This window comes from Blautia sp. HCP3S3_D9 (genome assembly GCF_052063845.1).
Classification (GTDB): Bacteria; Bacillota; Clostridia; order Lachnospirales; family Lachnospiraceae; genus Blautia_A.
Map to the genome: position 1 here is coordinate 1 of NZ_JBQHWS010000009.1, position 57,671 is coordinate 57,671.

At 41.7% G+C, this 57,671-nt stretch carries 55 protein-coding genes, 1 tRNA gene, 1 rRNA gene, 1 pseudogene and 1 riboswitch (1 of these 59 running past the window's edge); of the genes and pseudogenes, 51 read left to right on the plus strand and 7 right to left on the minus strand.

Translation table 11 applies throughout. From position 1 onward, the window contains the following. The 7 genes from ACTNES_RS03520 to ACTNES_RS03550 all read left to right on the plus strand — a co-directional run. Positions 1-111: ribosomal RNA gene (locus tag ACTNES_RS03520) — 23S ribosomal RNA — on the plus strand; the annotation flags it as partial. Between the two features lie 138 nt (positions 112-249). After that, positions 250-320, plus strand: a tRNA-Trp gene (locus tag ACTNES_RS03525). Between the two features lie 249 nt (positions 321-569). Continuing rightward, entirely contained in the window at positions 570-1,061 is a 492-nt protein-coding gene (locus tag ACTNES_RS03530) for an RNA polymerase sigma factor (protein ID WP_118585873.1), read from the plus strand. Between the two features lie 5 nt (positions 1,062-1,066). Then, the gene (locus ACTNES_RS03535) at positions 1,067-2,923 is read left to right on the plus strand and encodes a hypothetical protein (RefSeq protein ID WP_441038520.1); all 1,857 of its coding nucleotides are present in this window, start codon (positions 1,067-1,069) and stop codon (positions 2,921-2,923) included. Positions 2,924-3,051: 128 nt separating this feature from the next. Next, positions 3,052-3,124, plus strand: a riboswitch (Fluoride riboswitch). A 76-nt stretch (positions 3,125-3,200) separates the two neighbouring features. Further along, positions 3,201-4,400: a cation:proton antiporter gene (locus ACTNES_RS03540; protein ID WP_300335467.1), complete on the plus strand. Its 1,200-nt coding sequence runs from the start codon at positions 3,201-3,203 to the stop codon at positions 4,398-4,400. 362 nt (positions 4,401-4,762) lie between these two features. Beyond that, complete coding sequence (locus tag ACTNES_RS03545; RefSeq protein ID WP_287890520.1) at positions 4,763-5,632, plus strand: tyrosine-type recombinase/integrase; 870 nt, start codon at positions 4,763-4,765, stop codon at positions 5,630-5,632. Further along, positions 5,625-6,794 (plus strand): IS91 family transposase, encoded by a 1,170-nt coding sequence (locus ACTNES_RS03550; protein ID WP_287890521.1) that lies wholly within the window; start codon positions 5,625-5,627, stop codon positions 6,792-6,794. Before ACTNES_RS03545 ends, ACTNES_RS03550 begins: the two co-directional genes overlap by 8 nt. Before the next feature lie 426 nt (positions 6,795-7,220). Here ACTNES_RS03550 and ACTNES_RS03555 read toward each other — a convergent pair whose 3' ends face one another. Next, the gene (locus tag ACTNES_RS03555) at positions 7,221-9,491 is read right to left on the minus strand and encodes a glycoside hydrolase family 3 C-terminal domain-containing protein (RefSeq protein ID WP_441038521.1); all 2,271 of its coding nucleotides are present in this window, start codon (positions 9,489-9,491) and stop codon (positions 7,221-7,223) included. A gap of 235 nt (positions 9,492-9,726) precedes the next feature. Here ACTNES_RS03555 and ACTNES_RS03560 point away from each other — a divergent pair, with 235 nt between their 5' ends. The 6 genes from ACTNES_RS03560 to ACTNES_RS03585 all read left to right on the plus strand — a co-directional run bounded on the left by ACTNES_RS03560 (position 9,727) and on the right by ACTNES_RS03585 (position 15,128). Then, positions 9,727-10,485: a helix-turn-helix domain-containing protein gene (locus ACTNES_RS03560; protein WP_279207063.1), complete on the plus strand. Its 759-nt coding sequence runs from the start codon at positions 9,727-9,729 to the stop codon at positions 10,483-10,485. 577 nt (positions 10,486-11,062) lie between these two features. Beyond that, the gene (locus tag ACTNES_RS03565) at positions 11,063-11,683 is read left to right on the plus strand and encodes a GDSL-type esterase/lipase family protein (RefSeq protein ID WP_441038522.1); all 621 of its coding nucleotides are present in this window, start codon (positions 11,063-11,065) and stop codon (positions 11,681-11,683) included. A gap of 176 nt (positions 11,684-11,859) precedes the next feature. Next, entirely contained in the window at positions 11,860-12,519 is a 660-nt protein-coding gene (locus ACTNES_RS03570; protein ID WP_291804520.1) for an amino acid ABC transporter permease, read from the plus strand. Then, on the plus strand, positions 12,500-13,177 hold the full coding sequence (locus ACTNES_RS03575; protein ID WP_216460265.1) for an amino acid ABC transporter permease: 678 nt from the start codon (positions 12,500-12,502) through the stop codon (positions 13,175-13,177). The genes ACTNES_RS03570 and ACTNES_RS03575 overlap by 20 nt, the downstream gene beginning before the upstream one ends. Positions 13,178-13,196: 19 nt before the next feature. Beyond that, complete coding sequence (locus ACTNES_RS03580; protein WP_253292492.1) at positions 13,197-13,952, plus strand: amino acid ABC transporter ATP-binding protein; 756 nt, start codon at positions 13,197-13,199, stop codon at positions 13,950-13,952. A 198-nt stretch (positions 13,953-14,150) separates the two neighbouring features. Beyond that, a complete protein-coding gene (locus tag ACTNES_RS03585) occupies positions 14,151-15,128 on the plus strand; it encodes a cysteine ABC transporter substrate-binding protein (RefSeq protein WP_441038523.1) in 978 nt (325 codons plus the stop codon). 171 nt (positions 15,129-15,299) lie between these two features. On the opposite strand, the gene ACTNES_RS03590 is transcribed toward ACTNES_RS03585, so the two are convergent. Next, positions 15,300-16,145, minus strand: a complete 846-nt coding sequence (locus ACTNES_RS03590; RefSeq protein WP_300335249.1) for a delta-lactam-biosynthetic de-N-acetylase — start codon at positions 16,143-16,145, stop codon at positions 15,300-15,302. Between the two features lie 1,133 nt (positions 16,146-17,278). On the opposite strand from ACTNES_RS03590, the gene eno reads away from it, so the two are divergent. The 20 genes from eno to ACTNES_RS03690 all read left to right on the plus strand — a co-directional run bounded on the left by eno (position 17,279) and on the right by ACTNES_RS03690 (position 37,617). Beyond that, the gene (gene eno / locus ACTNES_RS03595) at positions 17,279-18,616 is read left to right on the plus strand and encodes a phosphopyruvate hydratase (protein WP_441038524.1); all 1,338 of its coding nucleotides are present in this window, start codon (positions 17,279-17,281) and stop codon (positions 18,614-18,616) included. 75 nt (positions 18,617-18,691) lie between these two features. Continuing rightward, positions 18,692-18,928 carry a preprotein translocase subunit SecG gene (gene secG, locus ACTNES_RS03600; RefSeq protein WP_216459628.1) on the plus strand — a complete coding sequence of 79 codons (237 nt, stop codon included), beginning with the start codon at positions 18,692-18,694 and terminating at the stop codon, positions 18,926-18,928. A gap of 300 nt (positions 18,929-19,228) precedes the next feature. Next, positions 19,229-21,577, plus strand: a complete 2,349-nt coding sequence (rnr, locus tag ACTNES_RS03605; RefSeq protein WP_216459629.1) for a ribonuclease R — start codon at positions 19,229-19,231, stop codon at positions 21,575-21,577. Between the two features lie 127 nt (positions 21,578-21,704). Then, on the plus strand, positions 21,705-22,175 hold the full coding sequence (smpB, locus tag ACTNES_RS03610) for an SsrA-binding protein SmpB (RefSeq protein ID WP_025580321.1): 471 nt from the start codon (positions 21,705-21,707) through the stop codon (positions 22,173-22,175). Between the two features lie 174 nt (positions 22,176-22,349). Next, a complete protein-coding gene (locus ACTNES_RS03615) occupies positions 22,350-22,940 on the plus strand; it encodes an AAA family ATPase (protein ID WP_291804546.1) in 591 nt (196 codons plus the stop codon). 101 nt (positions 22,941-23,041) lie between these two features. Further along, positions 23,042-23,866 carry a hypothetical protein gene (locus ACTNES_RS03620; RefSeq protein WP_291817957.1) on the plus strand — a complete coding sequence of 275 codons (825 nt, stop codon included), beginning with the start codon at positions 23,042-23,044 and terminating at the stop codon, positions 23,864-23,866. Next, on the plus strand, positions 23,829-24,623 hold the full coding sequence (locus tag ACTNES_RS03625; protein WP_320813585.1) for a carbohydrate ABC transporter permease: 795 nt from the start codon (positions 23,829-23,831) through the stop codon (positions 24,621-24,623). The genes ACTNES_RS03620 and ACTNES_RS03625 overlap by 38 nt, the downstream gene beginning before the upstream one ends. A gap of 191 nt (positions 24,624-24,814) precedes the next feature. Continuing rightward, a complete protein-coding gene (locus tag ACTNES_RS03630; protein WP_291817929.1) occupies positions 24,815-25,555 on the plus strand; it encodes a response regulator transcription factor in 741 nt (246 codons plus the stop codon). Between the two features lie 292 nt (positions 25,556-25,847). Continuing rightward, a complete protein-coding gene (locus tag ACTNES_RS03635) occupies positions 25,848-26,957 on the plus strand; it encodes a hypothetical protein (RefSeq protein ID WP_291817932.1) in 1,110 nt (369 codons plus the stop codon). A 110-nt stretch (positions 26,958-27,067) separates the two neighbouring features. After that, the gene (gene pyrH / locus ACTNES_RS03640; RefSeq protein ID WP_216459634.1) at positions 27,068-27,763 is read left to right on the plus strand and encodes a UMP kinase; all 696 of its coding nucleotides are present in this window, start codon (positions 27,068-27,070) and stop codon (positions 27,761-27,763) included. A gap of 112 nt (positions 27,764-27,875) precedes the next feature. After that, the gene (gene frr / locus ACTNES_RS03645; protein WP_216459635.1) at positions 27,876-28,427 is read left to right on the plus strand and encodes a ribosome recycling factor; all 552 of its coding nucleotides are present in this window, start codon (positions 27,876-27,878) and stop codon (positions 28,425-28,427) included. Positions 28,428-28,638: 211 nt separating this feature from the next. Then, entirely contained in the window at positions 28,639-29,346 is a 708-nt protein-coding gene (locus ACTNES_RS03650; protein WP_216459636.1) for an isoprenyl transferase, read from the plus strand. Positions 29,347-29,349: 3 nt separating this feature from the next. Further along, positions 29,350-30,144 (plus strand): phosphatidate cytidylyltransferase, encoded by a 795-nt coding sequence (locus ACTNES_RS03655; protein WP_441038525.1) that lies wholly within the window; start codon positions 29,350-29,352, stop codon positions 30,142-30,144. 187 nt (positions 30,145-30,331) lie between these two features. Next, complete coding sequence (gene dxr, locus ACTNES_RS03660; RefSeq protein WP_291817937.1) at positions 30,332-31,474, plus strand: 1-deoxy-D-xylulose-5-phosphate reductoisomerase; 1,143 nt, start codon at positions 30,332-30,334, stop codon at positions 31,472-31,474. 1 nt (position 31,475) lies between these two features. After that, on the plus strand, positions 31,476-32,771 hold the full coding sequence (gene rseP / locus ACTNES_RS03665; RefSeq protein WP_291803909.1) for an RIP metalloprotease RseP: 1,296 nt from the start codon (positions 31,476-31,478) through the stop codon (positions 32,769-32,771). Beyond that, positions 32,768-32,926, plus strand: coding sequence for a DUF6783 domain-containing protein (locus ACTNES_RS03670; RefSeq protein ID WP_320813588.1), 159 nt, complete (start codon positions 32,768-32,770; stop codon positions 32,924-32,926). The genes rseP and ACTNES_RS03670 overlap by 4 nt, the downstream gene beginning before the upstream one ends. Positions 32,927-33,227: 301 nt before the next feature. Then, positions 33,228-34,700 carry a sensor domain-containing diguanylate cyclase gene (locus ACTNES_RS03675; RefSeq protein ID WP_291817939.1) on the plus strand — a complete coding sequence of 491 codons (1,473 nt, stop codon included), beginning with the start codon at positions 33,228-33,230 and terminating at the stop codon, positions 34,698-34,700. Between the two features lie 53 nt (positions 34,701-34,753). Further along, entirely contained in the window at positions 34,754-34,954 is a 201-nt protein-coding gene (locus ACTNES_RS03680; RefSeq protein ID WP_441038527.1) for a hypothetical protein, read from the plus strand. Positions 34,955-35,283: 329 nt separating this feature from the next. Next, positions 35,284-36,603, plus strand: coding sequence for a UbiD family decarboxylase (locus tag ACTNES_RS03685; protein WP_320812837.1), 1,320 nt, complete (start codon positions 35,284-35,286; stop codon positions 36,601-36,603). Between the two features lie 282 nt (positions 36,604-36,885). Beyond that, entirely contained in the window at positions 36,886-37,617 is a 732-nt protein-coding gene (locus ACTNES_RS03690) for a DUF554 domain-containing protein (protein ID WP_216459643.1), read from the plus strand. Between the two features lie 26 nt (positions 37,618-37,643). Here the strand turns inward: ACTNES_RS03690 and ACTNES_RS03695 are convergent. Beyond that, a pseudogene (locus tag ACTNES_RS03695) lies at positions 37,644-38,528 on the minus strand (LysR family transcriptional regulator). Between the two features lie 353 nt (positions 38,529-38,881). Here ACTNES_RS03695 and ACTNES_RS03700 point away from each other — a divergent pair. The 13 genes from ACTNES_RS03700 (at position 38,882) to ACTNES_RS03760 (ending at position 49,964) form a co-directional block, all read left to right on the plus strand. Then, positions 38,882-39,451: a UbiX family flavin prenyltransferase gene (locus ACTNES_RS03700; protein ID WP_291803919.1), complete on the plus strand. Its 570-nt coding sequence runs from the start codon at positions 38,882-38,884 to the stop codon at positions 39,449-39,451. Positions 39,452-39,499: 48 nt separating this feature from the next. Beyond that, entirely contained in the window at positions 39,500-39,892 is a 393-nt protein-coding gene (locus ACTNES_RS03705; protein WP_216459646.1) for a hypothetical protein, read from the plus strand. 127 nt (positions 39,893-40,019) lie between these two features. Beyond that, entirely contained in the window at positions 40,020-40,235 is a 216-nt protein-coding gene (locus ACTNES_RS03710; protein WP_441038529.1) for a hypothetical protein, read from the plus strand. 146 nt (positions 40,236-40,381) lie between these two features. Beyond that, on the plus strand, positions 40,382-40,549 hold the full coding sequence (locus ACTNES_RS03715; RefSeq protein ID WP_291803925.1) for an AlbA family DNA-binding domain-containing protein: 168 nt from the start codon (positions 40,382-40,384) through the stop codon (positions 40,547-40,549). Between the two features lie 39 nt (positions 40,550-40,588). After that, positions 40,589-40,816, plus strand: coding sequence for an AlbA family DNA-binding domain-containing protein (locus ACTNES_RS03720; protein WP_291803928.1), 228 nt, complete (start codon positions 40,589-40,591; stop codon positions 40,814-40,816). Positions 40,817-41,042: 226 nt separating this feature from the next. Continuing rightward, complete coding sequence (locus tag ACTNES_RS03725; protein ID WP_320812836.1) at positions 41,043-41,255, plus strand: response regulator; 213 nt, start codon at positions 41,043-41,045, stop codon at positions 41,253-41,255. A gap of 115 nt (positions 41,256-41,370) precedes the next feature. Then, positions 41,371-42,570, plus strand: a complete 1,200-nt coding sequence (locus ACTNES_RS03730; protein ID WP_291803931.1) for a PucR family transcriptional regulator — start codon at positions 41,371-41,373, stop codon at positions 42,568-42,570. Positions 42,571-42,892: 322 nt separating this feature from the next. Beyond that, entirely contained in the window at positions 42,893-44,266 is a 1,374-nt protein-coding gene (locus ACTNES_RS03735; RefSeq protein WP_441038530.1) for an aspartate aminotransferase family protein, read from the plus strand. Between the two features lie 130 nt (positions 44,267-44,396). Then, entirely contained in the window at positions 44,397-45,077 is a 681-nt protein-coding gene (locus ACTNES_RS03740; protein WP_441038532.1) for a hypothetical protein, read from the plus strand. Positions 45,078-45,130: 53 nt separating this feature from the next. Next, the gene (locus ACTNES_RS03745; RefSeq protein ID WP_291803938.1) at positions 45,131-46,252 is read left to right on the plus strand and encodes an iron-containing alcohol dehydrogenase; all 1,122 of its coding nucleotides are present in this window, start codon (positions 45,131-45,133) and stop codon (positions 46,250-46,252) included. Positions 46,253-46,466: 214 nt separating this feature from the next. Then, positions 46,467-46,610 (plus strand): type II toxin-antitoxin system YoeB family toxin, encoded by a 144-nt coding sequence (locus ACTNES_RS03750; RefSeq protein ID WP_291803951.1) that lies wholly within the window; start codon positions 46,467-46,469, stop codon positions 46,608-46,610. Between the two features lie 134 nt (positions 46,611-46,744). Beyond that, positions 46,745-48,721: a diguanylate cyclase gene (locus ACTNES_RS03755; protein ID WP_441038533.1), complete on the plus strand. Its 1,977-nt coding sequence runs from the start codon at positions 46,745-46,747 to the stop codon at positions 48,719-48,721. Between the two features lie 214 nt (positions 48,722-48,935). Then, complete coding sequence (locus ACTNES_RS03760; protein ID WP_291818401.1) at positions 48,936-49,964, plus strand: GGDEF domain-containing protein; 1,029 nt, start codon at positions 48,936-48,938, stop codon at positions 49,962-49,964. Between the two features lie 182 nt (positions 49,965-50,146). Here the strand turns inward: ACTNES_RS03760 and ACTNES_RS03765 are convergent, their stop codons facing one another. From ACTNES_RS03765 to ACTNES_RS03775, 3 genes are all read right to left on the minus strand, one after another. Then, on the minus strand, positions 50,147-50,587 hold the full coding sequence (locus tag ACTNES_RS03765; protein ID WP_291803945.1) for a type II secretion system protein: 441 nt from the start codon (positions 50,585-50,587) through the stop codon (positions 50,147-50,149). A gap of 123 nt (positions 50,588-50,710) precedes the next feature. Further along, positions 50,711-51,580, minus strand: coding sequence for a response regulator (locus ACTNES_RS03770; RefSeq protein WP_441038535.1), 870 nt, complete (start codon positions 51,578-51,580; stop codon positions 50,711-50,713). Further along, positions 51,570-52,202, minus strand: a complete 633-nt coding sequence (locus tag ACTNES_RS03775) for a hypothetical protein (RefSeq protein WP_441038537.1) — start codon at positions 52,200-52,202, stop codon at positions 51,570-51,572. The genes ACTNES_RS03770 and ACTNES_RS03775 overlap by 11 nt, the downstream gene beginning before the upstream one ends. 183 nt (positions 52,203-52,385) lie before the next feature. Between ACTNES_RS03775 and ACTNES_RS03780 the strand changes: the two genes are divergently transcribed. Together ACTNES_RS03780 and ACTNES_RS03785 are read left to right on the plus strand one after the other, a co-directional pair. After that, the gene (locus ACTNES_RS03780) at positions 52,386-53,810 is read left to right on the plus strand and encodes a GGDEF domain-containing protein (protein WP_291818434.1); all 1,425 of its coding nucleotides are present in this window, start codon (positions 52,386-52,388) and stop codon (positions 53,808-53,810) included. 261 nt (positions 53,811-54,071) lie between these two features. After that, positions 54,072-54,290, plus strand: coding sequence for a hypothetical protein (locus ACTNES_RS03785; RefSeq protein WP_291818437.1), 219 nt, complete (start codon positions 54,072-54,074; stop codon positions 54,288-54,290). Positions 54,291-54,374: 84 nt separating this feature from the next. On the opposite strand, the gene ACTNES_RS03790 is transcribed toward ACTNES_RS03785, so the two are convergent. Continuing rightward, complete coding sequence (locus ACTNES_RS03790) at positions 54,375-55,013, minus strand: PduL/EutD family phosphate acyltransferase (RefSeq protein WP_291818439.1); 639 nt, start codon at positions 55,011-55,013, stop codon at positions 54,375-54,377. A gap of 307 nt (positions 55,014-55,320) precedes the next feature. Between ACTNES_RS03790 and ACTNES_RS03795 the strand changes: the two genes are divergently transcribed. The 3 genes from ACTNES_RS03795 to ybaK form a co-directional block, all read left to right on the plus strand. Then, a complete protein-coding gene (locus ACTNES_RS03795) occupies positions 55,321-56,499 on the plus strand; it encodes a transglutaminase domain-containing protein (RefSeq protein ID WP_441038539.1) in 1,179 nt (392 codons plus the stop codon). 75 nt (positions 56,500-56,574) lie between these two features. Continuing rightward, entirely contained in the window at positions 56,575-57,351 is a 777-nt protein-coding gene (locus ACTNES_RS03800; protein WP_062807722.1) for a TM7S3/TM198-like domain-containing protein, read from the plus strand. Then, positions 57,335-57,671, plus strand: partial view of a Cys-tRNA(Pro) deacylase gene (ybaK, locus tag ACTNES_RS03805; RefSeq protein WP_008703300.1) — the 5' portion only. Its footprint extends 149 nt past the window's final position; only the first 337 of its 486 coding nucleotides appear in the window; the start codon lies at positions 57,335-57,337; the stop codon falls past the right edge of the window. Before ACTNES_RS03800 ends, ybaK begins: the two co-directional genes overlap by 17 nt.

Genomic DNA, 57,671 nt, shown 5'->3' on the forward strand with positions numbered 1-57,671 from the left:
CCCATTCGAAAGAAGTAAACCCCCTTGAAGACGACGAGGTAGATAGGGCAGAGGTGGAAGTGCAGTAATGCATGGAGCTGACTGTTACTAATCGGGTGAGGGCTTGACCAAAAAAGCTGAGTGACGGAGTCACGAAGTGACCCCCGCGGAGTACTGTATATGACAATACTCAATCGGCAACGCAGGAAGTTAATTCTCAAGGAATGTTGACATGTATGTAGTTTTGAGAGTATATAAAATATACTTTGTAGGGGATTGGTCAAATGGTATGATAGGGGTCTCCAAAACCTTTGGTGGGAGTTCGATTCTCTCATCCCCTGCTTCTAACGAGTCAGAAAGTCAGTGAAATCAAGGCTTTCTGGCTTTTTTGTTTTATTAAAAATGGAAAGGAACCAGATAAGTACCTTTTTTCAACCATAAATGAGCAAATTTGAAAATTGAGAATAAAAAGACATTGACGATCCATCTTCGATTGCCTGTGTCTTTTTTTGTATAAAATAAAAAATTTTTGAAAGGAACTGCCCATATTTCAAGTCTAATAGTTATAAAAATGAAAAGGGGGTATAAAAATGGATGCTTTGGTAACAGCAGCTAAAAACGGAGATAAAGAAGCGTTTGTTCAATTGATCCGGATGAATAAGCAGAGCTTATATAAAGCAGCCTGGGTTTATCTTCGGAACGAGCAAGACATTGCAGATGCACTGCAAAATGCAATCCTGTCCTGTTATGAAAATATACAGGGACTGAGAGAAGTGAAATATTTTAAGACTTGGCTGATTCGGATTCTGATAAACGAATGTAAAGACATTCTCCGTCAAAAGAACCGTGACACAGAACTGGAAAATTTTGAAGAAGGTATACATTGTGAAGACCTGGATCTTTGTGAATGGAAGCAATTGCTTTTATGTCTTGATGAAGAAAGTAGGAAAATTGTAGAACTCTATTATTTTGATGAATTTTCTGTAAAGGAAATAGGTGTTCTTCTTGAAATGAACAGCAATACCGTATCAACTAAACTTTCCAGGGCAAGAGCAAAATTAAAAAGGGTGATTAGGAGGTGATGGATATGAATGAAAAAGAAATCAGAAAAATTTTAAAAGAAGAAACTGAGATACCCGATAATATTGATAAAGCTATGGAAGATGTTCTGAAGGGAATTTTAGATTCTCCAGATGAGAGAATTGGTAACACGAATAATTTAGTCATAAAACCAGATGAAAGAAGAAAGAAAAGTTCAGGGAATAAGAAAAAAATAATTCGGATTCTTCTTCCGGTGGCTGCTGTATTAGGCATTAGCACCGGTGTACTTGCAACAAAACTTGGATGGCTTCATAAAGAACTGGAGCAGCAGGGTGTTACTGGACAGGAAACTGCCCAAATGATTGTTACAGAACCTGATTCAAATGCAGAAAATGTAGAAGATATGACTTCTTATCATATAACTCCTGAGGAGATGGATTGGAGACAGTCTATGCTTTCTATTACAGAAGCTTATTTTGATGGCAGTAGTTTAAGCTTTCTGGGCGAACCTTCAAACGAGGCGAGGAACTATATGATCAGTTGCAGGGACCATGCGACAGTGAATGGAGAAGATGCACTTGCATCTTTGAATAAGATAGACGGGGAAAATCTCTATTATGGGCATATTACCCTGTATGATGATGCATTGACAGAAAAAATATTAAAAGAAGATTCCAAGGTAGAGCTTTCCATGACCATTCAGGCATATCCGGATTATAACGGTAAGATTTATTACACCTGGAAAGATTATAAAGTTTACGAAAAAATTTTTAAAACTGGTTCTTTTACAGATTCAGAAGGAATGCTCTCTTATGCACTGCCTGCGGAGGATGTTTACAGAGGATATACGCCTCAGACTCTTACGTTAACCCTTCCATTAAATAATGAAGTACGGGATATCATAGAAAAATACAGGAAAGAAGGAAAGTTGCTAGCTGAAGATACTGGAGTAGAACCCACTTCGGATTCTCTGGATGAGAGTACGCAGGAAACAACAGGTTTAGAAAATTCTTTAGATTCTACGGAAGTAAATGAAAAACATGATTCAGAAACAACAGTGTTACAGGTAAATGAAAACCATGTAATAGCTTCTCTGCAGGGAAAATCAGGAACGCTTACGATAGAGGCCGATATTATCGGAAGTACCTCCGATGTTTCGAAAGGAATCCTGGAAAAATGTAACGTATCAGAGGAAGAAATCCGCTCCTGGTTTGGTGGGAAAGATGGCTGGGAAAAATCTGTGACAGACGAAATGGTCTGGGAAAATAAAGAAAAAGGACTGCAGTTATTCGTTTCAGACGGAATGATACAGTGTAATGGATTAAGTGAAAAAGACCTGGGATCTTTAGGAAAAAGTACGGAAGATGAGGAATTAAATATTATAAATCAGCTGCTTTCCAGAGCTAATTTAACTGGAACTTCTGTAAGAAAATTAATCAGCGACATGGAAGTAGGATATGATTATTACGACACGGAAATTCTGCTGAATGGAGTATTGGTGGGTGGACTTTCCCAGCATTATTATCGGGGAAATACAGGTTTTGGCCCTGAACTTGAAGATTGCTATTTTAATATGCCGATTCCACTTCAAGTGAAAGAGGAAGAATCAGTTACTATGCTTCCTATGGAAGAAATTCTAAAATCAGTGGAACAATATGTAAAAGACGGGAAAATCGGTTTTTTTACAGAACAGAATGATACAGGGGAAACGGAATCAACCACGATTCCAGTTACAAAAATCTGTCTGGAATATTATATTGATGAAACTGCAGAGGGAATCGTTTACAGGCCTGTCTGGAGCTTCCGCTGCCCTTACCAGTGGAAAGATTCTCCGGACGAACAGGAATTATTTTACATAGATGGAGAAACTGGGGCATTGATTCGGGATGCGTTTGGCTGGTAGGTATAAAAAAGAACGGTGTTGTAATAACCGCGGATATGGTTTCAGTCTGGGGGATTCCATCGAAACCTGTAAGGTGATTTTCCAGTAACACTACTTGACAAAAGAAAACACAGGTAGTATGATAAACAGGAATTTTGGGGAATGAAGTTCTCCCCAGGGAAACCAAAACCGCTGATTTAAGCTGATGACTTCTACGATTGATTAATAAGTAATGTTAATTGATCGCAGAAGGTGTCAGCTTTTTTTGTGCGAAAACAAAAAAGAAGGAGAAATATCAATGTTAACATCACTATCATTTATTTTTCTGGTAGGTCTGGCAATGGGAGCAATCTGCCAGAAACTGAAACTGCCGCGTATTATCGGAATGCTTGCAACTGGAATTGTACTGGGACCGTATGTCCTGGATCTTCTTGATCCGAGTATTCTTTCTATTTCTGCAGATCTGAGAAAAATGGCTCTTATCATCATCCTGTTAAAGGCCGGTTTATCATTGAATCTGGATGATCTAAAGAAGGTAGGCAGACCGGCAATCATGATGTCCTTTGTTCCGGCATCGTTTGAAATCATAGGTTATTTATTATTTGCACCGGCGATTCTGGGAATCACCAGAGTAGAAGCTGCGGTAATGGGATCTGTACTTGCTGCAGTATCTCCGGCAGTCGTTGTACCGAGAATGGTTCAGCTGATGGAGACGAAATACGGAACAGAGAAAGCGATTCCACAGATGATCATGGCCGGAGCATCCTGTGACGATATCTTTGTTATTGTATTGTTTACGACATTCTTAAGCATGGCACAGGGCGGCAGCGCAGACATCAAAGCATTTGCCAACATTCCGGTTTCAATCATCCTGGGAATTATTCTGGGTGCGATCGTAGGATACCTGCTGTATTTATTTTTTGAGACTGCTTATGCGAAGAAACATTATGTAAGAAACAGTATGAAAGTAATCATTGTCCTTGGATTTTCTTTCCTGCTGATCGCAATTGAAGGATGGCTGGAAGGAAAAATTGCAGTATCCGGATTGCTTGCAGTTGTAAGTATGGCATGTGTTCTGAAAATGAAATGTACTGCTTTCGTGTCAAAGAGATTGTCAGAGAAATTCGGAAAACTCTGGCTTGCCGCAGAGGTAATTCTTTTTGTGCTGGTAGGGGCTGCCGTAGATATCCGTTATACACTGGACGCCGGATTAGCTGCAGTTGCTATGATTTTTATAGCATTGATCTTCAGATCTTTTGGCGTACTGCTCTGTACGGTAAAGACAGATCTTTCTGCGAAAGAACGAGTTTTCTGTGTAATTGCATATCTTCCGAAAGCAACAGTACAGGCAGCAATTGGCTCTGTTCCATTTGCAGCAGGGCTGCCGTGCGGCAAAATTGTACTTTCCGTAGCTGTTATGGCAATTATAATAACAGCTCCACTGGGGGCTTTTGGAATGGATTTTTCTTATAAAAAATTTCTGACAAGAGAGAAATAAAAGTGCAGTTAACAGAGTGCAAGATAATATAAATAGACAGGGAATAGCTATTTGACAAATATAACAATATTTGAGATTCATCATAGTTAAAGTTGAACAAAATCGCTGCGCGATGGCCTGCCAAGGCTGTGGCGCAGTTTTTACTTTGAAATATAAAAAGCAGTGGTAGCCAAGTCCTAAAAGTAGTATTGTTAAATCACCACAAAATAACAATCAAACAGGATCGACACCACCACTGCCATGAACAGATTAACATATATTATCATTTTAGACAAGTGTTTTTACGATGCCCATGCGCCTCCAAATATAAGGATAAGGACTTCTTGACGGAAAATTCTTTTACTATATTGGAGGACATTTCGATGAATGAAAAATACCTTTTTAAATTACTGCAGGATATGCAGTTAAAAAATTTTACATCAAATACATGTGAAGACTATTATCGTTTTGTGAAAAGATTTCTTGATTTCACTAATAAGGATGCCATGTCCATTACCTACGCTGATATTCGGAAATTTATATTCTACATGAAAGATCATGAGAACAAAAAAGCTTCCACAATTAATGTCTATACTGCAGCGATCCGTTTCTTCTTTGAATACACTCTTGGATATGTGTGGGATTCCAAAAAAATACCAAAAATGAAACGCGACAGGCAGCTCCCTATAATCCTTACCCGGGAACAGGTAAACCTACTTATTGATTCTATGGATAACTATAAGCACAAGGCCATCACTGCAACGATGTATTCCTCCGGTCTTCGGGTCAGTGAAGTCTGCCATCTGCGCTATGAAGATATCCGCAGGAAACAGATGATGATACATGTTCCATTGTCAAAGAACCGACAGGACCGCTATACCATATTAAGTGACAGGAACCTGGAAATCCTTACAGAATACTGGTACCGTTATAACCGCCCGATGGGATGGCTGTTTCCAAGCACAGTAAGGGATGAGCCACTGACCAGTTCAACCGTTCAACTATTCATAAAAAATCATGCACGGAAACTCGGGCTTCCGGAAGGGGTAACACCGCATACAATGAGGCATTGCTTTGCCTGCCACGCACTTGAAGACGGAGTCAGCCATACATTTATCCAACAACTGTTAGGCCACCGCAGCCCGAATTCCACGGATGTGTATCTGCAGATGACATCCAAAGCACTTATGGGTATCCGGAGTCCCTTTGATACTTTTGAAAAAAAGGATGGGGAGGGCAGCCGTGATGAATGATAATCCTACCATGCAGGATGTCCTCCGGCATTTCTATCCGAAATATCTGGACTCTTACACACCCACTGCAAGTCAGGCAAAAACCGTACATCATATCCTGAACTGCAAGACTGGTGCATATGGAGCCAATATCTCTGAATGTGACACATGCGGACATATCCAGTACCATAACAATTCCTGCCGTGACAGATCCTGTCCGATGTGCCAGGCGTTAGCGAATGAATTATGGGTTGATGCACAGAATGAACATGTATTGGACATTGATTATTACCACCTTGTCTTTACCTGTCCAAGTGAGTTGAACCCATTGATCTACTGTAATCAGAAAGAGTTGTATTCTCTCTTTTTTCATGCTGTGGCAGAAACCATCCAGGAGCTTTCAGAAGACCCTTCCCATATGGGAGGCACCCCCGGATTTATCAGCATTATGCATACGTGGGCATCCAATCTTTCTTACCACCCGCACATTCATGTGTTATCAACCTGCGGCGGGTTGGACACAGACCGTAACTGGCACCAGAAAGAAGATGGCTATTTTCTGCCCGGGAAAGCAATGGCAAAGCTTTTTAAGGGAAAATTCCTGTCCGGGCTGAAACAGCTGCATGATAATGGAAAACTTTCTTATGAAGGTGATGCCCAAAAATACCGTAACCAGTATGAATACCAGGAATTACTGGATACGTGCTATAAAAAAGACTGGGTTACAGATATCAGGGAATCCTTTGCCGGAGCAGAAACTGTGATGAATTACCTGGGGCGTTACACCCATCGGATTGCAATCAGCAACAGCCGCATTCTCCATATGGATGAAAATACGGTAACCATCCGGGTAAAGGATTATAAATGTGGAGGTAAATGGAAGGAGTTAACCCTGGAAGGTACCGAATTCATCCGCCGTTTCCTGATGCATGTTCCTCCGAAAGGATTTGTCAGGATACGTCACTATGGGCTCCTGAGCAACCATAATAAACGAAAACTGATTCCCATCTGCAGAAATCTGATCGGCTGCCGTGAATTTCTGAGACGGTTCAGGAAGGAAGATAAAGTACATGCGATCAAGATACTGTACAAAAAGGATGTCACAGTATGTCCGTGTTGTGGAGGAAACGTATCATATAAGGTGTGTTCCAGATATATGACACACCGAAAAAACAGTGCCTAAACCAAACTCAAAACGAATACCGTACTTACAAAACTGGGGTAAGGGGAATTTCTGCCCAAAATCAAAAAAATCCCTGGATTTTCGAGATCGTCTTCTCCATAGACAGTTCTGCTTATCCAAAAAATAATGACAGAATGTGAGATATTGAATCCCCATATACCGGACGCGACTTTGTTCAATTCGGAAAAACCAAAAGTGTGCTGAATAAGGGGGCACCGACAGTTGCCCTCTTATTCAACCCACCTTTGGTTCTTTCCTTAAAAATTATATATTAATAAAAAAGCTACTGCGCAATCTGGATTATTTTTACCGGATGTATATGCAGTAGCTTTTACTTATATAAAGCAATATATAATGTAAAATTATATTAAGGATAATATTTTACATGAAATAAGATAAATGGCAGAGTAGATGTTTTTATGGATATTAGCATAGTACCTGCAGTTTATCAATAATCTCCTGGATTTCAGCACGTGAGAAGCCTCCAAAGCTGCACAGAGAGCGAAGCGGCATGGAATCTGTCATTGCTTCTACCATTTCTTCTGAGATGGCTTCTGCGGCGGATTCAGAAGCAGTTTCGCTTCCGCCGTTCATTGCAGAGAGATATTTAGAAGTCAGCTCTTTAGCAGTTTCTTTTGTCTTAGGATGGCGGAGCAGTTCTCCAAGTGTGGTATTCATATGAACATGCATCGGAATGACCTGGCTGCTGGAGAGTTCGATGGTTTCGGAGAGACGGATATCTCTGGAAGATGCACCGATCAGGATCTCATATTTGCCGCTTGCAGCATACCAGTCATGTAATTCAGTGTTATACCATGCAAAGCTACGTTTATTCAGTTCCATAGTAACTGTCTTGGTTTCGCCAGGAGCAAGCTGGACTTTTTCGAAACCTTTCAGTTCTTTTTCAGGACGGATCGCAGAGGAAGTCATATCTTTGACATAGAGCTGAACAACTTCTTTTCCTGCAACGTTGCCTGTATTTGTCACATCTACAGAAACGGTAATAGTATCTTTTTCTGTCGGAGTTGTGTTTGAAATCTGCAGATTGCTGTATGCAAAAGTAGTATAGGAGAGTCCGTATCCAAATGGATAGGCAACTTCCATCTGCTTGGTATCATAATAACGATATCCTACAAACACACCTTCACGGTATTCTACTTTATCGCCGCCACCGAAGTTCAGATAGGATGGATTATCAGCCAGTTTCACCGGAATAGTTTCGGCAAGTTTACCGCTTGGGTTTACAACACCATAGAGGATATTTGCAACAGCAGCACCGCCTGCCTGTCCTCCAAGGTAAGCTTCCAGAATACCTTTCACATCGTTGATCCATGGCATTTCTACAGGAGAACCATTGTGAAGAATGATCACTGCATTTGGCTGAACTTCCAGAATTTCAGCGATAAGACGGTTCTGGCATTCAGGCAGCCCCATATGGGAACGGTCATATCCCTCAGATTCAAAACTGTCCGGAAGTCCGGCGAAGATTACAACTTTGTCAGCTTCTTTTGCTGCCTGAATTGCTTCAGCGGCAAGATTTTTATCATAGAAATCTTTATCAGCAGGGAAACCTTCTGCGTAAGTAACCTGTGCGTCAGCAGGAACAGACTCCAGTGCATTAGTTACTTTGAAGCAGTTGATATGAGAACTTCCGCCGCCCTGGAAACGAGGCTTCTTGGCAAAACCACCGATAAAAGCAACCTTTTCAGAAGTTTTCAGAGGAAGGACCTGGTCTGCATTTTTCAGAAGAACCATAGATTCTTCTGCGATGCGGCGTGCTTCTTCATGGTCTTTTTCTATAGTAAAATCCTGTGGTGCGCGGTGGTCTGCATATTTGAAGATAATGTTCAGGATACGTTCTACAGCCTGATCCAGAACTTCTTCTTTCAGAATGCCGTTTTTTACAGCTTCCACGATCAGAGCATCATTTGTTCCATTGGAACCTGGCATTTCCAGTTCCAGCCCGGCTTCCAGACCTTTCACACGGTCATTGACGGCACCCCAGTCAGACATTACATAACCTTCAAATCCCCAGTCATTACGGAGAACGTCTGTGAGAAGCCATTTGTTTTCGGAAGTAAAAGTGCCGTTGATCTGATTGTAGGAGCACATAAAGGTATATGGCTGAGCCTTCTTTACAGCAGTTTCAAATGCTGGAAAATAGATTTCACGGAGAGTTCTTTCATCTGCTTCAGAGGAATTGCTCATACGGTGATATTCCTGATTGTTAGCTGCGAAATGCTTGATGGAAGTTCCGACATGCTGGGACTGTACGCCATTGATAAATGCAGCTGCGATTTCGCCTGCAAGATATGGATCCTCTGAATAATATTCAAAGTTTCTTCCGCAGAGTGGGGAACGTTTGATATTAACAGCCGGTCCTAAGATGACAGATACGTCATTTGCCTGAGCCTCTTTACCGATCGTTTCACCCATAGATTCCATTAATTCACGGTCAAAAGAGCAGGCGCTTAAAGCAGCAGGAGGGAAGCAGACAGCCTTGATACTGTCGTTCATTCCAAGATGATCGCCCTTGTCGTCCTGCTTGCGAAGCCCGTGAGGGCCATCACTTACCATTACCTCCGGGATTCCAAGTCTTTTTACACTCTTCAGATGCCAGAAATCAAGACCTGAGCACATGCCTGCCTTCTCTTCGAGAGTCATCTGGCTGACGATTTTCTTTAAATCACGTTCCATAATAAAAACCTCCATAATTTAGTGATATATGTTAAACAAACTGTTTACCTTTATCTGAACTATATCATTTGCAAATGATAAAATATAGTAAAATATTGTTATAAATACTAAAATATTAATATTCTTTCTAAGGGTTGGAAAAGATTCTGGTAGGGATGTTGTCTGGGGACATAATTGTGTGTAAAATAAGATAAGAATTTTTATAGAAGAGAACGGTTATGTGGGGATGTGAATCATGGAAAAATTATATAGTCATCAGGAAGAAAAAATTGCAGAGAATCGAAGCAGGGATACCTTATTTGAGAGACGGGAGAATCTTCAGAGACATGCCTCCTATGCCAGTGAACGTCTGCAATACGATGCGATTAAAAATGGGCAGACGGACAGAGTGCTGTCCATTTTTCAAAAGACACCGGATGGAACTCCGGGAGTTTTGTCCAGGAATGAACTGCGAAACAGTAAAAATATGTTTATTGCGGGAATTACTCTGTTTACAAGAGCTGCAATTGAAGGTGGAGTACCAGAAGAAACGGCGTATGCTTTAAGTGATGGCTATATTCAGACTGTGGAAGAATGTACAAGTAAGTATTCCATAGAAAAATTATCGGAAAAAGCAGCGATGCGGTTTGCAGAAGAAGTACAGAAACATGGGATGAGAAATTACAGCAGAACAATTGAGGTTGCAATAAAATATATCCATCTTCATCTGCATACGTCCATCACATTGGAAGAAACAGCAGAGGCAGCAGGAATCAGCCCAGGTTACCTTTCCAGACTGTTTAAAAAAGAAACGGGAATGTTCTTGGTTGACTATATCCAAAAAGAACGGATAGAAGCCGCCTGCAATATGCTGACATACTCAGATTATACAGCAGCACAGATAAGCGAATATCTGTGTTTTTCCACACAGAGCTATTTTATAAAAATATTTAAAAAATATACAGGTACCACACCTGCAAAATATAAAAAATACAAAGTTCAGGACTGGAAATAATAATGATCCGCACCCACTTTACTCCACAGATGCAGTCAGAAAAACGCATCCAGAAATATGCAGGCTGGAAAAATATAGTAGAACAGGTATTGCATAAATAATAATAACAGTGATATAATCCATAACAGAATATCGCACGAAGAAGAGCAGATATTACACCAACGTGCCAGGTGTAGTAGCTGCTCTTTTTGCTTTATAAAGAATTAGTCAATATAAATAAATGCTGTATTTGACAGATTTAAAGTGTTTGAAGTTTCCCAATCTATGTCTATGAAATAATGCGCATTTTATGCAGGAAAGTTTTATTTGCGAAGAAAAAGTATCACAATCAATGCTCAGCTCAGAAATATTTTTATTTTCCGTGCATTTGCAGGGATCTTAGGTCCCGAAACTGCACGGAAAATAAAAATATTTCTGAGCGTCTCTTTTACAGTGTAAAAATGAACGTTTTCAAAAAAATACAAAAAAGGGATTGACAAACCAAAATAAAGATTGTATAGTATTCCTATCAAATAGATATGAAAACAGGAAAAACGAAAAACCTGCATTAAAAAATCAGTTAAGAAGGTGACAAGACATGAAACAAATCTTATGTTTCGGCGATTCTAATACATACGGTTTAATCCCGGGAACATCCAATCAGAGATACGGATGGGGCACCCGTTGGACCAGCATCCTGGATGACAAAGTAAGAGAGAAAGGCTACCGTGTAATCGAAGAAGGCCTCTGCGGAAGAACCACAGTATTCGATGATCCATTCCGCACAGAAAGACGAGGAACAAAGATGCTCCCTGCAATCCTTGAGAGCCACAGACCGGTAGACACCATTGTTCTTATGCTTGGCACCAATGATTGTAAAAGCGTATACAGCGCAACCCCGGAAGTCATCGGACAGGGAATTGAACAGCTTCTCGATCAGATCAACGCAGTAAACCCGGATGCCAAAGTTCTTCTGGTATCTCCGATTTACCTTGGCGAACGAATTTGGGAAGAAGACTTTGACCCGGAATTCGATAAGAAATCCAGAGAAGTATCCTTGAACCTCCACCGGGTATATGAGAAAATTGCAAAAGCAAGAAACATTTCCTATTTACAGGCTTCTGCCTACGCACACCCGGGTGAAGCAGATCAGGAACATCTGGATGAATCCGGACATCGCAAACTTGCAGATGCAATTTATGAGAAACTTGCCTGTTAGAAACACGATAAAGGTAGAAGAAGTCAGATTCAGGCAGGAAAAATAAAAAATGATAAATGAAACATCTTATTTGAATCATATACATAAATAAGATGAAACTGATATGAGACTGGCAATAATGACCAGACAATTCAATGGAATAAGAACTTCATATCAGAGAAGGAGAAAACGCAACCATGGACTTTGAATTTATCCGCGAACAGACACCTCTTTATATAGAAGCTGCGAAGCTCACCCTTCACATGGCGGTGATCGGTGTGATCCTCGCAATCATCGTAGGACTTGTCTGTAGCATGATCAAGTATTTCAAGATCCCGGTGCTTCGCCAGATCGTGGAATGCTACATAGAACTATCAAGAAATACCCCGCTTCTGATACAGTTATTCTTTCTGTACTTCGGTCTTCCGAAGATAGGAATCGTACTCAGCTCCGAACAATGCGCAATCTCAGGTCTGGCATTTCTGGGAGGCAGCTACATGGCAGAAGCTTTCCGAAGCGGTCTGGATAATGTTCCACCGATTCAGGTAGAATCCGCATTAAGTCTCGGAATGAGCAAGAGTCAGGTATTTACAAACATCATCCTGCCGCAGGCGGTATCCAATTCCATCCCTGCATTCTGCGCCAATGCAATCTTTCTTATTAAAGAAACATCTGTATTTAGTGCAGTAGCACTTGCAGACCTGATGTTTGTGACTAAAGACCTGATCGGAATTTATTACAAAACAGATGAAGCCCTGATGATGCTGGTAATCGCATATCTGATCATACTTTTACCAATCTCACTGATCTGTTCATTTGTAGAAAGGAGAGTCCGCTATGCAGAATATGGGGATTGAGGTTCTTTTCAAAGGAATCAACTCATTAAGACTCTGGCAGGGCTTGTGGGTAACAATAAGAATTGCACTGATTTCCATGGTATTTTCCATTGTCCTTGGATTTCTTCTCGGAATGGTAATGAACATTCCGAATAAAATAATCAAATTTATCTGTCGTATTTACCTTGAGATTGTAAGGATCATGCCGCAGCTGGTACTTCTGTTTCTGGTATACTTCGGAGCAGCCAAGCATCTGGGAATGAACCTTACCGGTGAGACAGCAGCAGTTATCGTATTTACTTTCTGGGGAACTGCAGAGATGGGCGATCTGGTGCGAAGCGCACTGATCTCTATCCCGAAACACCAATATGACAGCGGATACGGACTCGGATTAAATAAATGGCAGGTATACCTTTATATCATTCTGCCGCAGACCATCCGAAGACTTCTTCCATCCGCAGTCAATCTTCTGACACGAATGATTAAGACCACATCACTGGTAGCCCTGATCGGTGTAGTAGAAGTATTAAAAGTAGGAAAACAGATCATTGATGCATCTAGATATACAAACCCGACAGCAGCACTCTGGGTATACGGTGCAGTATTCTTCATGTATTTCATCATATGTTTTCCATTCTCCAGACTCTCCAGAGTTCTGGAAAAGAAGTTTGCAGACTAATAGAAATGAGGATAAATGAATGGGACAGCCGATTTTAGAAGTAGAGCATTTAAAGAAATCATATGTAAACAATGTTCCTATTCTGGATGATGTTTCTTTCTCCATGCAAAAAGGAGAAGTAGTAGTAATCGTAGGACCTTCCGGATGTGGAAAAAGTACTTTCCTGCGATGTATCAACCGTCTGGAAGCAATCGACAGCGGTGTGTTGAAACTCAATGGCGTAAGCTACGAGAATGAAAAAAAGAATATCAGTAAAGTCAGAGAGAAGATTGGAATGGTTTTCCAGAGCTACGATCTTTTCCCAAACATGACAATTTTAAATAATCTTCTTCTGGCACCTCTGAAAGTACAGAAGAGAAACAAAGAAGAAGTGAAGAAAGAAGCCGAGCAGCTTCTGGACAGAGTTGGACTTCTGGATAAGAAAGACAACTATCCAAGACAGCTCTCAGGTGGTCAGAAACAGCGAGTTGCCATTGTACGTGCCATGCTGATGCATCCGGAGATCATGCTTCTGGATGAGATCACAGCAGCCCTTGACCCGGAGATGGTAAGAGAAGTACTTCAGGTAGTTCTGGAACTTGCAAAAACAGGAATGACCATGCTGATCGTCACTCACGAAATGGAATTTGCCAGATCTGTAGCAGACAGAGTGATCTTTATGGATAAAGGAAATATCGTAGAAGAGAACACTCCGGAACAGTTCTTCGACAATCCGCAGACAGACAGAGCAAAACAGTTCCTGAACAGTTTCCATTATGAAACAGTGAAAAAATAACAATAGAAGAACTATAAATCAAATACAGTTCATTACGGTTTAGGATTCAAATGGACTGAAAGCTGAATATCCAAAAAATAATAAAGGAATCAGAAACAGACGACATTTTAGAATATCAGTCAGAAAGACATGATAACAAAAGATAGTTATAAAAATTATTATAAAATCAAAATTTTTTAAAACATGGAGGAAAAGGACATGAAGAAAAAATTATTAGCAGTTTTATTAGCAACAGGCGTAGCAGCAACAACACTTCTTGGCGGAAGTATTCTCGTAAGTGCAGCAGATGACGGCGGAAACACTGCGCAGGCCCGTACTCTGGATGAGATCAAAGAAGACGGAAAGATCAAAATCGGTGTATTCAGTGATAAGAATCCATTTGGATATGTAGATGAAAACGGTGATGTTCAGGGATACGATGTTTACTTCGGAAAGAGACTTGCAAAAGATCTCCTTGGAAGCGAAGATGATGTAGAATTCACATATGTAGAAGCAGCAAGCCGTGTAGAATATCTGCAGTCTGCAAAGGTAGACGTAATTCTTGCAAACTTCACAGTAACAGATGACAGAGCAGAGAAAGTAGACTTCGCACTTCCATACATGAAAGTAGCTCTTGGTGTTGTTTCTCCTGACGATGCACTGATCACAGATGTAAAAGATCTGGAAGGCAAGAAACTGATCGTTGTAAAAGGAACAACAGCAGAGACATACTTCACAGACAACTATCCGGATATCGAACTTGTAAAATTTGATGAATATCAGGAAGCATACGATGCACTTCTTGACGGAAGAGGAGATGCATTTTCCACAGACAACACAGAGGTACTTGCATGGGCTCAGCAGAACGAAGGATTCTCTGTAGGAATTGAATCTCTTGGTGACATCGACACGATCGCACCTGCAGTACAGAAAGGCAACACAGACCTTCTGAACGCAATCAATGATGAGATCAAATCTCTGGCAGACGAACAGTTCTTCCATGCAGACTTCGAAGAAACTCTGAAACCAGTATACGGCGATAACATTGATCCAGAAGACCTTGTTGTTGAAGGTGGTGTTGTAGACAGCGAAGATGCTGAGGAAGCTGATACAACAGATGCAGACGCAGCAGATGACACAGAAGAAGCAGAAACAACAGAAGAACCTGAAGAAACAGAGGCAGCAGACGCTGAATAATATAGGAAATATAAATTGATATCCTCATAAGTATTGATTTATAAACAAAATGAGATGCACTCCACGGGAATTGTTCCTGGTGGGGTGCATCTCATTTTTGAGATCAGATTTGTAAAAAAGCTATATTGTATTATTCTTTGCAAGTGAAATTGTGTGTGAGACTTGGGTTGCTTAAGATGCAGAAACTAATTCATTTAAAGAATGAAACGAATACCCCATCTCTTCCCATTTACTTAACAGTTCATCCAGAATCTGCGCATTAGTAGAAGAGGTGCTATGCAGCAGCACGATAGCTCCAGGATGAATCCGTTTCGTCAGTTTTGCGATAGCCTCCTGGGGATCCGGTTGATTGTCCTGATACCAGTCCACATAAGCAAGACTCCAGAAAAAAGTATGATATCCCATTTCTTTTGCCATAGACAGATTCAGAGTACTGTAAATCCCCTGCGGCGGCCGGTAAAATTTCGTCATTTCTTTTCCTGTAATTTCTTTGTAAATATCTTCCACACCAGCTAATTCTTTCTGAAAAGATTCCTGCGTAGAAATCTTCGACATGTTTGGATGAGTCATCGTATGATTTCCAACGGTATGCCCCTCATCCTCCATCCGTTTGATCAGGTCCTGATTCTCCGAAATAAAATTCCCCACAACAAAAAAAGTAGCCGGAGCCTGATGTTTCTTCAATGCATCCAGTATCGCCGGGGTATTTCCATTTTCATAACCGGCATCAAAGGTAAGATAAAGTTTCTTTTCTTCGGTGTTCTCTGCAAAGAAAGCATCATATTGAGACAATTCTTCAATCGTGGCATTTCCTACAGGGCGTTTCCCTTCTTCCTGAAAACTAAGCCCCCAGCTGGAACTCTGAGAAGAAGACGGAACAGTCGCCTGCTTCTGAGTAAAATGCGAAACCACTTTTCCGGTAGCAGAACCTACAATTGCAGATATGCAGAAAAGCAGAAGAATCCGCCCGGTTCGTGCAGAAAAAAATCTGACAGGGGATATGTATTTGAGACGCATAGAATGATAACCTCAAAAGAAAGGATGTTGCTTAAATATATGAGAGAAAAGAGAACAATAGACTTTGCAAAATAAAAGAGCCATCGATTTATTTTCCATCGTGGCTCTTGTTAAGATTCTGTATCCAAGGGATGATACCTCGCTTTCTATAAAATTGTATTTAGAATTTATTTAAACTTACTGTCCCATTGGTCTGTACCTTCCTCATTTAGTTTAAATAGGGTAATTCGTTAAGTTCTCATCGGACTGTACCTCTTTGTATGAATGAACTGTTACGATTAATAATAGGGTAAATCGTTAATGTTTCATTGGACTATACCTTCCTTATATTAATAGATGTTGCTTCTTTAAAATAAGGTAAATCGTTAAGTTTCCATTGGATTGTACCTTCCTTTTATGGATTATCTGTTACTTTTTAATAATAAGAATAAATTATTAAATGTCCATTGGATCATACCGTCCTTATATTGATGTTTTGTTGCTTTTAAATAGGGTAAATCGTTAGGTTTTCATTGGACTGTACCTTCCTTTTTATTAATAGGAACTTATAAAACTTAGTTGGATTTAAAACTTTAAGTTCTTGGTGGTCCGTACCTGCCTTTCATAAATTATAAATCATGAATTTGAAACTTTAACTATTCTGGTGGTCTGTACCTCGCTTTCTTAAATTATAAAGAAGAAATTATGTTTTCGGTGGTCTCACTCCTTTTCTTTTTTGTTTTCCGTAATCCCTTTTGTTTTATGAGCTTACTATAACAGATAATAATTGAAATGTCAAGCATAAAAACTAAAAACTTATAAAAATATTTAAAAGAAACAATTAAAATGATTTATGCTGATAAAATATTCTGAAAATTATATGGGATTTATAAAATAACCAGAGTGAATCAGGTTTAGATACAAAAGTACGATACACAAAGATACAACATATAAGTAGCAATGCATCGAAATATCGTTTAAGAACCGCCAGCATACAGCGCATATTCATCAAAGTATCTGGAAAAGCTATGCGTATGAAACAAATAAAATGCTGAAGTACAGACATTGCAGAGGGATAGTTTGTTAACGTTTGTAGCAGCAAAGCGGATGTGTTTATCCGCATATTTCATAAAAAGAAGCAGGAGGCTCAAAAAATGTTACGTTATCTGCCTGTAAGAAGGGTTCACGCAAGACAAGTACTGGATTCCAGAGGAAACCCTACTGTAGAAGTTGAAGTTACAGTAGGCGAAGGTGTGATCGGGATCAATGGATATACAGGAAGGGCGATTGTCCCTTCAGGAGCTTCAACCGGTAAGTTTGAAGCAGTAGAATTACGAGACGGAGAAAAAGACTGCTATGTAGGCCTCAGTGTCCAGAAAGCAGTAGAGAATGTAAACACAAAACTGGCAGAAGCAATCCTTGGAGAAAATGCTCTGAACCAGACTTTTATCGATAAGAAGATCATAGACACAGATGGTACAGATAATAAGAGTAATGTAGGAGCAAACGCATCTCTGGGAGTATCCATGGCAGTGGCGAGAGCGGCAGCAGCGGCACTTCGGATTCCCTTATATCAGTATCTGGGCGGTTGTCACACAAGACAGATGCCAGTTCCGATGATGAATATCCTTAACGGCGGACGCCATGCAGATAATACTGTAGACCTGCAGGAGTTCATGATCATGCCTGTTGGTGCAAAAAACATGGAACATGCTATCCGCATGTGCGCAGAAGTGTACCAGTTTCTCAAAATCATCCTGAAGCACAGAAATCTGTCAACTGCAGTAGGCGACGAAGGCGGCTTTGCACCAGACCTTCCTGATTCGGAAAGTGTTCTGGAACTGATCATAGAAGCAGTAAAAAAAGCAGGCTATGAACCGGAGAAAGACATCTGCATTGCTATTGATGCCGCAGCCAGTGAACTGTATGATGAAGAAAGAGGCGTATACGTTTTTCCGGGTGAGGGAAAGATGAAAGGCGAAGAAGTCCTCAGAGATGCAGGAGAGATGATTGATTATTATGAGAAATTGATCGAGAAAATCCCGATCGTTTCCATCGAAGACGGTCTCGAAGAAGACGACTGGGAGGGATGGAAGCAGATGACAGAGCGACTTGGAAAAAGGATCCAGCTTGTGGGTGATGATCTGTTTGTAACCAACATTAAGCGTCTCGCCTGCGGAATCAGACTGCAGGCAGCCAATGCGATTCTGGTAAAAGTAAACCAGATCGGAACTCTCTCAGAAGCACTGGATGCCGTAGAAATGGCTCAGAAATCCGGATACAGAGCCGTAATTTCCCACAGATCAGGCGAATCCGAAGACTCCTTTATCGCAGACCTCGCAGTAGCCATAGGCGCTGGCCAGATTAAAACCGGAGCCCCCTGCCGCTCAGACCGAAACGCCAAATACAACCAGCTTCTGCGCATTCATGAGGCGCTGGGAGAGCTGGAAGTGTATGAAAATCCTTTTAAAGAGGCCGAAAAAACCTGTTAAAAACTCCGAAATGTAGTTGAAATCCCCTTCCGGCTATGTTACAATGAAACTCAGTTGATTAGGAGGTGTAACGAAGTGCAGATTGTTAAGATTATTCTGAGTATCATTTTCATAATAGATTGCATCGCCCTTACAGTCGTAGTTCTTATGCAGGAAGGTAAGCAGCAGGGACTTGGTGCCATTGCCGGAGCAGCAGAGACATACTGGGGTAAGAACAAGGGTCGTTCCATGGAGGGCGGACTTGTTAAGGCTACTACTATTATGGGAGTTTTATTTTTCGTAATTTCTGTAGCGTTAAATATGCTGGGTTAATTTAGAATGAAACTGGAAACACTCTTGTCACGTACAAGGGTGTTTTTTATGTCATATAAAAACATTTTGAATCACTTTTCTGATATAATAAATGATATGATATCGGATTCCATACCTTTTTATCCTGACATTAATGATATTGAACATTGTCTCGAATGAAAAAGAGAACAACTGCACTTTTAGATTGGCTATGAGTGAGACGCAAATGTGGATGATTTTATCCGTCTGATTCAAGCTACGAGGGAATGGGAATACATTTATTCACCTGATATTTTATAAGTTATGAATTAAAGGAGTAACATGAAGAAAAAAGATATAGAACGAAGAAAGAAGTTTATCCTGGAACTGCTGGGGGATCCCATTTATAAACCAATGAGACTCCGCGAGATCTCTACACTTCTGAGACTTTCCAAAGAAGAGAAGCGAGACCTCTACGATGTTCTGGATGAACTTTGCTATGAGGGAAAAGTATCCGTAGACAACAAAGGCAGATACGAAAAGGTCAAAGGAAAATGGAAGAAGAAAAAAGACGACCGTTACTATGATGACCGAAGAGAAGAATATGGCGCAGACCATGGCAAAAAGAAAAAAGACAAACTGAAAGATAAGAACAGAGACAAGGCCAAAGAGAAAAGCCGCGGAAGAAATCGCGACAGAGATTTCCGGGAGGAAGACAGTTATAAGGAAGAGTACCTTGAGGGAATTCAGGCAGAGGGAACTTTCATCGGTCATCCGAAAGGCTTCGGTTTCGTAGAAATCGAAGGACAGGAAGAGGACATCTTTATCCCTGAGTCTGATACTGGCACAGCTATGCATCAGGACAAAGTACGTATCATTATCCGTGACGGACAGAAAGAAGGCAAGCGCAAAGAAGGCGTAGTAGTCAAAGTTCTGGAACGTGGCATGCCGGAAATCGTAGGTACTTACCAGTTAAACCGTGACTTCGGTTTCGTGATCAGTGACAACCCGAAATTCTCTAAAGACATTTTTATCCCACGTAAAGAAGCAGCAGGAATCAAAAATGGAGATAAAGTAATCGCAGTGATCACGGATTACGGCTCCAAGAATAAGAATCCTGAGGGAAAAATCAAGGAGAACCTTGGAAATATCCGCACACCGGGCACAGACATTCTGGCAATCGTCAAGAGTTTCGGAATTCCGAGCGAATTCCCGGAGAAAGTAATGAAGCAGGCACAGCGTGTCCCGGATCATGTGCTGGATGCAGACAGAGACGGCAGACTGGATCTGAGACATCTGCAGACGGTCACCATTGACGGCGAAGATGCCAAAGATCTGGATGATGCGATCTCATTGACAAAAGAAGGAGACATTTACCATCTTGGAGTTCATATCGCAGATGTAAGCAACTATGTACAGTATAACAGTGCCCTGGACAAAGAAGCATTGAAACGTGGAACCAGTGTTTATCTGGCAGACCGTGTTGTACCAATGCTTCCGGAACGTCTTTCCAATGGAATCTGTTCCCTGAATCAGGGAGAAGACCGCCTGGCATTAAGCTGTCTGATGGACATCAACGAAAAAGGTAAGGTAGTTTCGCACCAGATCGCAGAAACAGTGATTAACGTAAATGAGCGTATGTGTTATACTGATGTAAAGAACATTCTTGAAGACACAGATGAAGACGCAAAGAAACGCTATGAGGAACTGATACCGATGTTCTTTATGATGAAAGAACTGTCTGGAATCTTAAGAAACAGCCGTCATCACAGAGGATCTATTGACTTTGATTTCCCGGAGAGCAAGATCATTCTGAATGCAGCAGGAAAAGCCATCGACGTAAAGCCATATGAAGCAAATGTGGCAACTAAGATCATCGAGGATTTCATGCTGATGGCAAACGAGACTGTAGCACAGGAATACTGCACAGAAGAGATTCCGTTTGTATACAGAACCCACGATAATCCGGATCCTGAGAAAGTGGAGAGTCTTCTGACATTGCTTCACAATCAGGGAGTAAAGATCCAGAAAGCAAAAGAAGAGATCACTCCAAAAGAAATCCAGCAGATTATTGAAAGCATCGAAGGACTTCCGAATGAAGCAATGATCAGCCGTCTGGTATTGCGTTCCATGAAACAGGCGAAATACACCACAGAATGCAGTGGTCACTTCGGATTGGCAGCAAAATATTACTGCCATTTCACATCTCCGATCAGACGTTACCCTGACTTGCAGATCCACAGGATCATCAAGGATAACTTACGAGGCAGACTGATGCGTGAGGGAAGAACAGAACACTATGCGGAAATTCTGGATGAAGTTGCGAGACAGTCCAGTGTGTGTGAACGCCGGGCAGATGAGGCGGAGCGTGAATCAGACAAGCTGAAGAAAGCAGAATATATGTCCTATCATCTGGGCGAAGAGTTCGAGGGAATTATTTCAGGTGTTACCGGATGGGGACTCTATGTGGAACTTCCAAACACAGTAGAAGGTCTGGTACATGTCAACACTCTGCGTGATGACTACTATATTTTTGACCAGGAAACCTATGAACTTCGCGGTGAGATGACAAAGAAAGTCTACAAGCTTGGAGATAAAGTCCGTGTCCGTGTGGCAGATGCAGATAAAATGCTCAAAACTGTAGACTTTGAACTGGTTTCCAATGTCTGGGATAATGAGGAAGAAAATTAAGCAACAAATTTGCATGTATTTACATGTAAATCTAACGGAAATCCGATAAATCATTTTATTTGCCGGACAATCTGTAATTTATAGCAAAAATATGTTATAACTGTATAAAAATGGCTTGGAGGATATTATGGCAAAGAAAAAAGGAATGAAGCTGATTGCCAATAATAAAAAGGCATTTCATGACTATTTTATAGAAGATACTTATGAAGCCGGCATTGCCCTTGCAGGAACAGAAGTAAAATCCCTGCGTATGGGCAAATGCAGCATCAAAGAATCCTTTATCCGTGTAGAGAACGGAGAGGTTTACATCTACGGAATGCATATCAGCCCTTATGAAAAAGGTAATATTTTCAACAAGGATCCGCTGAGAATCCGTAAGCTTTTGCTTCACAGATACGAGATCAATAAGATTGAAGCAAAGCTCAAAGAAAAAGGTTTAACTTTAGTACCTCTGAAAGTTTACTTCAAAGACAGTCTTGTAAAAGTAGAGATCGGCATGGCCCGAGGCAAGAAACTCTACGACAAGAGACAGGATATCGCGAAGAAAGATCAGAGAAGAGAAGCAGAGCGCGACTTCAAGGTTAAGAACCTGTACTAGAGCGTGTTTTGTACATGCTCTAGCAATATTATCAAATCCTTTAGATTAGAATTGTGAAATGTTATGAAAATTCTAATGGATATTGCAAAAATATTCGAAAATTTTTATAATATGGCTAGATAAAAAAATAACAATTCATTTTCAGGCAGATGAGCTGAAAGGAGTGGTGCCCCTATGAAAACAATCACGATCAGCAGACAGTATGGAAGCGGTGGAAGACACATTGCAGCTTTGCTTTCAGAGAAGATGGGAGTCCCCTTTTACGACAGTAAACTTTTGCTGAAAGCAGCAGAGAGACATGGGATCAGCCAGGAGGTCATTGACGAATTTAAAGGCAAGACCAGTCTTCTCTATGCGATCGGAGTAATGATGTCAGAAGAATCACAAGATAAAAGACGCCAGACGATTCCTGAGAAGATGTTTCATGCACAGGAAGAAGCAGTGAAACGTCTGGCACAGGAAGGTCCGTGTGTTTTTGTTGGAAGATGCGCAGACCAGATTCTGAAAGACGATAACCAGCTGCTTCGCGTGTATATTTATGCATCTGATATGGAAGACCGTATTAAACGGATCAAGAAGAATAAAAATCTTTCTCAGAGAGAGGCACTTGACAGGATCGCATACAAAGACCGCCAGAGAAGAGATTATTATGATTTTTATACAGGTCATGAATGGGGAAAGATGGAGAATTACGATATCTGCCTGAATACATCGGTTTTGTCAGAGGAAGAGTGTGTAGAACTTTTGATGAAACTTGCAGAATAAAATAAATATGACCAAAAAGAGATGACACAGGACTGCCAGAGTAGCATGGCAGTCCTTTCTGTCTATATTAAGAAAAGTTTTATGAAATGATGGGGGAAATTATGAAGAGAGGGAAAAACACATCAGTCAAATGGAAGATGGTAGGCATGATCCTGTTATACTGGGCGCTTCCATTTGTATTGATGCTGGCACTTGTGGGGCATATCATGGCAGACCGGCAGGAGAAGACCGGTCTGGAGCGTATGGCAGCACAGCTTGAAATGGATAATCAGAACAGTATCGAACGGATTGACAGTGCCATCAGCGATTCACGCCAGGCCACATATGACAAAACATTGTACAGTTATTATGACGAATTTCGTAAAGGCAGCGTAAACTTTGACACGGTATACAACAAAGGTCAGTACTATATGGCAAAGCAGTATGGAAAACGAAAAGAAATTTCCAGCAGTGTATTTATGTTGCTGCGAGCACCAAAGGTATACAAGATGACAAGCTATAACACACCGGCGGGAGGCAGCTACAATCAGCTGAAAACATTCTGGGAAAAAGACTGCGACGATGTTCTGGAATTTGCAAAGGATCTGGAGACATCCATCGGCATTTACCAGGCAGACGGCAGGCTTTATCTGGTGAGAAACCTTGTAGATTCTGCCACATACCGTCCATGGGGCGTACTTGTACACAGACTGAATCTCAATTACTGCTTTGAATCACTGCTGCACTTTTATGACAACGCAAATGTAAAAATTGTGCTGGACGGAAAAAACATCGTCACACAGGGAAATGCAGAAATCTGGAAAGACGCACCGGAAGTAGAGAAAAAAGGTTCTGCTGTATACACAGTAAAAGATAAGAAAGCATATATCTGCCATATGGTAAAGGGCAGTGACTACGATTTATCCGATCGTATGGGTTGTGCTTAATTCCTTTAAGGTAAAAGATAAGATCATGGTAGATTCCTTTTCGCTTCCTGTCGGAGAACTTTTTACTACAGCCAATTATAAGATGGCGTTTGAGAGACTGGGGATCGCAACGGCATACAGAAACAGTATGATCATCTCCGGAACAGTAGCGCTGGCAGTTATTCTGCTTGCAGGAATGGCATCCTTTGCACTGGTAAGATACCAGTTTAAGATCAGAGGATTTCTGATGAGTCTGGTCGTTGCGGGAATGATGTTCCCGGTATTCTCAACCATCATTCCGGTATATCAGCTGGAGAACAGAATGGGTATCACAGCAACCAATTCCCTGTTTCTGAATCTGTTATGTGTAATCCTGCCACAGATCGCCGGAAACCTGTCCTTTGCCATCGTGGTACTGACAGGATACATTAAGAGTCTTCCCATCGAACTTGAGGAAGCAGCATATATGGAAGGCAGCAATGCATTCCAGACATTTTTCAAGGTGGTCGTACCACTGACGAAACCATCCTTTGCAACAGTAGCGATCTTCTCATTCCTCTGGAGCTATAATGATCTGTTCACACAGATGTTCTTCCTGAGAAATAAGAAGTTCTGGGCGATCACCAGACTGATGCAGATGCTCACATCCAAAGAGGGAACCAACTACGGACTGATGGCATCTACGGTTTCACTGGTAGTTATTCCGGTCATTATCGTATATATTTTCTTACAGAAATATATCATAAAAGGAATGACAGCCGGAGCAGTTAAGGGTTAATAAAAGTTGATAAAAAGATTTCTGATGTAATTGCGAGCTGGTATCTGACGTATAGCAACAGATATCGACAGAAAAAACAGAAATCCGAAAAAATGAAATATAAGGTATTGCATAAAAAGGAGCATCCGCTGATTACAGGGGGTGTTCCCTTTTGTGCAATAATAAGAAATGGGAAAAACGGGGGATTTTTTATGTATAAAGTGGTTATTATTGATGATGAACCGATCATTGTGGAAGGACTGTCAAGACTTCTGCCATGGGAACAGTATCACTGCAGGATCGCTGCAACTGCCTGTAATGGCAAAGAGGGTCTGGAAGTCATCCGCAGGGAAAGACCGGACATCCTTTTTTCAGATATCTGCATGCCGGGACTGGACGGACTATCCATGATCGCGGCATTGAAGGTAGAGTTTCCGGACATGGAGATCAGCATCCTGACAGGATTCCGGGAGTTTGATTATTGCCAGAAAGCTATCCGTCTCGGTGTATCCAGATTTCTTCTGAAACCGTCCAATATGTCGGAACTGGAAGAAGCATTAAAGACAATGACCGAACGTCTGAGCAAGAAAGCAATCACAGGAGAAGAAGCAGCGGAAGAATCTCTTGCAGCAGGAAATTTCGTTGTGAAAAATGCGCTTCAATACATAGAAGAGCATTATAATGAGAAGATCACGCTGACGCAGGTTGCGGAGATGACCTATGTAAGCCAGTGGCATTTAAGCAAGCTTCTGAACAAAGAAGAGGGAAAGAACTTCTCAGAAATCCTCAACTGTATCCGTGTGCGTCATGCAAAAGAACTTCTCAAAGACCCGGCATATAGGATCGCTGATGTGGCAGAAATGGTCGGATTTACAGACGTGGCACATTTTTCCAGAGTATTTAAGAAGACAGAGGGAATTTCTGCAAATGAATATAGAAATACGAAACTCTGACAGATAAAAGCCATTGTATTCTGCTAATGTGTTTTATCCGGCATATTTCTTCGAGTTGTTTTGTGGGACTGCAGTTCACGGACAATGTGTAAAAGTCGTTACTGTTCACTCCGCAATGGTATAGATTATCTAAATACCATTGGCCTGTGAACAGTAACTAAAAGTCTTAAAATTGTATGAAATCAGTAGAGGTTTGGTTGACAAGTTTTCGATACTCTGCAATAATAGGAAATTGAAAAAAATGACAATGTAAAAGAAAAAAGATATTCCATATAGCAGGAGGGAATATATTATGAAAAAACGTTATTTAATACTGGCAGGTCTGCTGGTAATGACAGTGGCAGCTGCCGGATGTGGTAAGAAACAGACAACAGAAGAAACGCCTGTAGAGGCAACAGCTACCCCGACTCCTGAAGTAACCAAGGCAGTCGATATGGTAGATATGCAGCAGACATCAGATGAAGATATAAAGAATGTAATGGGAGAGAAGACTTCCACAGCATCTAAGATTGTATTTGTAAATAATACAGGAGATGACATCCAGTCACTCTATATCCGTACTCATGTGGATGAAGACAGTGAGGATTATGATGCAGACGAGGATGACGTATGGGGAGACGACCTGATCAATGGAATGTTTACTCTGACAGACAAGGACAAAGCACTGTATTATATGCAGACAGCAAATACACAGGCAACAAGTACGCAGACATCGGGAACGGATACATCAGATACACAGACAACATCATCTAACAAAATGACGGCTTCTTATGATATCCGTATCACATATACAGATGAAGACAAGAACGAATGCTTCTTCCGTGACATTCCTCTTGGAACGATTTCACAGATTACATTATGCATGGACGGCACAGATGATGATGCCATTCCGTATGCTAAATATCTGACAGGTACTTCAACAAAAGAAGTGTCCACACTTGCAGCAGTAAAGAAACGTCTGGGACTGGATGACAGCAGTGATTCTGAGTCAGATTCTACAGACAGCAGTAATACAGATTCTACAGATAATACAGACTCTACAGATAATACAGACTCTACAGACAATAATAACAACAGTGACAGCGGAAATAATGGCGGCACAGGCGGTCAGGACAGCGATGGAAATGGCGGCTCTGATACAGATCCGGACGGTGACGGAAATGGCGGTGGTAATACCGACGATCCAGATGATCCGGGCGACGGTGGAGATATGATCTCTACAGCAGAGCAGTACATCGGTCAGTCTCTGGACGCACTTGAGAGTGCATGTGGTTCTCCGCAGGGCAGCAGCTATGAGGATGACCCTGAGACAGGCAAAACAGGATTCCACTATTACAGCAATTTCACAGTTTCTACCACAGTTGATGAAAATGGTAATGAAATTGTTGCCGGAATATGGTAAAATAAGAATACCAATGTAACAGAAGAGGAGAAGTGATGTCTGCCTCTTTGAGACAGGTATCATCAACTTCTGTTATCTGCGATAAATTTAATTTTAGGAGACAGTTATTTATGAAGCGTGTATTATTAAAATTAAGTGGTGAAGCCCTTGCCGGAGAGAAGAAAACCGGATTTGATGAGGCAACTGTTATTGAAGTTGCAAAGCAGATCAAGACAATTGCAGAAGAGGGTCTGCAGATCGGTATCGTGATTGGCGGAGGTAATTTCTGGAGAGGACGTACAAGCGAGACCATCGATAGAAATAAAGCTGACCAGATTGGTATGCTTGCAACAGTTATGAACTGTATTTATGTATCTGACATCTGCAGATACCTTGGATTAAAGACAGAGATCTTTACCCCATTTGTATGCGGCGCTTTCACAAGCCTTTATTCCAAAGATGCTGTAGAAGAGAGCTTTGCACAGGGCAAGATCGTATTCTTTGCAGGCGGTACAGGACATCCGTACTTCTCAACAGATACAGCTACCGTACTTCGTGCAGTTGAGATTGAAGCAGAAGCAATCCTCCTTGCAAAGGCAGTTGACGGAATCTATGACAGCGATCCTAAGACAAACCCGAACGCAGTAAAATACGATGAGATCTCCATCGAAGAAGTAGTTGCAAAGAAACTGGCCGCTATGGACCTGACAGCGTCTATCATGTGCATGGAGCAGAAGATGCCGATGCTGGTATTCGCACTGGATGAGAAAGACAGCATCATCAATGCAGTTCACGGTAAATTTGTCGGAACTAAAGTTACTGTATAAATTTACAGAAAGAAATTGAGGGACAAGAAAATCTGAGCGTACGAAGAGAGATTTTTGAAACCCCGGTATTTCATATACGAAACAAAAACTATAAAAGAGGGAGAATAACCTAATGGATGAAAGAATTCAGAAATATGAAGACAAAATGAAAAAGACACTGGCAAGCCTTGACAGCGAACTGGCTACAATCCGTGCAGGACGTGCAAACCCGCATATCCTTGACAAACTTACAGTAGATTATTATGGAGCTCCGACACCACTTCAGCAGGTGGCAAACATCACTGTTCCGGAAGCACGTATGATCCAGATCCAGCCATGGGAATCCAGCCTGATCAAAGGAATCGAGAAAGCAATCCTTGTTTCTGACCTTGGTTTAAACCCAAGCAACGATGGTAAAGTAATCCGCCTTGTATTCCCGGAACTTACAGAGGAACGCCGTAAAGAACTGGTAAAAGACGTTAAGAAAAAAGGCGAAGCTGCCAAAGTTGCAGTCCGCAACATCCGTCGTGATGCAAACGATGCATTCAAGAAACTTGCAAAACAGGATGTATCTGAGGACGAAGTAAAAGAGCTTGAGGATAAGATCCAGAAGAGCACAGACAAATACATCAAAGAAGTTGATGCGGCAGTGGATGCAAAGAGCAAAGAGATCATGACCGTATAAGGGAAACGAAAAGGAGAGCTCCATGATGCGGGCTCTCTTTTTGTCTGAATGAAGTAATGTGACTAGCATAAATTCTTTGCATCGCAAAAGGTATTACCGGGCACGGAGTGAATAGTAATATATTGTTTACTTTGCCGGAGGAATATCTGAGAGATGATGCTGGTGAACAATAAATAAAATATAACAGAATAAGAAAAGGAAACAAGAGAGTATGAATGTACCAAATCATATAGCCATTATTCTGGACGGCAATGGCCGCTGGGCGAAAGCAAAAGGAATGCCGAGAAGCTACGGTCATGTAAAAGGATGCGCAAACCTGGAAACAGTCTGCGATTACATGAAAGAACTGGGCGTCAAGTATGTAACTGTATACGCTTTTTCCACAGAGAACTGGAAACGTTCCAGAGAAGAAGTAGACGGACTGATGAAACTGTTCCGCAGTTACCTTAAGAAATGCATCAAGCTGGCAGACAAAAATAAAATGAGAGTCCGCGTGATCGGTGAAATTTCTGCCTTTGATCAGGATATCCAGGACAGCATTGTACGTCTGGAAGAATACTCTAGCAAATACGATGAAATCTATTTCCAGATTGCATTAAATTACGGCAGCAGGGATGAAATCGTCAGAGGTATCCGCAAACTTGCACAAGATGCAATTGACGGTAAAGTGAAACCGGAAGAAATTGATGAGCATGTATTTGAGAATTATCTGGACACAGCAGGAATCCCGGATCCGGATCTGATGATCCGCACAAGCGGAGAATTACGTCTTTCCAACTTCCTGTTATGGCAGCTTGCCTATACAGAATTCTATTTCACAGACGTAGCATGGCCGGATTTCAACAAGGCAGAACTGGTCAAAGCCATTGAGAAATACAATCAGAGAGACAGAAGATACGGGGGAGTAAAGGAGGAGTAATCGATGTTTAAGACAAGACTCTTAAGCGGAATCCTGCTTGTGATCATTGCACTTGCCACCATTATCAGTGGCGGCTATGTGCTGTTTTTTACACTTCTTGTTGTTTCACTTATCGGAATGAGTGAATTATATAAAGTAATGAAGGTGCAGGATGGCAAGTTAAATCTGCTGGCAGCAGCAGGATATGCAGGGGCAGTGCTTTATTATCTGGCAATGCTGCTTGATTTTGAGAAATACGGCGTACTGGCGATCATTTTCGGTCTGGTACTGATCATGTTTGTGTATGTATTCACTTATCCGAAATATGAAGCAGTACAGGTGATGCCTGCACTGTTTGGAATTGTTTATGTGGCAGTGATGCTGTCATTTATCTATCTGACCAGAAGCCTGCCGGGCGGAAAGTTCCATGTATGGCTTATTTTCTTATGTTCCTGGGGATGCGATACCTGCGCATACTGTGGGGGAATGCTTATCGGCAAACATAAGATGGCACCGATCCTGAGCCCTAAGAAATCAGTAGAGGGAGCAGTTGGCGGTGTAGTGGGAGCAGCATTTCTCGGTGTGATCTACGCGGCAGCAACACAGGGACCGATACTGGAATATGCAGTAATCTGCGCAGTAGGGGCACTGATCTCCATGGTAGGTGATCTGGCAGCCTCCGCGATCAAGAGAAACCAGGGAATCAAAGACTACGGAAAATTAATTCCGGGCCATGGCGGAATCCTTGACAGATTTGACAGCGTAATCTTCACAGCGCCGGTTATTTATTTTCTTTCTATTCTGATGATTGAGATTTGATTAGCTTAATATTCTCTTGAATTAGATAAATGTTGAAGAGGATGGATTTTATCCATTTGTTTTAAAATGTAAATATTGTGTCAGAGAAAATAGGATATGTTCCTGACATCATATAGTGATAATAGTTGATATTATTTAACAGTTGGTCGATAGATGTAGACTGACTGAATGTTGAAACGAGGTATATATGAAAAAAGTAGCGATTTTAGGCTCCACAGGCTCTATCGGAACACAGACCCTCGACGTAGTCCGTGCAAACGATGACCTAGAAGTAGTCGGCCTTGCTGCAGGCAGCAACGTAGAGATGCTGGAGAAGCAGATCCGGGAATTTCACCCGAAACTGGTTGCAGTCTGGAAAGAAGAAGCAGCCAGAGATCTGGAAACGAGAGTCCGTGATCTTGACGTAAAGATCGTAAGCCAGATGGGCGGTCTCATCGAACTTGCCAGAATGCAGGAATCCGATATTCTGGTGACTGCCATCGTAGGAATGATCGGGATCAGACCTACCATGGAAGCAATCCTTGCAGGCAAAGACATTGCCCTTGCAAACAAAGAAACACTGGTAACTGCCGGACATCTGATCATGCCACTGGCAAAGGAGTTTGGCGTACAGATCCTGCCGGTAGACAGCGAACACAGCGCCATTTTCCAGGCACTTCACGGAGCGAAGAGAGAGCAGGTACATAAACTGCTGATCACAGCCTCCGGCGGACCTTTCCGCGGAAAGAAAACAGCAGATCTGAAGAATGTGACTCTGGAAGATACATTGAAGCATCCGAACTGGGTAATGGGACAGAAGATCACAGTAGATTCTGCAACACTTGTAAACAAAGGTCTGGAAGTCATGGAAGCCAGGTGGCTCTTTGATGTAGATCTGGATCATATTCAGGTTGTAGTCCAGCCGCAGAGCATCATCCATTCTATGGTAGAATTCGAGGACGGAGCAGTGATGGCGCAGCTTGGAACTCCTGACATGAGACTTCCGATCCAGTATGCATTATGCTATCCGGACAGAAGATTCTTAAAGGGTGACAGACTGGACTTCCATATGCTGAAACAGATCACATTTGAAGAACCGGACAGAGAGACTTTTAAGGGACTTCCAATGGCAATCGAAGCTTCAAGAGCAGGCGGCAGCATGCCGACTGTATTTAATGCGGCAAATGAACTGGCAGTCCGCAAATTCCTGCAGAGAAAGATTGGTTTTCTGGATATTTACGAGATTATCGGGCAGTCTATGAGCAGACATACAGTAGTGAAGGATCCGGATCTGGATCAGATCCTGGAAATCGAAAAAGAAACTTATCAATGGATCGAAAGCAGGTGGTAGATTGAAAATTATTATTGCAATTATCATATTCAGTGCAATCATTCTCTTTCATGAACTGGGGCATTTTCTTTTTGCAAAGCTGAATAAGATCGTGGTCACAGAATTCTCGCTGGGAATGGGACCGAGACTTTTCAGTTTTGAGAAAGGAGGTACCAGATATTCACTGAAACTTCTTCCTATTGGTGGCTCCTGTGCCATGCTGGGGGAGGATACGGACATAGAGAATGAACCGGGAACCTTTAACAGTGCGTCTGTGTGGGGCAGGATTTCCGTAGTTGCCGCAGGACCGGTATTTAACTTTATCATGGCATTTGTATTGTCTGTGATTATTGTAGGTGCTGTAGGATATGAACCATCCAGAGTGCTTTCCGTAAAGGAAGGTTCTGCGGCTGAGGCGGCAGGACTGAAAGAGGGAGATATTATTACCAGTTATCAGGGATATCACATTGATCTGGGAAAAGATCTCTATGTATACTCCTATCTGAACCAACTGAAAGAGGGAGATACCATTAACCTGACTGTTAAGCGCGACGGAAAGAAGATGGACATTTCCTATAAGTCGGATACAAATGTGAGATACCTTCTGGGCTGCAATTTCAACGGGGATGATACTTCTGCCATGACAGTGGAATCTGTAATGGATGGAATGCCGTTGCAGGAAGCAGGGATTCAGCAGGGAGACGTGATCACATCCATTAATGGAGTGAAGATTACAAATGCAGCAGATTACCAGAAATATATTCAGGAGAATCCGCTGACCGGAAAGTCTGTAAAGCTGACTTATTCCAGGGATGGACAGGAATATGACATTACGGTTACACCAAAAGAATACCGTACGGCAGAATCAGGATTTACCTACAATATGTATTCTGAAAAAGCAAAAGGGCTGGATGTAGTCAAATATGGTGCCGTAGAAGTAAAATATATGGTCCGTACAACAATTCTCAGTCTGAAAGAACTGTTCAGCGGAAAGCTTGGAATGAAAGACCTGAGTGGTCCGGTCGGAGTTGTGGATGCAATCGGAACAACTTATGAGGAAAGCAAGAGTGAGGGAACCATGATCCTGTGGATGAACATGCTTAACATGGCAGTTCTTCTTTCTGCAAACCTTGGAGTTATGAACCTCCTTCCATTTCCGGCACTGGACGGTGGACGTCTGGTATTTCTTGTCATAGAGGCAATCCGCAGAAAACCGATTAACAGACAGGTGGAGGGCGGCATCCATTTCGCAGGACTGATGCTGTTGATGGCGCTGATGGTATTTGTTATGTATAATGATATTGTTAAGCTGATTTGATCATCTGGCATACTAGAGCGTGTCTGAAAAATCATTCCCGCAATCTGCACGCCCCACTTTGCGGGATATTTCACCCGAATTCAGTTGCCGTAGCCCGCTACGGCGCCCTCATCCGGGCAAAATATCCCACAAATTGTGACGCATATCTGGTGTAAAGCATTTTTCAAACACACTTTAGAACCTATGTAATGTATATGACGAAAAAGACAGATATCTCGAAAGAAAACAGGGAGTCTGTCTTTTTTGGGTGAAAATTCAACGATTTGTCTGGATTTTTACAGTTTAATTTGATAATTAAAATTGTCCTGAAGGTTTAAGTGACAGATATATGTATTACACAGATCTGTTATAGAGGATTAACAGTGAAAGTATTTTGAACGCAGTTTCGGGAAAGTGTGTGTATAATGTAACCCAACAAAAGACAAACAGAAAAATGTGGGGTGAAAGGAGACGTTTATGAGAAAGAAAAATGAAATCACTGAGTATGTAGCTGCTGCTCTTATATTTGTGTGTGCGGTAGCAGTAAGTCTGGGCATATTTCTGGTATGCACGCAGAATTCTATTGAGCGTAACTCGCAGAAAGTAATTAAGACGAATGTTTCCAGACAGAGTGAACATATTAAAGCAATTTTGGATATTCATTATGGATATCTGAGGGGTATAGCAAAAGAGATTGGAAAATCCGAAGAACTTGTGTCGGATGAAAATATGGAAATGTTAATATCACTTGAAGAGGAAACTGCTTTAGAGCGTACAGCATTGGTTGAAGCAGATGGTACGGCTCATTATGATAACGGAGCAGAGAAGAATGTATCTTCGAGGAGATATTTTAAGGAAGCAATGGAAGGAAAAGAAACGCTGAGCAATCCGCTGGAGAGTAGCGTAGATAAAGAAACCCGTGTAATCTTGGGTGTACCGGTCCGGAAAAACGGAAAAGTGATAGGGATTCTGGGTGGTTCTTATAATGTAACGGCATTAAGCCATATGCTGTTTAATGATTTCTTTGAAGATGTAGGATATACACTGATCACTACCAGTGATGGTGAGATTATTGCGTATGATGGTGATCCTGCCTATCGTGCGATCAAATATGGCGATAACTTCTTTGAATTTTATGATGATCAGACACTTGTTTGCGGTTCGTCCATGAAAGAAGTGAAAAAAGATTTTGCAGTGGGCGCCAGTGGACTGATGAAAATAAGAATTGGAAATGACTATAATTCAGAACGTTATCTGGCCTATACAGATATGGGACTGAATGACTGGATGATCTGTTATGTTATCCCTGTTTCCGAAGCACAGAAATCTTATAACTTTGTACGAAGATATGAACTGATGTTTACAATCGGATTTGGTGCTATGGTAAGCATCTTGTTCTTATGGGGATTTGTTAAGAACAGATCAAAAAATAAACAGCTTATTCAGGCGGCCGAGACAGATGCACTGACCAGCGCGTACAATAAGAGAAGTACAGAAGAACGGATCCATAATGTTCTGCAGGAACACCCGCAGGAACCGGGAACTTTTGTGATCATGGATGTGGATCATTTTAAGGAAGTAAATGATACATATGGACACATTACAGGGGATAAAGTCCTGCACAAATTTGGTGAAGTGCTTCATGAACATTTTCGTGAGGGAGATATTGTAGGCAGGATCGGTGGTGATGAATTTGTAGTATTTATGAGAAAAACGGACAGCAGAGAAGCTGCTGTTTCCAGAATCGAAAGTCTGATAAAAAAGGTTGAAGAATTATCGTTTACGGAAATGAATGGAAAGAATATTACCATTAGTGTCGGAATGGCATTTGCTCCGGATCATGGAACAGGATATCTTGATCTGTATAAGAATGCAGATACTGCATTATATAAGACGAAACAGAATGGCAGAGACGGGTATAATATTTACGAAGAAGAAAACAGAGAATAGAGAAAAGAATACAGAAAAATAAAACGAACAGAAATACGAAAGAAGTGTAGCGAATGGATGAAAATACAGTATTACCACTGATAAATTCAGCATTTGAGCCAGGACATGCAAAGGAAAAAGTAGAAAACTTCAAGGACAGAGGATTCCACGATGTAGCACTGGCAGAACTTTATTATTTCTTAGGAGAAGCACAGAAATGCAGCGACACTGTGGAAATTTATCTGATGAGTCCAACTTTGATAAGCTGCATGTGAGGAAGAGGGATGAATTGAAGGATTTTGTACTGAAATAAGTGATTATGATACTTTTTATATAGCATCAAAAACAGTAACGGCAGAACAGATAGAAACAGCAGAAAAAATACTTGAACTGGCAGAGAGATATTTATTGACGAATATAGCAGATGACTTATAACAGTAAATATCTGGCAGGAGAATCTATTCCATTCAGGAATAAGTTCTCCTGCTTTTTGAATTGCAGTTTCCTGTCTGGAAATGGTATGTTATCTATTGGAAAATATCAGGCAGAGACATTGGCGAGCGGCCTGATTTAGATAAGAAAACCACAGGGAGGAATAAGTATCATGAAAAACGTGGAAGTCAATGACCTGCGTTCTGCTCTTGAGCTGCTGGAGTCTATTCCGGGACAGCTTGTGGAGACAGATGTGGAAGTAGATCCGAACGCAGAATTATCAGGCGTATACAGACATGTAGGTGCCGGCGGAACAGTAGAGCGTCCGGTAAAACCGGTAGTAATTCCGAATGAGCAGGCGAAATGCCAGGAAGTAGTTCATCTGGCAACAGAAGAAGGGTTTGATATCCGCAAACTTCTCCCGGCTCCAACCAATACACCGGAAGATGCAGGCCCATACATCACACTTGGAATGTGCTATGCATCCAACCCGAAAACAGGAGAGTCTGATGTGACGATCCACAGAATGTGTTTACAGTCCAAAGATGAAATCTCTATTTTCCTGATGCCGGGTGCACGTCATATCGGATATTTCCGTGAACTGGCAGAAGCAGCAGGAGAACCGCTTCCGATCTCTGTCAGCATTGGTGTAGACCCTGCGATTGAAATTGCATCCTGCTTTGAGCCACCGACAACACCACTTGGATATGATGAATTACAGGCAGCAGGCGCGATCCGTAAGAAACCGGTAGAACTGGTACAGTGTCTCACCATCAATGAGCGTGCGATTGCCAATGCGGAATACGTTATTGAGGGAGAAATCCTGCCGAACGTTCGTGTCCGTGAAGACCAGAACTCCAACACAGGAAAAGCAATGCCGGAATTCCCTGGCTACTGCGGACCTGCTAATCCGGAACTTCCGATCATCAAGGTAAAAGCCATCACTACAAGAAAGAACCCGATCATGCAGACCTGTATCGGACCAAGTGAAGAACATGTTTCCATGGCAGGTATCCCTACAGAAGCAAGTATCCTTGCAATGGTTGACAAAGCGCTTCCGGGCAAATGCCTGAATGTATATAATGCTTCTTTTGGCGGTGGAAAATATGTGACCATCATGCAGTTTAAGAAGACCATGCCGTCAGACGAAGGCCGCCAGCGTCAGGCAGCGCTGCTTGCATTCTCAGCATTTGCAGAGCTGAAACATGTAATTCTGGTAGATGAGGATGTGGATATTTTTGATATCAATGATGTGATGTGGGCAATGACAACCAGATTCCAGGCAGATGTTGACCTGATCACGATTCCGGGTGTACAGTGTCATCCGCTGGATCCATCCAACAATCCTGCTTACCATCCGGGAATCCGTGAGCGCGGTGTTGCGTGCAAAGCAATCTTTGACTGTACCGTACCGTTTGATCAGAAAGACCGCTTCCAGAGAGCACAGTTCATGGATGTAGATCCGAAGCACTGGCTTCCGGATATGTTCTAAAAATTAATATTACTATTTTTCTGAAAATGAGTTATAATGATTCACTGTGCGCATAAGGTACTATTTAGACAGAGCAGCCTGCGAAAAATTAGTGTTATAATAATTCATCGCAGATGTGGAAGAAAAGAACTTTTGAACGTTCAGGAAGCGAAGAACAGAAGAAATTATAACAGGTTTCAGCGTATCAGAAATGATATTTGAACAATAAAGAAAAAAGTTCAGGCAGATGTCAAAATTACGGCACCTGCCTGAACTCAGGTAAAGGAGAGAGAAAAAAAAGTTATGCCAATTGGAGTAATTATCAATGCGTTATCCGTAGTCATCGGCGGAATCCTGGGTGCACTTGTGGGACACAAGTTAAGTCCGAAATTCAAGGCGGACATTACCCTGGTATTTGGTGTATGTTCTATGGGAATGGGAATCAGTACCATCGGTCTGATGGAAAATATGCCCGCAGTTATTTTTTCCATTGTGATCGGTACAGGAATCGGACTTGCGATTCATCTTGGAGAGAAAATTAATGCCGGTGCAGGTGTCATGCAGCGTGCGATCAGCAAATTTATCAAAAATTCTAATTCAGAGCTTTCTGAGGATGAGTTCATGAATACACTGGTAACGATCATTGTATTATTCTGTGCCAGTGGAACCGGGATCTATGGTTCTATCGTATCTGGAATGAGCGGAGATCATTCTGTACTGATCTCCAAATCTATTCTGGATTTATTTACAGCAGCTATTTTTGCATGTAGTCTGGGAATGGTAGTATGTATGATTGCCATTCCACAGGTAATCATTTTCCTGATCCTGTTCTTTGCGGCAACAGCGATTTTCCCATTAACTACACCGGGCATGATCAATGACTTTAAAGCCTGTGGTGGTTTCCTGATGCTCGCAACTGGTTTCCGTATGGTGAAACTGAAGAACTTTCCGACTGCGGACATGATACCGGCGATGGTGCTGATCATGCCGATGTCATGGTTCTGGGTAAATTATGTGCTTCCGTTAGTGTCATAAAAAAATAAAGGTTTTGTATCTGATTATCAGTCAGCAGTAATTTTGCTTTTGGCATAATCCCAGAACAATTTTCCAGCAGGAGAAAGTTGTCGATAGTCATTGCAGGCAAGGGTGATAGCACTGATGAAATCTTCTTTCAGAGGAATGATTGCTACACCTGGATGGTGGAGATATTCCACAGCATGCTGCATCAGCAGAGAAATGCCGTGATTTTTGCTTACCAGGTCAAGAATATTGTCCATGTGGGTGCCGGTATAAACTACGCGCGGTTCAAAACCTCTTTGTCTGCAGATTTCTGTGATTTTATCATAATGTAGAGTCGATTTGCTCAGCAGAAGCAGATTTTCGTTTCTTAATTCAGAGACGGAGATCTGCTTCTTTTTACTGAAAGGATGACTCAGGGGGACGACTGCGGCCAGACGGTCGTCATAGAAATCAAGACTTTGACAGGAGGCGTCCAGATATTATTTTCTGGTAAAAATGAAATCACATTCGTGGTTTTTGAGCCGGGAGCAGATATGGATAGTTTCAGATTCCTCAATCTGCAGTTTGATATTTGGATGTGCAGTCTGAAAATCTGCCAGCAGTCCGGTGATATCATACTGTGCCATAACCGGGATGCTCGCGATGGTTAAGGTATCTTCTTTCTGAAGCTGGTAACTGGAAACTGTATGGATAAGTTTTTCATAGCTCTGTACAATAGAACGTGCATCTTTTAACACCAGCTTTCCGGCTTCTGTAAGCTGAATCTGGCGCTTGCTCCGGCCAAAGAGCTGGGTATTTAATTCCTTTTCCAGAGATTTGATATTCTTGGAAACAGAGGACTGGGTTGTATATAAATTCTCGGCAGCAGTGGAAAAATTGCCACTGCGGACGACTTCGAGGAAGTACTGGATCTGTTGAATGTCCATAATGGAGGCGCTCCTTTTTTGGATATTTGGTGACTATTCAGCAGTTCGTTATTCTGTAAGGTACTGAACAGTTCGGATTTTTATATTTTTTTGCTACAGGTACTTTATTTGCTGTTCTATGATAGACAAAGGGATGTACCTGGTTTGGCAGGATAAATTATATCAAGACTGGCTTCATTTTACCATAATTGATTCCTGACTGGAATAGGTGATGGAGAAAGAAGAATTGCGGTACAGTGAGGCAGAGGGTATAATGTGGATGAATTCAGATGAGGATACCTGTAATGAATATGAAAATTGACTGAATTTGACTAAGAATGAAGAAGAAAAAATTTATCAGGAAAAGGAATAAAATGAAAAAGAGACTTGTGATTGGAATGAGCGGGGCTTCAGGAGCACCCCTTACAATAGAATTGCTGAAGCAGTTACAACAGTATAAAGAAATCATAGAGACACATCTGATCGTAACGAAGGGCGCAGAAATGACTCTGGAACAGGAGACAGATTATACCTTAGAGCAGTTATATGCGCTTGCAGACGAGGTACATGATAATCATAATATTGGTGCTGGTTCTGCAAGTGGAAGTTATCGCACAATGGGAATGATCGTGATTCCATGCAGTATGAAAACACTGGCAGGAATCGTCAGCGGCTACAGTGATAACCTTGTTTTGCGTGCGGCAGACGTAACTCTGAAAGAACGCCGCAAGCTGGTATTGGTAACCCGGGAAGCACCGCTTGGAACAGTACATCTCAGAAATATGTACGAGGCCAGTCAGCTTGGTGCAGTGATCATTCCGCCAGTACTCAGTTATTATAATCATCCGAAGACAATAGAAGACTGTAACCGCCATATTGTAGGGAAAATCCTTGACCAGTTCGACTTGGAAGGACAAGAATTTCACAGATGGATGGAAGAGTGAGTTAAAAGCTGATGTATAAGTATGGAAAGGAAGATATAAAAATATACTATGGAAAAAGGATTGAATTCTGCGCAGAACACAATAGAGCTTCATGTAGAATATATGAACTGTGACATTGCGGTATACTGCCAGCAGTTGGACTATGGATATGAAATAAGAATTTTCGGCGGACATCGTTCACACGTAGGTTCTGTAACGGTGGTAGATGGACAGGGCGCTTTACAGACAATCACACTGCCAGGCCACAAAGAAGATATCATCACCAGACAGTGGGCGTCACAGATTTGGGAAATCACGAGACAGCCGGTATCAGTGCTGGCAGGGGTGCATTACGATGATTTAAAGAAAGAACAGTTAATGGAAGTGATTCGGATATTAGATAAATTGCTTGCGGACTGTAAAACTGAATTACAGAAAAGAACACGCCCTCTCAGTGTATAATACTGAGAGGATTTTTATATAGTTAGAGAACATAGACATGCACCTATAATAATGATATAATTTTTTCAGATATGGCAGTCTGTGGTAAAAATATAGACAGTGCTAATAAAAAACTGGAGGTATCCAAATGTCAAAAATCGTAAAACTTACATCAGCAATAGAACGTGAAGAGAAATTAAATGAAATCTATGAAAACCTGGAAGAACTAAAAAACCAGTTCACTGCACTGATTGATAAATACGAAGAAGAGAAGTCTGACAGCAGAAAAGTAGACACATTGATCGAGGCACTGGATGCGCTTGAAGATGCTGCAGAAGCGATTCAGGATGTGCTGGAAGGATAAAGAGACTATATAAAATAAGGAAGAGAAAAATGCAGGGAGAGAGAACTGTTTTGTAGGGTATATTTGACAAAATCAGTTCTTTTTCTTCTTTCTTTTCACTTGAATTTTCTTTCTTTTCTATAATAATAGAAAGAAAGGAGCTCGCTATGCAGAGATTTGAGGATCAGAATATAGAATTCAAACAGGAATATGTAAAAGATATCCGGAAAGAAGTTGTTGCATTTGCTAATTCAGAAGGTGGCACTGTATTGATTGGCATCCGCAAAGATGGAGAAGTATCAGGTGTAGATGATCCTGACGAAGTTATGTTGTAGGTTGTTAATTCTCTGAAAGATGCGATTGCTCCGGATATAATGCCTTTTGTGAGTGTGGTTTCCAGAGAAATGGAAGGAAAACACGTAATTGAGATTAATGTTTCTGTAGGAATCAACCGTCCGTATTATATAAGAGAAAAAGGTCTGAAACCGACAGGTGTTTATGTAAGAAGGGGAAGTTCCTCTCAACCCGTGACGGATGAGGGCATTCGTGACAACCAAGGCATTCCGGTTATTAAAGGAACTCTGCGAGGAGAGAAAACATAAAGCACAGGGGACTGGAAGATTGAGTAGCTATGCATTGCGATAAGTACAAGAAACAAAAACAGCAGCTATATACAAGGCTGCTGTTTTTGTTTATAATAGAAAAAATGATGTGATAAAAGTCAGGCAGACAAAAGGCGTACTGACAGTGGCTATATAATATAGAAAGAAAACGATATGATACAAAAGACTTTGCAGGAACTGTGGAGGAGAGGATGATGCAATCCTGATGGATATCCAGATGCCAGTTATGAACGGTTACGAAGCTGCCAGAGCAATCCGCACAGCAGAGAATCCTGTCTGTAAAAATATTCCGATCATAGCCATGACTGCGAATGCTTTCTCAGATGATATTCAGAGAAGCATGGATGCGGGGATGAATGCGCATATTTCAAAACCGATGGAACTTGCAGTGCTGGAACGAGTGATCAGAACGTTATGATATAGCCTACATGTAAGATGATATTTGCATGATATAATAAAGCCGTCTGATTTACAGAGAGAATTAGAAGTAACATGTATTACTGTGAATGACAAATATAAAGGATGAAAGAACAATGAACTGTACAGATATGATGCAGATAGCGGAACTGGAAGATGTTCTGAAACTGAAAGCCGGGGAAAAAGGGCTCTGGCATCTGGTGCGCTGGATTTATTTTGCGGACTGCTTGCAGTGTATTAAAAGTGAATATAAGATTGAGAATTATATCCATGGCGGAGAATTTGTGATCCTGACAAACAGGGGTGTTACGGATGACAGTGCGAAACTCATGACCCTGATCAGACAGATGTGGGAGTATGGGATAGCGGCTCTTGGAATCAATGAAGGGCAGATTTCAGAGGAATTACTGAAATATTGTGAGAAAAAAGAATTGCCACTCTTTGAACTTCCGGAGAAATTTCCGTTGATAGATCTTTCACAGATCATGTGCAGAAGACTTGTGTTGGAGGAAAATGACCGCAATGCAGCTGAGCAGCTTTTTTCTTCGATTCTGGATGCCGAGCATCTGAGCAGAGAGCGTGTGATGGCACAGGCCAGATATCTGAATATTAACCTTGAGGGAAGCTTCTGTGTTGCAGAGTTTGCGTTTGACAGTGCGAAGGGTGACTGGGAGAATGAGGATTCTCTGACATTGGGGCAGAATATAAAACGTATGATCAGTACGGAGTTTTCCTTTTATACAAAAGAAGATATTCTGGTGCTCCCGCAGGCTGGTTCAATTCTGGTGCTTATTCCGGTGGCACATCTTGATGATGAGCAGATACGGGACATTTTTAGCCGGATCATTGAACGTGTACAGCGAGAACAGGGAACAAGATTCTGTGTCGGAGTTGGAAACAGTGCAGCATATCTGGATGAGATAAAACGCAGCAGAAATGAGGCATCAGCAGCAATCAGGGCAGCGTCTGCTGCAAATATGCAGGAGAGGATTTTCTTCTATAAAGATCAGGGGATTTATACTCTGATCTCCCATGTGGATGATACCAGAGTTCTGGATGAATATGTGGAAGCGCAGCTTGGAAAACTGGTCAGATATGATGAGATGAATGCAGGAAGTCTCTGTGAGACGTTGGAGAATTATCTTATAAATAACTGTAATGCCAAGAGAACGGCAGAGGCTATGTTTGTTCATCGAAATACGCTGAATTACAGATTGAAGAAAATTGGGGAGCTGCTGAATTGTGATTTTGAAGATATGGATAAATGTCTGGAACTGAAACTTGCGTTTCTGATTAGAAAGTACCGAAATAGATAGTGCTTTCACATATTATATAAAATGCTTTTATGAGAATGCAGTGAGAAAGAGATGTATGTTTAACATTATTCATAGTGGAACGAAGATATGAAAAGCTGGGTGGATCTGGAAACTACTGTTGTATAAAAGGTAACATTTGTGCACCGTGCACAAAAAAGATAGTCCTCCGCGCACATTGATTTCATCCGGGAAGGTGCTATAATCTAGCTAAATTAAAAAACAAAACAACCAATTAAGAAACGACAAAGGCGTCAGATATTAAAAAGTATCTGGCGCCTTTTTTACGTCGGATGAGGCGAAGAGATAAAGGAGGACAATTATTATGACAACAGCAGAATTATCAACAGCATTACCGGAGATCATAACAGCGCAGGTTCCAGGACCGAAATCAAAAGAACTTCTTGACAGGAGAGATGCGGTAATCCCGAAAGCACTTTGCGGCAAAGCTTATCCAATTTGTATCAAACAGGGTGCAGGTGCAATGTTTGAGGATCTTGACGGAAACAAATTCCTTGACTGGGTCGGAGGTGTTGGTGTTCTGAATATCGGATATTCCCACCCGGAAGTTATTGAAGCAGTAAAGAAACAGACAGAGAAATATTTCCATACTATTTTTAATGTGTATGTACATGACGGATATGTAACACTTGCAGAGAGATTAAATGAAATCATGCCATGCAAAGGAGAGGTAAAGAAAACTTATTTTGCAAACTCCGGCGCAGAGTGTGATGAGAACGCGATCAAGATTGCCAAAGCATTTACAAAGAGAAGTGGAGTGATCTGTTTTACAGGTGCTTTCCACGGAAGAACAAACCTGACAATGGCGCTGACAGCCAAGAAAGTATATGCAGTCGGTATGGGACCTTTCCCGGCGGGTATTTACCGTGCACCGTATCCATATGTATACAGAGCACCGAAGGGATATGCAGAGGCTGAGGCAATTCAGTACTATGTAGATGAACTGAATAGAATCTTCGATGAAGGTGCACCTGCAAGTGAAATCGCCTGCATGATCGTAGAGCCGTTCCAGGGTGAGGGAGGATTTATCCCGGCACCGATCGAGTGGGTTAAAGCAGTCCGTAAGATTTGTGATGAGAACGGAATTCTGATGATCGCAGATGAAGTTCAGTGTGGTAACTGCAGAACCGGTAAATATTATGCATCTGAGTACTGGGCAGAAGCCGGTGCAGCACCGGATATTATTACAACAGCCAAATCTCTTGGCGCAGGTCTTCCGATTTCTGCGATCACAGCAAGAGCAGAGATCATGGATGCAGCACCTGCGGGAACCATCGGCGGTACTTTCTGTGGTAACCCGGTTGCCTGTGCTTCAGCACTGGCAGTTATGGACATTGTGAAACGTGACGATTATGCTGGAAAAGCAAGACATATTGGTGAAGTTGTCACAGCACGATACAAAGAACTTCAGGCAAAATATCCGGTGATCGGTGACGTCAGAGGACTTGGCGCGATGATTGGTCTGGAACTTGTCAAAGACAGAGATACAAAAGAGCCTGCTACAGAAATCGCAGGAAAACTGATCCAGAATGCAATCCAGAAGGGACTTCTTCTTGAGAGCTGTGGAACAGCAAGCAACGTTATCCGTTTTCTTGCACCGCTCACAATGACAGATGAGCAGATGGAAAAAGGTCTTGAAATTTTTGAAGCTGCATTAAAAGAGGCAATTGAGGGATAAAAACTGATAAATTGATATTGTAATACGGGCAGGTCCTTGCGGAATATTTACTGTTATTTCTAACTTAAGCACAGGACTTGCCCGATTCCATTTAATTGCATCAAAAGGAAGACGAAAGTTTGACAAAGTAATGGGCGCCTGGGATATACTGGTTATTGCATTTGGTGTAATGGTCTTTTTCGTAGGACTTACCTATGCGGAACTTACATCTGCGATGCCTCAGTGCGGTGGCGAGCATGTATTCAGTTACAGGGCTATGGGAACTACAGGGTCTTTCGGATGTGTGATCGCATATATGTTTGTATCCATTTCATTCTGCATCCTCAGAAAGAAGAAACCGGAAATGGAGAGACCATACAAGGTAAAGGCCGGCAGATTTGTTGGTGTAATGGCTGTAGTAAAGGCCGGATTTATGACACTTTTATATATTATTCCGGCATCATTTTCCGCAGCACTTGTATGGCAGGAATGGATCGTAGTAGGAATCTGGCTGGCACTTGGTGTATTTTTCTATTTCTATTCCAAGAGAAAATACGGTGCAGAATTTGGTCGTGATATCTTTATTGTAGATGAGACGAAAGATGTGGACGGGGCACCGGCAGTACTTCCGAATGCAAAATATCCGGACAGACATTTTGTTATCACAGTGGGCTGTAAATATGGAAGTGGTGGTTCTGAGAGTGCCAGAATGGTTGCAGACTATTGTATATTACAGGCAAGAAATGTGGCGACAGACATACCCGTGATATCCTGCTTAACAGCAGTCTGTTGGGCTGGGATGCAACGGCTCAGTTTATCGAGGAACTGGTAGAACGCAGATTTGGACTGACAGAGGAAAAGTTAGAGAAAGGGGCTTAAGAGCTGATGAAAGGATTTACCATTAAAACAGAAATAGAAGAATATGATACATTTGAACAGTACGCGGCACAGGCAGATCTGGGACCGCAGGATCTGGTTCTCTGCGGAGAACATACTTATGACAAATATGTGGCACCTCTTTCGCTGGGTGTGCAGACACTTTTCCGTGAGAAATATGGAAAAGGTGAACCGACAGACGGAATGGTAGATGCTATTCTGGATGCACTGAGGAAGAAAGAATTTAACCGTATCATTGCAATCGGTGGCGGTACAGTAGTAGATATTGCGAAAGTTGTTGCAGTTGCCGGAAAAGAAGATAAGGTAGATGACCTTTATGATAATGTAGATAAGCTGAAAAAAGTACATCCTCTAGTGATCATTCCGACAACCTGTGGAACAGGAAGTGAAGTTACCAATATTTCCGTGATCAACCGTGTAAGCAAAGGAGTCAAGATGGGACTGGCATCCAATGCGATGCTTGCAGATAAGGCAGTTATGATCACAAACATGCTGGATTCTCTTCCATATAAAATATTTGCAACTTCTTCCATTGATGCTATGGTACACAGTGTGGAATCTTTCTTAAGCCCGAACGGATGCAGCATCTCAAGGATTTTTTCCACAGAGGCGTTGAAAACGATTATTCAGTGTTGGAAGAAATCAGTGGAAGCTGGTGGCGGCGATGCATGGAAAACTTATGCGGCAGATTTCCTGAAAGCGTCCAACTGGGCTGGACTTGGATTCGGTTATGCCGGATGTGCAGCAGTTCATGCATGCGCTTATCCTCTTGGTTCCGTATACCACATTCCACATGGACAGTCCAATCAGCTGATGTTCAAAGACGTAATGGAAAAATACAAACAGATCCAGCCGACAGGCCGGATCAATGATCTGGAAGATATCATTGCAGAGTGCCTTGGAGTGACACAAAGTGAGGCACTGACAGCATTATATGAATTGATGAATAAGGTTCTTAAAAAAGAACCACTTCGCAATTTTGGTGTAAAAGAAAGCGACCTGCCGGTTTTCGCAGGAGATGTGATCAAAACCCAGCAGAGACTGCTGAAGAACAATTACATACAGCTGTCTGAAGAACAGGTGCTGGAGATTTATAAGGCGGCGTATTAAAATAATGGAGAGGTTGTTGCATTACCCGGTAATTAGTACGTAATGCAAGGGCGGTGTATATTATAATATTAAAAAATGCGGTTTATCCCTCAAATGCTTGAAAGGGGCATTTGAGGGATGATTTTGTGTAAGGATATATAGTGGTGAAAATTCAATTGTTTTTGATAACAAATGTCAGAATGACTATAATGAAAAAGAAATCTGCAGTTCGAAGATTTCGGGAAACTTATTATACGAGAGTTGGAGGCAATGGCAGAAATGGAGTAGACGAATTAACCTCAAAGACCGTTTGGTTTACGAAATAACAGATGAAACAATTATTGTAATCCAATGCAAAGGGCATTACAGCGATAAATAAGGGCTGCAACACATAGGGGCGCACATCAGAAGATAAAGAAAAAATATTATTGTTGTACTGCATGATGAGTAAGTGGTATAATAATACAAGTTTATATTGCAGAAAAAATTGTTGTTCGTGAGAGGCTGAGAATAATGATCGAGTGGAAACAAATGACGATGCAGGAAGCAGAGAATAAAATGGAAGTGCTTCGGGAGATTTTTGATGTAGTCCGTCTCCTGAAAGGAAGTGATCTGCAGACTGACGGAATGGAAAATAAGCTTGCAGGCGGAAAAAATCTTTGCCAGTGTTATGCTTTCTGGAATAAAGATAAAAGATGTGAGAATTGTATTTCCATTAAAGCGCTGAATGAAAAGAAACAAACATCCAAAATCGAATTTCTTGATTCTGATATGTATCAGGTATTTGCAAGGTATCTGGAGATTGACAGTGAGCCTTATGTAATGGAAATGCTGAAAAAGCTGGACGAAAACACACTGACGGATGAGGAAGGATATGAAAAACTGACGGAAAAGCTGACTGTATATAGTGAAAAGCTGTATAAGGATGTGCTGACAGGGGCGTATAACCGCAGATATTTTGAGGAAAAAGTCAAAAATATGTCTTTGAATGCCGGAGTTGCAGTTATCGATCTGGATGATTTTAAATTGTTCAATGACACTTATGGTCATGATGGAGGAGACCTGGTACTGACAACCGTAGTGAATGTAATTCGTCATTATATCCGTCGTACGGATATTCTGGTGCGCTATGGAGGAGATGAATTTCTGTTGATCTTGCCTGGAATTGAGAAGGAAGTTTTTTCACAGAAGCTTCGTATGATCCAGGAGAAGATCCATGCGACGCATATTCCGGGTTTTAATCGTCTGAAGCTTTCAGTGAGCATTGGTGGAGTTATGTTTACCCATGGTAGATTGGAGGAAGCAATCACCAAAGCAGACAGACTTATGTATATGGCCAAGGAACATAAAAATATAGTAGTGACTCGGTGGAATCAGAAGAAAAATACAGATGAGACGGAAAAAAGAAACCTGCCCAAGCTCCTGGTCGTTGATGATTCTGAAATGAACCGCGAGATACTTAAGGAAATTCTGGGAAAGGAATACCGGATCCTGGAAGCCTGTGACGGGGAAGAGGCTCTAAAGATGCTGGAGCAGCATGGAACTGAAATCTCATTGGTCCTGTTGGATATTATTATGCCCAAAATGGATGGATTTGAAGTACTCGCCTATATGAACAGAGATAAATGGATCGAGGATATACCGGTGATCATGATTTCCAGTGAAGAATCAGAGAGTTATATCCGTCGTGCCTATGAACTGGGGGCTTCGGATTATATAAGCAGACCATTTGATACCAAGGTGGTATATCAGCGGGTTATCAATATGATCAAGCTTTATGCCAAGCAAAGGCGTCTGATCCATCTGGTAACAGATCAGATTTATGAAAAAGAGAAAAACAACCGTATGATGACCGGGATTCTCAGTCAGATTGTAGAGTTCCGAAATGGTGAAAGTGGGCTTCATGTGTTGCATATTAATATTCTGACGCAGCTTTTGCTGGAGAGACTGATGCGAAAATCAGAAAATTACGATTTTTCCTGGTCTCAACAGCATATGATTGCCACAGCTTCCGCACTTCATGATATCGGTAAGATTGGAATTGATAAAAAAATTCTGAATAAAACCGGAAAGCTTACAAAGGAAGAATTTGAAGCTATGAAACAGCATACGATCATAGGTGCCCGGATGCTTGACAGTCTGGAAATGTATCATGATGAAGAGATGATGAAATATGCCTATGAAATATGCCGCTGGCATCATGAACGTTATGATGGAAAAGGATATCCGGATGGCCTGAAGGGAGAAGAAATCCCTATATCTGCCCAGGTGGTCTCACTGGCAGATGTGTATGATGCCCTGGTAAGTGACCGGGTATATAAGAAAGCATATTCTCATGAAAAGACAATGGAGATGATCCTGAATGGAGAATGCGGAATATTTAATCCTCTTCTTTTGGAATGTCTGGTGGAAGTTCAGGATAAAGTACGCAAGGAACTTGGTATTAAAGGTGTGAATGAATGCCTGGAATATCTGGAAGAGAGAAACTGATAAAAATCCCCTGAAGACCCGCAGGAAGACAGGTCATAGACTGGAAAGCACCCAGTCTATAGCTTTTTTATGCCATTCCTCCCGTTGACATCCCATCTGCCATTTGCTACACTAAAATTACATATAACGGCATAATTGGCAAGGGAACGGAGAATATGAAGAAGAGAAAAGTTATAGTTTTAATTCCGGTACACAGATGGAGTATTTTAAGCCGATGCTTGAGGATAAATCGCTGACAATGTGCCAGGATGTTACCCCTAATACTTCGGAAGCAAAAGAAATGATGTATGCGATCACCTGGAATGAAGACGGGACGAAGATGATCCAGGTGGGGATTGAGCCCAAGAGACTTCTCAATGAGATAAAACAGAATAACATTTCTAATGTAGTAGCGGGAATGCCGGTATATAAAGACATGGAAATTGTTGTCGCAGATGTGGATACACAGGTTATCGAGGGAGCTACAGACAGTAGTAAAACAGGTAAAAAGCTTGAAGATATAGGGATATCATCGGATTCATCGGATCGTGTCAGTAGTGATAGCACAGCTGCAAAACATATCAAAGTGGACGGAAAACCTTGCAGATACGTGATGCGGCAGGATGATAAATATATTGTTATTGTAACAGTAGAGGACTCATTTTATTTGCAAGGCGGTATTATTGCTATTCTCATAGTAGGTACATATCTGGTATTGGCATCCTGTTGTATAACATATATGTTTTCGAAAGTCATAAAAGAAAGATTAGAGAAAGAAAAACTGATATACACGTCAAATACAGATGAGCTTACCAGATGTTTTAACAGGCGCGCATATGAAAATGATATAAAAGAACTTAGGCTTAGCGATGAGTGGGTATACATTTCTGTAGATCTGAATGGATTAAAACGGGCAAATGATTCTTATGGCCATGCGGCAGGAGATGAACTTATATGCGCAGCGGCAGATTGCATGAGAGACAGCTTTCATAAGTATGGGAAGGTATATAGAATCGGTGGAGATGAGTTTGCTGTTATCATTACAGAGAATACAGATCAGTTTCACGATGTTCTGCGTAGCTTCGATTTCAATGTGGCAAACTGGCATGGTGAGTTTGTTGATTCAATGACTGTCTCATACGGATGGGTTTTCAGCACAGAGAGAAATTGGGATAGTGTATATGAAATTTCAAAAGTTGCGGATGCGAGGATGTATGAGAGCAAAGAACGCTATTATAATGAAAGCGGTTCAGATAAAAGATAGGCAGGTAGCGAAAAGTTACTTGATTTTGCTGCCAAAACTTATACAATACTTATATAATATAATAAGACTTTTTTTGATAAACCACGACATGTTTGGAGGCGCACCCCATGTCGTGGCTTTCTGTTTTTTATAAAAACTGTAAATGAGTACATTCAAAAACTGCACGATCGAATCTGCTATATTTAAACATAAAAAGACTTAAACAAATGTATTTTCACACCACTCCCTTTTCCACCTGACCATGTAAATTTCACACTGTTATCAGCATTAAGGGAAACAACACATTGTCCATCAGCACCCAGAGTTCCTGCCCAGTTTGCAGTATCACTCTCACCTACAGTGTGGGAAATCCCGGCGATAGTTATAGTTTTTGCGGACTGCCAGTCATTTATTTTCTGTTTCAGCTGAACTGTTTGCGTCGCAGTTTGGGGATCTTCGCCATCCGGATTTATAGCTGCCATCATTTCATCATACGCAGCGCGAACATTTGCCAGATCCGTTGATTCGCGGCTTTGTTCCACATATTTTGTGTAAGAAGGCACCAGAAGTCCGATAAGAATCGCCAGGATTGCAATCACAACTACAAGTTCAATCAGGGTAAAACCTTTATCTTTTCTTTGCATATATTATACCTGTAAATAATAGTTATGCCAGGAGTAAAATATACACTACTTTACCCCTTAAGCTTTTTTAGCATGATAGCACAGAATCTGTTACTGTGCAATATTTGCAGAAAAAATATTTCTTTACAGATACAAGGCAATCGTATGGATCATTTTTTCCACATCCAGCGGTTTGGCCAGATGTGCGTTCATACCACAGTCCAGTGCATGGCGGACATCTTCTGCAAAAGCATTGGCGGTCAGTGCAATGATGGGAATGGAAGAAGCATCCGTCCGGTCAAGCTTCCGGATCTGGCGTGTGGCTTCGTATCCATTCATCAGAGGCATCATAATATCCATAAGTATCACATCAAATGTCCCCTCAGGGTGACGGGAGAAAAGTTTTACAGCTTCCCTTCCATTGGATACTGCAGTTACTACAGCCCCTTCTTCTTCAAGGAGTACCTGTGCCACCTCTCTGTTTATTTCATTATCCTCTGCCAGCAGGATTTTTATGCCCTGAATGGAGTTTCGCTCAGATTCTGTCTCAGAAGAGATATCCCTTTCTTCTGCCTCTTCAAAAGGCAGAGTGATCACAAAAGTACTTCCGATACCCGGAGTACTGGTAATTTCAATGCTACCACCCATCTGCTCAAATAATGCTTTGGCAATGCTCATACCCAGTCCGGTGCCATGATATACACTTCGAGCATCTACGTTCTCCTGAGTAAACGGTTCAAAGATCTTCTCCAGATATTCTCTGCTGATGCCGATTCCCGTATCAGAGATCGTCCATCTGAAGACCAGTTTATGATCATGGGAAGGGAGAGCATCAACCTCCGTATGGATTGCCCCATTCTCTCTGTTGTATTTGATACAGTTACTGTAAATATTCATCATGGCACGGCGGAGGTGCAGAGGGCTTCCATATACAAAGGGGTGTTTGTATATCTCCGGTGCGATATGAACGGTGAAATCAATGCCGTTTTTCTGTGCCTGCATATCAATCAGCATCTGTGACAAGCCTGAAATGGAATTTGAAAGAGGCTTCCTGAGAGAGTCTTTCCAGCAGGGTTTTATAATTCAGGTGTCTGGACACATAGGAACGCTCATCCGGATGAATGTATTTCTGGATGAGAAAATCAAATGACAGCTTATAGTCTGAATTATCTTTAATATCGAGATCCGCAAAAGCATCAGTAAATCTGGAACGATATACGGAGATTTTCCCGGTTTCCCGGTTTACGCCATAAACAGACATGTAGTCAGAAGCAAGCAGGTTGATGGCACCCAGCAGACGGAGAGAGTTCTCGCCTGTGGGAATGGACTTTGACAGGCTTTCTCCTTCAGCTACTGTGCTGAATACAAGTGCATGTCCTCTGCTGCCGTCGGGCTGTACAGTCTCTACTGCATCAACTGTCTCATAAATATGACGAATCGGATCCAGGTAAGTCTTTGGCCCCTGTATCCCCAGTGCTACAGGGCAGGGTGGGCATGGGGAATCAAGCCCCATAAGTGCCTTATAGCATTTTACTCCCAGCTGGAGATGGGGGTACAGTTGTTTGGCAGTGTCGTTATAGCTTAGGATATTATAGTCTTTGTCTATGCTGTAATATCCGGATGAGTGTGTGTTCATAATTTTGTACTCCTGATGTTTAGTATTTCAAAGTATACTCTTTTTACCAAAAAATAGCAATGATAATGGGCGAATTTGTAAAGGTTGTACAATGATTCTGACGTTTGCGCACGATTCCCAGGTTGACATCCCGTCTGCCGTTTGCTACACTAAAAGCACATATCTGACAAAGGAACGGGAAATATGAAGAAGAAAAAAATTATAATTTTATCTATTATGATAATTGTGGTTGCCTTACTCCTTGAAGCGAGCATTTTGAAATATGTTAATGACAAAAATGCCCATAGAACATCAAAGGTGCTTCTTGATCGTGTGATTACTGTGCTTGATAAAAATGATGAGAGCAGGAACGAGCTGATCGAATCGTTAAAGGACGATTATATTGTAAGGGCTAAAGCTGTGTCATATATGATTGATGCTGATCCGGCGATAGAATATGATGTGAATGAGCTGCAGAAAATAGCAAAATTAATGGCCGTTGATGAGATACATCTGTTTGATGATCAGGGAACTATTTACAGTGGTTCTGCGCCCAAGCATTTTGGCTATAATTTTGATTCCGGTGCGCAGATGGAGTATTTTAAGCCTATGCTTAAGGATAAATCGCTGACCATGTGCCAGGATGTTACTCCCAATACTGCAGAGGGAAAGAAAATGATGTATGCCATCACCTGGAACGAAGACGGAACCAAGATGCTCCAGGTGGGAATTGAGCCAAAGAGACTTCTCAATGAAATAAAGCAGAATAACATTTCCAATGTAGTTGCCGGAATGCCGGTATATAAAGCCATGGAAATTATGGTTGCAGATGCGGATACACAGGTAATAGAAGGAGCCACGGACAGTAGCAAATTAGGGAAAAAACTGGAAGATGTGGGGATATCATCGGATCATGTCAGTGCTGACGATGCGACTGTAATACAGATCAGAATGGGTGGAAAGCACTGCAGATGCATGATGCACCAGAATGATAACTATATTGTCATTGTAACTGTAGAGGATTCATTTTATCAGCAGAGTGACATGATTGCTTTTTTTATAGTAGGCGTATATTTGGTACTGGCATCCTGCTGTATAACCTATATGTTTTCCAAAGTGATAGAAGAAAGACTGCAAAAAGAAAAACTGATATACACCTCAAATACGGATGCGCTTACCAGATGTTTAAACAGACATGCCTATGAAAATGATATGAAAAAGCTTAATCTTAGTGAGGAATGGGTATACATTTCTGCAGATCTGAACGGATTAAAACAGGCAAATGATTCTTATGGCCATATGGCAGGAGACGAACTTATATGCGCAGCGGCAGATTGCATGAGAGACAGCTTTCATGAGTATGGAAAGGTATACAGAATTGGTGGGGATGAATTTGCTGTTATCATTACAGAGAATACAAGCCAGGTGGAAGAACTGATACATGGCTTCGACTCCAATGTGGCAAACTGGCATGGAAAGCTTGTTGATTCAATGACTGTTTCGTACGGATGGGTTTTCAGCACAGAGAGAAACTGGGGTAGTGCATATGAAATCTCAAAAGCTGCAGATGCAAGAATGTATCAGAGTAAGGAACGCTACTATAAGGAAAGCGGTGCAGACAGAAGATAGGCAGGTTACAAAAAAGCCACAGACTGGTACAGCACAGCTACCCCAGTCCGGGGCTTTTGATATCTGACGATTTTTACAAAAATGCCTTGAAACTACTGAAGAAGCATGCTAGTATAAAACCAAAGCATATTTCTCTTAAGTTTCAGGGCATTTTGCCGTCTTATATTCTAAATTCATTTCAGAAATCCATGCTTTTGATTCCAATTAAATTAGAAAAGCAGGAGTTCTGAACAATTTGGAAAAGAGCAGTATGTTCTTACCATGAGTATATTTGAGTATGACAAAGAGGAAGAAGAAAAGAAATTGCAGGCAACTTATGAAAAGATTGGCGAAAAGCGAGGTGAAAAGCAGGGTGAATTAAAAAAGGTAAAAAGCATAGCCATTTCGCTTGCGCAGGAAGGAGAATTCGTAGAAAGGATAGCAAGAATCCTTGGTGAAACAGAAAAAACAATTAAAGAATGGCTGGCTGAAACGCATTAAAATTGGTTCCGCAGTATCATCAACTGAATGTTACTGTGGAACCTTTTTATATCTGCCTGTTATTTTAGCCGGGTAAGTCGGATTTTACCTGCGTATCCCTGACAGTTCGTCTTCTATCCACTTATCTGTGTTGAAGTTGCTGTCAAAGAATCTGACGATCACGCCGTAAGGTTCTGTATCACTGTTGAATGCGTTGGCTTCATCAGTGTCTACGTGCATTGCCAGGTGATAATTTCTGTGGACTCTGACTACTACATCTGCGTAGATAAGTGCTCGTCCATAGCTTTTGGTCAGGACGAATACTTCATCGTTGTCTTTGATATGCAGGGCAAGTGCTTCATCTGGAGTCATGTGGATGTGGCGTTTGGCTACGATGACACCTCTGGGGATTTCGATATCCCCGCATGGACCGGATAAAATACAGCCGGGAGTTCCTTCGATATCACCGGACTGGCGTATTACGCTTTGAATCCCCAGTTTTCTGGTGTCTGTAAGGGACATTTCTACCTGCGTGTCGCTGCGGAAAGGACCGAGAAGTGCCATGTTTTCGAAAGTACCTTTCGGTCCTTTGACAGTCACTCGTTCCTGGCACAGATATTGTCCGGGCTGGCTTAATTCTTTGATAAAATGTGGTTTGCTTCCCTCTCCGAATAATTTTTCAAAATCTTCCTGCGAGATGTGCAGATGTCTGGCAGAAGTTTCTATAGGTATTTTGATGCTCATTTATTACAATACTCCCTCAATATGTTACTTGTATATATCTGTCCGATATCCTGTTGCCTGATGGGATACAGAGCAGTTATACTTACTTTTTAGTGTATCTCTTTAACTGGAAATATGCAATGTTTATCTTGTAAGAAGGACAATTTTCATTATAAAATAGTGTTAACTTACTTTTATCGGTTTACAAGGAGAAGTGTTCTGGGCTATAATAAGATACATTAGAATAACAGTTCTAAATGTGACAAAACAGAATGCAATAGTAATGTAATATCAGACTTATAGAATAATAACCAAGAAGGATTATTGAATGAGCAAAAAGAGATTTTCCGGGCTGCGTCTGATTCTTATGGTGCCTGTGGTGGTGCTTCTGGCCGGTGGGCTGATCATCGGCGGGAGAGCTTTGCAGGAACCAGGGGAAGTAAGGACTCTTAAGAAGCAGGAGGCAGCGCAGACGGATGAAGGACATCAGGAGTATTATTTCGGCCTTCTTAATGAAGATGAACAGAGAGGCTACCGTGAGATCTTGGAGGGGATCAGAAGCTTTGAGGATAAATTTTATCTGTCTCTCTCGGGAGATAATGAGATAGACAGAGTGTATCATGCAGTGCTGAAGGATCATCCGGAGCTGTTCTGGGTACATAACCGGGAGAAAGTTTATAAGACAACTTATTCAGGCAGGGATTACTGCCAGTTTTCTCCGGGATATACTTATACAGAGGAGCAGAGACAGGAGATTACGCAGGCTATGGAGAATGCCTATCAGGAGGTGTTATCGCAGGTCCCGGATGGTGCTGATGATTATACGAAGGTGATGACTGTTTATACTTATGTCATAGACAATACTAAATATGTGATCTCTGATGATGACCAGAGTATAGCGGGAGCTTTCTGGAAGAAACAGGCTGTATGTGCGGGCTATGCGGGAGCAGTGCAGTATCTGCTGGAGCGTCTGGATATTCCCTGTATTTATGTGGAGGGTGATGCTGCAAACAGTACCCAGGGACATGCCTGGAAAATTGTAGAGCTGAACGGACAGTATTATTATGTGGATGCCACCAATGGGGACCAGCCGGACTTTCTGGAGGGTGATGCCACGCTGCTGGCAGAACATAAGACAACGATTTATGATTATCTGTGTCCGTTTCCCCAGGAGTACGAGGAGAATTATACGGCCTCTGATGAGTTTTCTGTTCCTGCATGTACAGCGACTGACATGAATTTTTATGTAAGAAACGGCGCCTGTTTTGATACCTATGACTGGAACAGTGTATATGACCTGTGCAGACTGCGCATTGACAGTGATGCTGCGGTGGTACGCTTTAAGTTTGGCAGCCAGGGAGCTTATGATGAGGCATATATGGATCTGATCGACAGTAATCATATCCAGGATATCGCAAAATATTATATGGAAGTCCATGGGCTGTCACAGATTTCCTATCATTACGGCGTGATCGACAATATGAAGACCTTATACTTCATGTTCTGACAGGTTTAGTTCAGATGTGTCAGTTGATGATGAGGAAAGCTATAAATATATAACTAAAAGGAGTGACTGAAGATTATGGTTAATATGACAGATATATTTGGAAATGCGTTGAGTATTGCCGGGAGTTTTATGGATTCAGATCTGGTGAATCGTTTTATGATGGTAATATTTGCAGTGATCCTTGTGTTTGGAGTGCTGAACTGTATTCTGGGATACAGGCTTCTGCGTTTCTGGATGATGCTGGGAGGTTTTCTGGTAGGCGGCGGCCTTGCGCTGGTGGTTGTACATACAATGGGAATACAGGAGAAATCAACAATGCTGATCGCAGCACTGGCGGCAGGAGTTGTGTTCGCAGTGATTGCATTTCTGATCTATAAGGCAGGTGTGTTTATCCTGGCAGCAGGTATCGGCTGGGCGGCCAGTATTTATTTCCTGCATCCTACCAGCTCCGCAGTATTTTTTGCATGTATTCTGATCGGCGTAGCTCTTGGTTCCATGGCGGTGAAATACTGCAGGGAAGTGCTGATCGTGGCTACAAGTCTGATCGGTGGTATTATGGCAGGGGTTTCCCTTGCACAGCTTGGAAATCTGGCAGATATTCCCTATGGACTGGGAATGAGTGTGGGATTTGCAGTTCTGGGTATGCTGATTCAGTTTGCTATCAACAAACCGGTTTCTGATGAAGAGGATGAAGAAACGGTTGATGAAGAAAGCACTGAGCAGATTTACAGGCGAAATCAGGACCTGAGACAAGACCAGAGTTTTGAGCAGTCTCAGGACAGAGACATGGAGGAATCAATATATGCCAGAGGACAGAAAGGACAGGCGAGAAAAAATGGCAAAAGAAGCTAAGACAAATGCAATGAGAATGCTGGACAGACAGAAGGTTAAATATGAGGCGTTCTCCTATGAATGTGATGAATTTATTGACGGGATCCACAGTGCGGATAAGATTGGTGCTCCCTATGACCAGTCTTTTAAGACTCTGGTAATGGAGGGAAAGAGCGGCGGTTATTTCGTATTTGTAGTTCCGATTGAAAAGGAAGTTGACCGTAAGGCGGCTGCAAAGGCTGTCGGTGAGAAGACAGTGGACATGATTCATGTAAAGGATATCACAAAGATTACCGGATATGTGAGAGGCGGCTGCAGTCCGCTGGGAATGAAGAAACCTT

What these genes read in the sequence shown, in the direction of transcription:
- ACTNES_RS03530 (WP_118585873.1), top strand. Translation starts at nt 570, where the DNA reads ATGGATGCTTTGGTAACAGCAGCTAAAAACGGAGATAAAGAAGCGTTT.
- ACTNES_RS03535 (WP_441038520.1), top strand. Translation starts at nt 1,067, where the DNA reads ATGAATGAAAAAGAAATCAGAAAAATTTTAAAAGAAGAAACTGAGATA.
- ACTNES_RS03540 (WP_300335467.1), top strand. Translation starts at nt 3,201, where the DNA reads ATGTTAACATCACTATCATTTATTTTTCTGGTAGGTCTGGCAATGGGA.
- ACTNES_RS03545 (WP_287890520.1), top strand. Translation starts at nt 4,763, where the DNA reads ATGAATGAAAAATACCTTTTTAAATTACTGCAGGATATGCAGTTAAAA.
- ACTNES_RS03550 (WP_287890521.1), top strand. Translation starts at nt 5,625, where the DNA reads ATGAATGATAATCCTACCATGCAGGATGTCCTCCGGCATTTCTATCCG.
- ACTNES_RS03555 (WP_441038521.1), bottom strand. Translation starts at nt 9,491, where the DNA reads ATGGAACGTGATTTAAAGAAAATCGTCAGCCAGATGACTCTCGAAGAG.
- ACTNES_RS03560 (WP_279207063.1), top strand. Translation starts at nt 9,727, where the DNA reads ATGGAAAAATTATATAGTCATCAGGAAGAAAAAATTGCAGAGAATCGA.
- ACTNES_RS03565 (WP_441038522.1), top strand. Translation starts at nt 11,063, where the DNA reads ATGAAACAAATCTTATGTTTCGGCGATTCTAATACATACGGTTTAATC.
- ACTNES_RS03570 (WP_291804520.1), top strand. Translation starts at nt 11,860, where the DNA reads ATGGACTTTGAATTTATCCGCGAACAGACACCTCTTTATATAGAAGCT.
- ACTNES_RS03575 (WP_216460265.1), top strand. Translation starts at nt 12,500, where the DNA reads ATGCAGAATATGGGGATTGAGGTTCTTTTCAAAGGAATCAACTCATTA.
- ACTNES_RS03580 (WP_253292492.1), top strand. Translation starts at nt 13,197, where the DNA reads ATGGGACAGCCGATTTTAGAAGTAGAGCATTTAAAGAAATCATATGTA.
- ACTNES_RS03585 (WP_441038523.1), top strand. Translation starts at nt 14,151, where the DNA reads ATGAAGAAAAAATTATTAGCAGTTTTATTAGCAACAGGCGTAGCAGCA.
- ACTNES_RS03590 (WP_300335249.1), bottom strand. Translation starts at nt 16,145, where the DNA reads ATGCGTCTCAAATACATATCCCCTGTCAGATTTTTTTCTGCACGAACC.
- eno (WP_441038524.1), top strand. Translation starts at nt 17,279, where the DNA reads ATGTTACGTTATCTGCCTGTAAGAAGGGTTCACGCAAGACAAGTACTG.
- rnr (WP_216459629.1), top strand. Translation starts at nt 19,229, where the DNA reads ATGAAGAAAAAAGATATAGAACGAAGAAAGAAGTTTATCCTGGAACTG.
- smpB (WP_025580321.1), top strand. Translation starts at nt 21,705, where the DNA reads ATGGCAAAGAAAAAAGGAATGAAGCTGATTGCCAATAATAAAAAGGCA.
- ACTNES_RS03615 (WP_291804546.1), top strand. Translation starts at nt 22,350, where the DNA reads ATGAAAACAATCACGATCAGCAGACAGTATGGAAGCGGTGGAAGACAC.
- ACTNES_RS03620 (WP_291817957.1), top strand. Translation starts at nt 23,042, where the DNA reads ATGAAGAGAGGGAAAAACACATCAGTCAAATGGAAGATGGTAGGCATG.
- ACTNES_RS03630 (WP_291817929.1), top strand. Translation starts at nt 24,815, where the DNA reads ATGTATAAAGTGGTTATTATTGATGATGAACCGATCATTGTGGAAGGA.
- ACTNES_RS03635 (WP_291817932.1), top strand. Translation starts at nt 25,848, where the DNA reads ATGAAAAAACGTTATTTAATACTGGCAGGTCTGCTGGTAATGACAGTG.
- pyrH (WP_216459634.1), top strand. Translation starts at nt 27,068, where the DNA reads ATGAAGCGTGTATTATTAAAATTAAGTGGTGAAGCCCTTGCCGGAGAG.
- frr (WP_216459635.1), top strand. Translation starts at nt 27,876, where the DNA reads ATGGATGAAAGAATTCAGAAATATGAAGACAAAATGAAAAAGACACTG.
- ACTNES_RS03650 (WP_216459636.1), top strand. Translation starts at nt 28,639, where the DNA reads ATGAATGTACCAAATCATATAGCCATTATTCTGGACGGCAATGGCCGC.
- ACTNES_RS03655 (WP_441038525.1), top strand. Translation starts at nt 29,350, where the DNA reads ATGTTTAAGACAAGACTCTTAAGCGGAATCCTGCTTGTGATCATTGCA.
- dxr (WP_291817937.1), top strand. Translation starts at nt 30,332, where the DNA reads ATGAAAAAAGTAGCGATTTTAGGCTCCACAGGCTCTATCGGAACACAG.
- ACTNES_RS03675 (WP_291817939.1), top strand. Translation starts at nt 33,228, where the DNA reads ATGAGAAAGAAAAATGAAATCACTGAGTATGTAGCTGCTGCTCTTATA.
- ACTNES_RS03680 (WP_441038527.1), top strand. Translation starts at nt 34,754, where the DNA reads ATGGATGAAAATACAGTATTACCACTGATAAATTCAGCATTTGAGCCA.
- ACTNES_RS03685 (WP_320812837.1), top strand. Translation starts at nt 35,284, where the DNA reads ATGAAAAACGTGGAAGTCAATGACCTGCGTTCTGCTCTTGAGCTGCTG.
- ACTNES_RS03690 (WP_216459643.1), top strand. Translation starts at nt 36,886, where the DNA reads ATGCCAATTGGAGTAATTATCAATGCGTTATCCGTAGTCATCGGCGGA.
- ACTNES_RS03700 (WP_291803919.1), top strand. Translation starts at nt 38,882, where the DNA reads ATGAAAAAGAGACTTGTGATTGGAATGAGCGGGGCTTCAGGAGCACCC.
- ACTNES_RS03705 (WP_216459646.1), top strand. Translation starts at nt 39,500, where the DNA reads ATGGAAAAAGGATTGAATTCTGCGCAGAACACAATAGAGCTTCATGTA.
- ACTNES_RS03710 (WP_441038529.1), top strand. Translation starts at nt 40,020, where the DNA reads ATGTCAAAAATCGTAAAACTTACATCAGCAATAGAACGTGAAGAGAAA.
- ACTNES_RS03715 (WP_291803925.1), top strand. Translation starts at nt 40,382, where the DNA reads ATGCAGAGATTTGAGGATCAGAATATAGAATTCAAACAGGAATATGTA.
- ACTNES_RS03720 (WP_291803928.1), top strand. Translation starts at nt 40,589, where the DNA reads ATGCCTTTTGTGAGTGTGGTTTCCAGAGAAATGGAAGGAAAACACGTA.
- ACTNES_RS03725 (WP_320812836.1), top strand. Translation starts at nt 41,043, where the DNA reads ATGGATATCCAGATGCCAGTTATGAACGGTTACGAAGCTGCCAGAGCA.
- ACTNES_RS03730 (WP_291803931.1), top strand. Translation starts at nt 41,371, where the DNA reads ATGAACTGTACAGATATGATGCAGATAGCGGAACTGGAAGATGTTCTG.
- ACTNES_RS03735 (WP_441038530.1), top strand. Translation starts at nt 42,893, where the DNA reads ATGACAACAGCAGAATTATCAACAGCATTACCGGAGATCATAACAGCG.
- ACTNES_RS03740 (WP_441038532.1), top strand. Translation starts at nt 44,397, where the DNA reads ATGGGCGCCTGGGATATACTGGTTATTGCATTTGGTGTAATGGTCTTT.
- ACTNES_RS03745 (WP_291803938.1), top strand. Translation starts at nt 45,131, where the DNA reads ATGAAAGGATTTACCATTAAAACAGAAATAGAAGAATATGATACATTT.
- ACTNES_RS03755 (WP_441038533.1), top strand. Translation starts at nt 46,745, where the DNA reads ATGATCGAGTGGAAACAAATGACGATGCAGGAAGCAGAGAATAAAATG.
- ACTNES_RS03760 (WP_291818401.1), top strand. Translation starts at nt 48,936, where the DNA reads ATGCTTGAGGATAAATCGCTGACAATGTGCCAGGATGTTACCCCTAAT.
- ACTNES_RS03765 (WP_291803945.1), bottom strand. Translation starts at nt 50,587, where the DNA reads ATGCAAAGAAAAGATAAAGGTTTTACCCTGATTGAACTTGTAGTTGTG.
- ACTNES_RS03770 (WP_441038535.1), bottom strand. Translation starts at nt 51,580, where the DNA reads ATGCTGATTGATATGCAGGCACAGAAAAACGGCATTGATTTCACCGTT.
- ACTNES_RS03775 (WP_441038537.1), bottom strand. Translation starts at nt 52,202, where the DNA reads ATGAACACACACTCATCCGGATATTACAGCATAGACAAAGACTATAAT.
- ACTNES_RS03780 (WP_291818434.1), top strand. Translation starts at nt 52,386, where the DNA reads ATGAAGAAGAAAAAAATTATAATTTTATCTATTATGATAATTGTGGTT.
- ACTNES_RS03785 (WP_291818437.1), top strand. Translation starts at nt 54,072, where the DNA reads ATGAGTATATTTGAGTATGACAAAGAGGAAGAAGAAAAGAAATTGCAG.
- ACTNES_RS03790 (WP_291818439.1), bottom strand. Translation starts at nt 55,013, where the DNA reads ATGAGCATCAAAATACCTATAGAAACTTCTGCCAGACATCTGCACATC.
- ACTNES_RS03795 (WP_441038539.1), top strand. Translation starts at nt 55,321, where the DNA reads ATGAGCAAAAAGAGATTTTCCGGGCTGCGTCTGATTCTTATGGTGCCT.
- ACTNES_RS03800 (WP_062807722.1), top strand. Translation starts at nt 56,575, where the DNA reads ATGGTTAATATGACAGATATATTTGGAAATGCGTTGAGTATTGCCGGG.